Raw genomic sequence first — 56,142 nt, 5'->3', positions numbered from 1 at the left:
ATAAGAGCGTTGGCGGTACGCGCGTAGTTGCCCTTGTAGAAGAGCAGGGATTCCCGATCCGATGTGTCAAAGTGCCGGACCTCGCCCAGGAAGATGATGTGATCGCCGCCGTCATACTGATGCGTGTTGCGGCATTGGAATACCGCCGCGCAACCTGACAGGACAGGCGAGCCATCGATGCCATCCGTGCAGGGGACTCCCGAAAACTTGCCTTCCGCGCCGCGTGCGAAGCGGTTGGAGACATGTTCCTGGTCGGCTGCCAGGACGTGGATCACGAAACTCCCGGTCTTCTGGAATGCCTCGAGGCTGTAGGACCTCTTGGCGAGGCTCCACAGCACCAGGCGAGGCTCCAGCGATACCGAGCTGAAACTATTCACGGTCACGCCCCAGGGTTCTCCGTCGGGGGTGCGCGTTGTGACGATGGTTACGCCGGTGGCAAAGCGGCCGAGGGCATTCCGAAATTCGCGAGCGTCGGTCATGGCTGTCTCCTGTCGCCTGCTCAACCGTCTCACGGTGAGCAGGCTGCTTGCTTTCGTATGGGTGGCTTTTTTTGCCTCAGGCGGCCTTGGACTGCGACGCTTCAGCGATCCAGGCCTCGGTGGCTTCCTCGTTGAACCAGTAGCTGCCATAGTCGCGCGGATCGTTGAATCCGTTGGCGATGCGCTGGGCGATGCGCGGCGCGTGCTGCGCTGTGGCCAGCAGTTTGACGATGTGGTATGGCGGCGGGAAAAGCAGGGAATTGGTCCAACGGATGACCGGTTCGGCATAGCCTTCGTAAAGGCCGTCGAAGGTCTGCTGCATCCATGCCTTATCGAAGGGCTTGTCCCCATGGCGCAGGATGGCCTCGAAATAGTGCAGGGCGCCCTTGGTGGCGTTGTTCGAGCCCTGGCCGGTGATCGGGTCGTTGACCATGACCGCGTCGCCGAGCCCCATTACAAGCCGGCCGGAAGGCAGGGGAAGGGTAGGGTTGCGCACGGTCGGGGTGACGCGTCCGCTCAGGATCCCATTGGCATCGGTGAGTCGTACATTGGCACAGCGCTCGCTTTCCCACGGCAGGTAGTCGCGCAGGATGCCCAGGCAGGTATCCAGATGCTGGTCGGCGGACTTGACGTCTGCCCAGCGGTCCATCGGGCCGCCGGGAATGGCTTCGAAGACCATGATGTCGCAGGCTTGGGTTTCGCTACTGCCCTGGGTGGTGAGCGCCGGGAAGACAAAGTACTCGCCGATGCCGGGAATCAGATTAAAGTTGACGCACTCAAACGGACCACTGCGCTGCATGCCCGTCACGTAAGCCAGTGCCAACTGACGTTGGGGATGACGAACAGGCGAGCGTGCATCATTGCGTGTCAACAGATTGACGATCTCCCCCTTGCCACCGGCCAGGAGAACAAGATCATGAGATTCGGCCAAGGCTTCAAGCTGGGGAATCTCGACATTTTCGATACGCAGAATGCCGCCACGGCTTTCGAACTCCGCCATCCAGCCTGGCATCTTTACACGTTGATCGACAGACTGGGCGTAGGCATTCAGGCGGGCGCGCCAGTGGATGGCAACTTCGCCCTTGCCGTCGTCGGTAGGGATGGTCAGGCCGATGCCGTCCACCGTGGGGCACTGCCTTTCCCATTGATTCATGCGGAAATCGCGCTCGATCTGGAGTGCTTGGTCGAAGATGCACTGGGACGACATCACTTTGCCGCTCCATACCTCGTCAGCGGTGCGGTTTGTCACCAGCGTGACCTCATAGCCTTGATCCAGCAGGCCGCAGCCGAGCAATAGTCCTGCCTGACCCGCGCCAACAATCGCAATCTTGCGCGGCGTGATCTTGTCGATGGAATGGGGGATCATGTGTCTCTCCTGTGGCATTGTCTTGTGTGCAATTCACTTCGTTCCGGCCGAACCGGGGTCGCCCGGAATCACCGGCCGGCTTATGCCGTCAGCCGGTTGATGGCTGCTTGCCGACCCTCGGGGCCGAGGGCGCCGTATCCGCCGTCACATGCATAGTCGGCGCCGGTAACAAAGGCGGAAGCATCTGACAGGAGGAAGAGAACCACTTGCGCGACTTCTTCTGGCTTGCCGAGCCGGCCGAGCGGGTGGAAATCTGCGGCGATACCGTCGGCTTTCGCCTTGTCGCCGCCGCTCAGCGCGCTGATGACGGAGGACCACGTCCAGCCCGGCGAGACCGAGTTGACTCGAATGTTGTCCGGGGCTAGATCCAATGCGGCGCTACGTGTGAATTGCTGCATCGCTGCCTTGGTAATCGGGTACAGCCAGCGCCCCGTCTGCGCCACGCCCGCGGAGATCGAGGCAAAGTTGACGACCGCACCGCCGCCGCGCTTTTTCATCTCCGGCACGCACGCCTTCAGCATCATCGCCGCGCCGACGACATTGACGTTGTAGGATTCCAGCCACTGCTCGCGTGTGGAATCGGCACCGTTATCCACGTAGGTGCAGGCACAGTTGACGAGCAGGTCGATGCCGCGGAAGGTCTCCATGGTGTCGGCGATGCAGGCAGCGATGTCGGCATCGCTGGTCACGTCCACGGCCACATAGCGGCAGCGCTCCGGATGCCGCTCGGCAACATTGCGGCCCCCTTGCTGGTCGATGTCGACGACCACGACGTTGGCGCCAGCCGAGACCAGGGCCGATACCACTGCCTCGCCAATCATCGTTGCGCCACCGGTGACAATCGCCGTCTTGCCTTCGATTCCTTGCATGTCCGTCTCCACTTGTTGTATTGCCTCGCATGTAGCCATGTGCAACCTAGTTTGGTGTAGCGGTGATGACGCTGCTATCCACAATCCGCCGGCAAATATCCAGATAACGAGCCGTTGCTGGCGGACCGGGAAAAGGAGGCGGGGAATCAGGAAAGGGTGGCGCGATGGCCTTGCCGGATGGCCGGGCGTGCAGGTAACCGTTCACCCGCGAGCGCGGGCTGGCGTTGTTGTATCAACAACTGCAAGGCAGTGAAACGGGGCGAGGCCGCAGGGGTATTGAGAGGCTAGAGAGCCTGCTGAGTTTCAACGCCCGGCATCGCGGACGTGGCGCTCCGCTGCGCCCCTGCGCAGGGTCGCCGACGGAGAAACGCCGAAGCGCTTCTTGTAGTAGGCCGCAAACCGGCCGAGATGTGTAAAGCCAAAGCGATATGCAATATCCGTGATGGAGGCCTGCTCCGCTCCGGCGGCAGCAATCAACGCTTGTCGGACGCAGTCCAGTCTGGCATCCCGCAGATAGGCCAACGGCGTCGTATCGAGATGGCGGCGAAAGCCTTCTTCCAGCGCCCGGATGCTCACGCAGGCGACTTGCGCCAGGTCGGCGACGGTCAGCGGTGTGTCGGCATTCGCGTGGACATAATCTATCACCCGCTGCATATGACGTGGCCTGGCGGGTTCGGCGTTGCGCGCAAGGAGATAGGTGTGGGTGTGCGGTTGAAGCAGCAGCAGCATCCGCAGCAGGTAGTCCTCCATCGACGCCACCGCGGCCGGAAACTGGAGCCAGTTGGTGCCGTGCTGGTCGATATTCCTGGTAAGGTCGAGTACGGACTGGCTCCATGGACTCGAGAGCCCAGCGTGCTGGGGCAACGCCGGATCGAATGAAAGGGGCCCGCTGGGATCGCGCCCGGTCAGCAATGCGAAACGTTGCTCGATGGCTTCCTTCTGAATCCAGAGCAGGACTTGCGCACAATCCTCGTGCCAGTGCATTCGGGTTGGGGTGTCTGGACTCAGCAGGCTGGCGGTGCGGACGTCGGAAAGTATCTCCTGCGAGCCACACTTGATTTCGGCATGGCCCGCAACCGGGATCTGGGCGAGATAGAAGTGCTTTAGGCAGCCAGGGTCGATCTCTACATGGGCGCCATAGGCAAGGAAGTTGATTGCGGTCTCATGCAGTCGTACCAGATTGTGCTGGACGTGCAATTGCTGCAATGCGCCGACCACTCGCAGTTCATGCGGGCAAAATACCGAAGCGATCTTGCCCTGGGCCTCCTTCACATCCTCGGAGCGAAAGGAGGGGTAGTTCGCCAGCATGCCTCGTGGCGCGCAGTTGTCATCACCCGCTGGCGAAGAGGGCTGTTCGGCGGGTGACTGGGGGGTGGTCTGCATCGTCTCACTCCTGGCGGATTGCAGCGTGTCCTGGCTCGCCTGCGCAGCGAGGGAAGGCGCGCAATCAATTACTTTATACCTAAACTTCCTGCGCACGCCAAGAAGGCTGCCGGGCCAGCCCTGTTCCCGCCCACCGGACCGCATGGACCAATCCATGGATACCGCCGACTACGATTTCGTCGACAACTACAACCCCGCCCTGCTGGCCCAGGCCAGCCAGCTGACTTCGGGGGAATTCCATGTGATCGTGCAGGCCAACGGTTTCACCGTCGCAGACTGGGGCGTCCTGTCCACGCTGTCCGGCGGCAAGCCAATCAGCATCGGGGCACCGGCGCATGAGGTCAGCTCGTGAAGCCAGACCGGCCGTGGGGCGCCGCTTGACGGAAAACGGTGCGCCGGATGGGCTGCAAGCGCCGCTGGCGCAAGGGGGCGCGCCTCAGTTCAGCACGCCGTACGCACGCGCCTCAAAGATAGCCTGCGTGCGCGTCTTGACCGCCAGCTTCTTATAGATGTTCTTGACGTGCGACTCGATGGTCAGCCGCGACAGTGACAGTGCGTCGGCGATCTCGCGGTTGGTCGACCCCTTGTTGATGAAGACGAGGATCTCGGTCTCGCGTGCGCTGAGCAGCGGCTTTGCGCTTCCCGTCGGTGAAAGCCTGGTCTCGGCGGGTGCGGCCTTGGGTACCAATGCCGTGAGTAGCCGCTTGGCAATGGACGGATCGATCGGCGTGCCACCGCGCAGCGCGCCCCGCAGGCACACCGTCAGCTCGATGTCGTCGCGCTCCTTGAGCAGGTAGCCGGTGGCGCCGGCGATCAGCGCGCCGACGATTTCCGTGTCCGTGCCCGGTGATGCAATCACGACGATGGGCAGATCCGGGGCACGCTCGCGCAGGCATCGGATCAGCTCGATGCCACCGCCATCGGGCAGGCTGGTGTCGACCAGCACCATGTCGAACGGACCCTGCTCCACCATCGCGCAGGCCTGCGCGATGGTGCCCGCGAACGAGAGCGCGCCGGCCGCGTAGTCGAGCACGGTGAGGATCCCGCAAAGGCGCGTCAGCATCGGGCTCTCGTGCCCGACCAGCAGCAGTTGGCCACGCATGACGTTTCGGCGGCTATCGGAGAGCGTCGCGTTCGTTGGCATGGAGAAAGGCATGGGGGCTGGTGCGACCAGGGGTGCGAGCTGCATGCCCGGTCGGTCGGGTGCAGTTCAGATGATCAGCGGCGCTGATTTCACCATCGGACCCGCGGTGGTGCAATACGGCAACTGTCGTATGCGATTGACATGGCTGACCCCTTTCTCGTTCTGGTTTGACCCTTGGTAGCGGCGCATGCCACGGCATTGACGTGGCATGCAGCTGGGCCTTGGGTAGAAGTAAAGCCCAATCAGGCGGTTTTTCCTATACCTGAAATCAGGCAGAGGCGGCTGCCGCGCGTGGGGGCAAGCCATCTCCCCCGAATGAGGCTGGGGGCCAGCCAGGCAGGTTTGCAATACCGCGCGGCGCAACCTCGGGCGGCAGCCCTGCTCATCAAAATACCAATTCTCAGGGATTGTGCCCGACCTCACCGTCACCTTAAATTCCGCTTGAATTTGCGCGCCGCAACTAGAAACACAGCAAGGGTCAACGATGGAACGGCGCGCAAAGACAAGGTGCCTTCGTCGTGCCGCAGCACGCCATGCGCGAGCCGGCTGGCGCGGAGCCACCGGCGGGGTCGAGCGCGTGCAGCCTGCTGCCTGCGCTCTGCGCCAGGTAGGAACGGGTAACAAAAAGTGGGTTTGCCAGCGAGGGTATCCGCCTTCCGCAGCCGCCATGCCGGCCCTGCGGCGCGATGCGCTTCGACCTTTTTCGGACCGGTTGCGCCGGCCCGGGGGATTGGTTTTGCCTTCAGCACGGGCTGCCGTGCGAAACCGATGATTTGACCGGACACATTCGAGTCCTTCCGGAGAGTTCCATGTCCAATAGTCTGCAGAAGTGGGTAGGGCGAAATCGCCCGCCTCGGGTCCAGATTTCATATGACGTAGAGGTCGGTGACGCGGTCGAGAAGCGCGAGCTGCCCATGGTGGTCGGCCTGCTGGCGGACCTGTCCGGGCAACCGGCGGTGCCGCCGCCCAAGCTCAAGGAACGGCGCTTCATCGAGATCGACCGCGACAACTTCGACGAGATCATGGGCAAGATCGCACCGCGCCTGGAGCTGTCCGTGCCCGACACCATGAAGGGCGACGCCAATCTCAAGGTCGAACTGCGCTTCGGCAAGTTCAGCGACTTCCACCCGGAAAGCCTGGTGGCACAGGTGCCGCGCCTGGCCAAGCTGCTGGAAGCACGCCAGCAACTGCGCGACCTGCTCGGCAAGCTCGATGGCAACGACGAACTCGACGTGCTGCTTGAGCGCATCGTCAACAACGCCGATGAGCTCAAGCTGCTGCGCAGCGAAGCCGACGCCGGCGCCGCGGCGGCACAGCCGGAAACCGGAGACGCCACGCCGGCATGACGCGGCGGCGGGGCGCGGGCATCGAGGCCCGCAGGACGCAACGAATTCACAAAGGGTGAACCAGATGGCAAAGAACTCCGCAGCGGACAACGCGAGCGCCGAATCAAAGGGGAGCACCACCGCCGCAGCCGAGCGTGAACTGACGCTGCTCGACCGTATCGTGCAGGAAGGCAATATGGCGGTGGAGCCGTCGCAGAGCGGCTATGCCAGGAAGCTGATCGGCCAGCTGGCCTCGCAGATCCTTGACGAGGGCATGCGCACCAGCCCGGACAAGAGCCTGGTGGCAACCATCAACGAGCGCGTGGCCGAGATCGACCGCCTGCTGAGCGACCAGCTCAACGCCATCATGCACGACCCCGCGTTCCAGGCGCTGGAAGGCGCGTGGACCGGCCTGCACGACATGGTCTACGGCACCGAGACCGGCACCAGCCTGAAGCTGCGCCTGCTCAACGTGACCAAGGCCGAGCTGCTGAAGGATCTTGAAACCGCAGTCGACCACGACATGAGCGTGCTGTTCAAGAAGATCTACGAAGAAGAGTACGGCACCTTCGGCGGCCATCCCTATACGCTGCTGATCGGCGACTACAGCTTCGGCCGCCATCCGCAGGACGTGGCGCTGCTTGAGCGGATCTCGAAGGTGGCAGCTGCCGCCCATGCACCGTTCATCACCAGCGCGGCGCCGAGCCTGTTCGACCTGCGCGCTTTCACCGAGCTGGGCGTGACGCGCGACCTGGCCAAGATCTTCGAGAGCGCGGAGCTGGCGCAGTGGCGCGGCTTCCGCGAAACCGAGGATTCGCGCTATGTGTCGCTGGTGCTGCCGTCCTACGCGGCGCGCCTGCCTTACGGCGCCAGGACCAATCCGGTCGAGAGCTTCAATTTCGAAGAAGACGTCGACGGCACCGACCACAGCAAGTACCTGTGGGCCAACTCGGCCTACCAGCTGGGCCTGCGCATCACCGACGCGCATGCCAAGTACAGCTGGTCGACCGCCATCCGCGGCGTTGAAGGCGGCGGCAAGGTTGACGGCCTGGTTGCGCATACCTACAAGACGGATGAAGGCGACGTCGCGCTCAAGTGCCCGACCGAAGTCACCATCACCGATCGCCGCGAGAAGGAGCTCAACGACCTGGGCTTTATCGCCATCGTCAACGCCAAGGGCTCGAACAGCGCCACCTTCTTTGGCAGCCAGACGGCAAACAAGCCCAAGGTCTACAACAAGGACCAGGCCAACGCCAACGCGCAGTTGTCTGCCCGTCTGCCGTATGTGCTGGCGGCTTCGCGCTTTGCGCACTACCTGAAGGTGATCATGCGCGACAAGGTGGGCAGCTTCCAGACGCGCGGGGACGTGGAGCGCTACCTGAACAACTGGATCGCCGACTACGTGCTGCTCAATCCCTCCGCGACGCCGGAGGCCAAGTCGCGCTTTCCGCTGAGCGCCGCGCGCGTCGACGTGACCGAGGTGCCGGGCAAGCCCGGCGCCTACCGTGCCACGTGTTTCCTGAAGCCGCACTTCCAGATGGAAGAACTGACCGCATCGATCCGCCTGGTTGCAGACCTGCCGGCAGCGGCAGCGTAGACCGGCAGGCTCGCATCCGGCATCCCCGGACATAACGGAACTGAGAGAGCACAGACACCATGGACACCATCATTCTCGACATCCCCGAGATCAAGGGCAGCAACAAGCAGCAGACTGGCCGTGCCGCCGAGCGCATCCAGATCTATTCGTTCTCGCACGGCGTGGCGATGGCCGTGACCAATGACCCGGCCAACTCGAAGCGCACCTCGGGCAAGGCGCAGTTCCAGAGCATGACGATGTCAAAGAAGACCGACCAGGCCACGCCCGGTCTGTACGCCGCGTGCGCCGCCGGCAAGTCGCTCGGCGATGTGAAACTCGAGATCGGACGAACCGAAGACGGTGCGTTCCGCTCGGAGATGACCTACACGCTGAGCGACGCGATCGTCGAGTCCATCCAGACCGCTGGCGGCATGGGCGATTCCTCCGACACGTTCACGCTCGACTTCACCCGCATCACCGCGTTCTTCACGCAACAGAAGGGCGACGCGCAGAAGGAAGGCACGGCAGCGTTCGGCTGGGACCTGGTGGAGAACATGGCCTGCGCAGTGTCCGCGCCGCCGGAGCCGCAGAAGAAGGCGGCGTAAGCGGGGCTGCACATGTCCGTCATCGTCACCGGGTCGCCGATGCCGCTGTTCGAGCGGCTGTCGGCGGGTGCGAACGCCCCCTCGGCGCAGTTGCTCCAGGGCGAGCCGCTGCGCCAGTCGGTGGCGCGCGAGCTTGCCCGGCTGCTCAATACGCGCTCGCGGCTGACGGCGGCGCAGTTCCTGGAGTCGGACGGGACCGTGCTCGACTACGGTGTGCCGGACTTCTCCTTCCGCTCGTTCCAGTCGGTGCCGGACTGCGACGCGATTGCGGCGCTGGTTGCCCATGCGATCGCGATGTTCGAGCCGCGCCTGCGCCAGGCGCGCGTACGCTTTGCCGAGCGCGACACCCCGCGCCCGGTCCTGGTGATCGACGGCGAGTTGCCGCTGGGCGCCGCGCCGGTGCGCGTGGCGTTCGAGCTCGCCGCGGCAGGCCAGCCCGCTGACCCGCGCTGGGGCGATCATGGCTGAGGGCATCGCAGACGGTGCCGGCGACGGCGGCATCCTGCCGTACTACAAGCGCGAGCTTGCCTACCTGCGCACGGAAGGCGCCGCGTTTGCCGAGCGCTATCCCAACGTGGCCGCGCGCATTGCGCTGCATGGCACCGAATCGCTCGACCCGCATACCGAGCGCCTGATCGAAGCCACCGCCTTCCTGGCGGCGCGTGTGCATCGCGACCTGGACCAGGTGTTCCCGCAAGTTGCCGCAGCGCTGCTGGAGAACGTGTGCCCGTCGCTGGTGCAGCCGGTGCCGTCGATGACGGTGGTGCAGTTCGATCTCGACGCGGCCCAGGGCAAGGTGACCACCGGCTACGCCGTGCCGCGCCACACCGGCCTGCATGCACGCACCGAGGGCGGCGAGATGTGCCGCTTCCGCACGGCATGGGACACGACGCTGTGGCCGCTGGCGGTCACGCACGCGCGCATGACCGACGACAACGGCCTGCGGCTGACGCTTGAATGCGCCGACGGCGTCGATTTCTCCGAGCTCGGACTGGGAACGCTGCGCATCCATCTGCACGGCGACTGGATGGTGACCGTGCCGTTGTATGAACTGCTGGTCACCAGCGTGGCCGGCGTCAGCGTCGAACCGCCAGATGGCCCGCCGGCGTGGCTGCCCGCCAGCGCGTGGCGCGAGGCCGGCTACGGCCCCGGCGAGAACGTGCTGCCGCAGCCGCCGCATGCGCAGCCGGCCTACGGGCTGATGCAGGAGTACTTCGCCTTCGCGCGCAAGTTTCACTTCTTCGACCTGGACCTGCCCGCCGGCCGGCTTGGCAAGGGCCGCAGCTGCGACGTGGTGCTGCGCCTGCAGCGCAGCGCGCCCGGGCTGGACCGGCTGCATGCCGGCATGTTCCGGCTTGGCTGCGTGCCGGCGATCAACCTGTTCTCGCAGACCAGCGAGCCCATCATGCTCGACCACCGGCACTATGAGTACCGGCTGGTGGCGGACCAGCGCCGCGAGGCGATGACCGAGATCCATTCGATCCGGTCGGTGGTGCTGTCGGATCCGGCCAGCGACCGCTCGCTGGCGGTGCCGCCGTTTGCGGCGGCCACCGACGACCCGGCCGAAGGCGAGCTGTTCTGGCACGCGCGCCGCGAGCCGACCTTGCGGGCCAACCTGTCCGGCACCGACATGTATCTCAGCTTTGTCGATGCGGGCAACGTGCAGCGCCTGCCGGCGGCACCCGTGGTCTATGCCAACGTGCTGTGCACCAATCGCCGGCTCGCGGAGCAGGTGCCGGTGGGGGCGCGCATGGTGCTGGAGGATGTGTCGCAGTACGCGCAGGTGCGCTGCCTCTATGAGCCGACCGTGCAGCGCAATCCGCCCATGGGCAGCGAGACCTTGTGGCCGCTGATCTCGCTGCTGACGCTGCACCACGGCACCCTGGCCGGCGGTGGCACCGGGCGCCATGAGGTGCAGCAGATGCTGCGCCTGTTCGCGGGCAACGGCCACCGCCAGCAGGACCAGGTGCGGGGCATCCGCAGCGTGCGCGCGCGCGGCGCGGCCGCGCACGTGGGCACCGAGGCCTGGCGCGGCTACTGCCGTGGCACCGAGGTCTCGATCGAGTTCGATCCGGATGCCTTTGTCGGCGGCTCGCCGCTGCTGCTGGGAGCGGTGCTGGCGCGCTTCCTTGCGCTGTATGCCTCAGTCAATTCCTTCGTGCGGCTGGTCGTGCGCCGCGGAGACGAGATATGGAAGCAATGGCCCGCGATGACGGGCAGCCAGCAGCTGCTTTGATCGACTGCCTGGCGTCCAACCCGGCCGGTTTCGACCTGTTCCAGGCCATCAGCCTGATTGAACGCGCGGTGCCGGGGGCACAGCCGGTCGGCCGCGGCAACGGCGCCGGGGAGGCGGTGCGCCTGCGCGGACTGGTCTCGCTGGCCTTCCAGCCGCGCGATATCGGCGCGGTGCACGCGTCCACCGAAGGTGCTGGCCGGGGCGGGCGCCCGTTCACGCTGACGACCCCCGTGATGTCGCTGGCGGGGGCAGGCGGGCCGCTGCCGCTGGCCTACACCGAGATGCTGCTTGAGCGCCGCGCCGCGCGCGACCCCGCGATGGGCGACCTGCTCGACAGCTTCAATCACCGCTTCCTGTCCTTCCTGTGTCGCGGCCGGCGCAAGCACTCGCCCGCACTGGGCGGCCAGCGCCCGACCGGCGGCACGCTGGCGGCGTGCCTGGATGCGCTCAGCAACCTCGGCTTGCAGCGTGGGCCCTCAACCGCCAATGCACCCGCCGGCGCGGCGCCGTGGCTGCGCCATGCCGGGCTGCTGGGTGCGGCGCCGCGTTCGATGGCGGGGTTGCTGGCCATGCTGGGGGACCGTCTCGGCTTGCGCGTGAGCGGGACGCAGTGTCTCGGCGGCTGGCTGCCGGTTGAAGCCAGCGATGCCGTGCGGCTCGGCGGACGCGGTGCAGCCGGGGGGATCACGCTCGGCGGCGGCGCGGTGCTGGGGCGGCGCACGTGGGACCAGGCCGCCGGCATCAGGCTTGATGTGCAGGTGCCCGGGGCCGAGCGCCTGCGCGCCCTGCTGCCTGGCGGGCGCGACCACGCGCTGGTCGCGGCGCTGGTACGCGCCTATGTGCCGCAACCGCTCGACGTGCGGCTCGCGCTCCATCTCGGCACGCGCCAGCCCGCGGGGCTGGGGCTGGGTGCGCGCCTGGGCTGGACCGCCTGGCTAGCCGGCGGCGCCCAGGCACGGCCCGCGCCGGTGCAACTGGCGTTGCGAGCGCACGCATCCTGACCGGCACAAACATGGACATCGATATCCGCACGCTGCTCAGCCGCCTCAATCCCGAGTGCCGGCACGCGATGGAGCAGGCCGCCCAGCTTTGCGTCCGGCAAACGCACTACAGCGTCGACGTCGAGCACCTGCTGCTGCAATTGCTGGAAGGCGGCGCCACGGACCTGCAGGCGATCCTCGCGCATTTCGACCTCGCGCCCGCGCAGGTGGTGTCGCAGTTGCAGAAGGCGATCGACGGCTTCAAGCGCGGCAACGGCCGCACGCCGGCGCTGTCGCCCAACTTCTCGCCGCTGTTCCAGGAAGCCTGGCTGCTCAGTTCGATGCTGCTCGGCGAACAGCAAGTGCGCGCCGGCACGCTGCTGCTGGCACTGCTGGAGGTGGAAAGCCTGCGCGGCATGCTGCTGGAATCGGCGCCGGCGCTGCTGCGGATTCCGCGTGCGGCGCTGCGCGAGGCCCTGCCAGCGCTGCTGGGGGCATCCGCCATTGGCGGCGGGTCCGGAACCGATGCAATCCCGGCAGCGGCGGCCACGGCAGCGTTCGGCATGCCGCAGCGCGGACCCGGCAGCGGGCAGGCATCGGCGCTGGAGCAGTTCACTGTCGACCTGACTGCGCTGGCGCGAGCCGGCGCGATCGATCCGGTGCGCGGGCGCGACAGTGAAATCCGGCAACTGGTCGATGTGCTGCTGCGCCGCCGCCAGAACAACCCGATCCTGACCGGCGAGGCCGGCGTGGGCAAGACCGCAGTGGTCGAAGGCTTTGCCCAGCGCATCGTCTCCGGCGACGTGCCGCCGGCGCTGCGCCAGGTGTCGGTGCGCTCGCTGGACCTGGCGTTGCTGCAGGCCGGCGCCGGCGTCAAGGGCGAGTTCGAGAACCGGCTCAAGTCCGTGATCGCCGAGGTGGCGGCCTCGCCGGTGCCGGTGATCCTGTTTATCGACGAAGCGCACCAGCTGATCGGCGCCGGCGGCAGCGAAGGGCAGGGCGATGCCGCCAACCTGCTCAAGCCTGCGCTGGCGCGCGGCGAGTTGCGCACCATTGCCGCGACCACCTGGGCCGAGTACAAGAAGTACATCGAGCGTGACCCAGCGCTCGCGCGCCGTTTCCAGATCGTCAAGGTGGACGAGCCGGCCGAGGCCGCGGCCGTGGACATGCTGCGCGGCATGGTGCGCAAGCTTGAAGCGCACCACGGCGTGGAGATCCTCGACGACGCCGTGCGCGACGCGGTCAAGCTGTCGCACCGCTATGTCTCGGGCCGGCAGTTGCCCGACAAGGCCATCAGCGTGCTCGACACCGCCTGCGCCCGCGTGGCGGCCGCGCAGAGCGGCGTGCCCGAGGCGATCGAAGCGCTTGGGCGCTCGATCGAAAGCGCCGAGAACCAACTGCGCATCCTGCGCCATGAGGCCGCCACCGGCAGCGGGCGCGCCGACGAAATCGCTGCCGTCACGCGCCAGCGCGACGAAGCCCGGGCGCAGCACGCGCGGCTCAGCGACAAGCTCGCCACCGAGAAGCTGGCCGTCGAGGAAATCCTGGCCTGGCGCCGCAGGATCGCGGCGTTCCTTGAGCAGGAGAGCCAGGCCGAGGCCGGAGCCGACGGTGCGGCGAGGCATGAGGACGACGACAACGCCGACAGCGCGGAGTCGCTTGGCGCCAGTCTCGCGCGCCTGGAAAAAGGCCTGGAGGCGGTGCAGAACGATGAGCCGATGGTGCCGGTATGCGTGGACTCGGCCGCGGTGGCCGAGGTCATTTCAGGCTGGACCGGTGTCCCGGTCGGCCGCATGCTGGCCGACGAACTGCACACGGTGCTGTACCTGCAGGACAAGCTCGGCGAGCGCGTGGTGGGCCAGGACGAGGCCCTCGACGCGATCGCGCGCCGCATCCGCACGTTCCGCGCCGATCTCGATGACCCGGGCAAGCCGGTCGGCGTGTTCCTGCTGGTCGGACCGAGCGGCGTCGGCAAGACCGAGACCGCGCATGCGCTGGCCGACCTGCTCTACGGCGGCGAGCGCAACATGATCACGGTCAACATGTCGGAGTTCCAGGAGGCCCACAGCGTGTCGGGCCTGAAGGGCGCGCCGCCGGGCTACGTCGGTTACGGCCGGGGTGGCGTGCTCACCGAGGCGGTGCGCCGCCGCCCGTACAGTGTGGTGCTGCTCGACGAGATGGAGAAGGCGCATCCCGACGTGCTGGAGCTGTTCTTCCAGGTCTTCGACAAGGGCGTGATGGAAGACGGCGAAGGCGTGCCGATCGATTTCCGCAACACGGTGATCCTGCTGACCTCGAACGCGGCGCAGGACGTGATCACCGAGGCCTCGCGCGGCGGCCGGCGCCCGCCGCCGCAGGAACTGGTCGAGAAGCTGCGCCCCGCGCTGCTCAGGCAGTTCAGCCCGGCGTTCCTGGCGCGCCTGGTGCTGGTGCCGTACTACCACCTGGGCGATGCGCAGATCCGCAATATCGTCGACCTCAAGCTCACCCGGCTGGCGCAACGCTTCGCGCGCAACCACAACGCGCGCCTGAGCTGGGACGAGGCACTGGCGCAGGCGATCACGCAGCGCTGCACCGAGGTCGACAGCGGCGCGCGCAATGTCGACCATATCCTGACCCAGTCGGTGCTGCCGGAACTGGCGCGGCGCGTGCTGGAGCAGCTGTCGATCTCGGAGCCGTTCGGCGGCGTGCATCTCTCGCTCGACACCGGCGGCGGCGTGGCGTTCCGCTTCCTGCCGCAAGAGGGGCGCTGACGCATGATCCCGACACAGGCCACCCAGGCCGGCAGCTTCGCGACACTGGCCACGCCGTTTGGCGGCGACGTGCTGCTGCTCGATGGCTTTGCCGGGCGCGAGGCAATATCCGAGCTGTTCCGCTTCAGCCTGCGCATGCGCTCGGCGGACAAGGCGCTCGACCCGGGCCGCATCGTGGGCCAGCGCCTTACCGTCACGCTGCAGCACCCGGGCGGCGCGCCCCGCTACCTGAACGGCATCGTCACGCGCTTTGCCCACGCCGGCGTCGACCACAACCATGGCTTCTACACCGCGGAACTGGCGCCGCGGCTGTGGCTGCTGACCCTCGGGCGCGACCGCGCCATCTACCAGAACCTGTCCGCGCCGCAGATCATCCGCCGCGTGCTGCAGTCCTTCGACGTGGCGTTCGAGGCCCGCATCACCGAAACGCGCTACCCGGTGCGCGAGTACTGCGTGCAGTACGACGAAAGCCCGTTCGACTTCATCTCGCGGCTGATGGAGGAGGAAGGCATCTTCTACTTCTTCACCTTCGCGGACGGCGCGCACACCATGGTGCTGGCCGACAGCCCGTCGGCCCACCCGCCCGGCGCGCACTGCGCCGACCTGGCGATGCATGACATGGAGCGCCCGCAGGCCGGCGCGGCACGGATGCTCGCCTTCGGCATGGCGCGCCAGCTTGGCGCCGCGACGCAGGTGCTGGCCGACTACGATTACCTGCAGGCCCGGACTTCGGAGGGCACCGCCCAGGCCGGCGCGGCGCCGGTGGCGCAGCAGTACGTGTTTCCCGGCCGGCACAAGGATGCCGCCGACGCCAGCCGCAAGGCCGCGATCCGGGTCGGCGCGCAGCAGGCCCAGGCGCAGACGGGCATGGGCGAGAGCGCGTGCCACCACCTGGCCGCGGGCATCCGCTTCACGCTGCACGGCCACGTCGATCCCGCGCTCGATATCGCCTACGTGGTGCGCGCGGTGGAGCATGCCTGGAGCGGTGATGCCTATGGCAATACCGTGTCGGTGTTGCCGCTGTCGGTGCCATTCCGCGCGCCGCTCAGCACGCCGCGGCCGCTGGTCGCCGGCACGCACACCGCGACCGTGGCCGGGTCCCAGGGCGAAGAGATCTGGACCGATGCGCATGGCCGCATCAAGCTGAAGTTCCACTGGGACCGTGCGCCCGGCGCTAACCAGGACAGCTCATGCTGGGTCCGCGTGGCGCAGGCCTGGGCCGGCGCCGGCTGGGGCCACCTGTTCCTGCCGCGCGTAGGGCAGGAGGTGGTGGTCGGCTATGTCGATGGCGACCCGGACCGGCCGCTGGTGACCGGCAGCGTCTACAACGGCCAGTCCGGCGTACCGGTGCCGCTGCCGGCCATGCAGACGCAGAGCGTGATCCGTTCGCGCGCATCGAAGGGCGGGTCGGCCGGCAATGAGCTGCGCATGGAAGACAAGGCTGGTGCCGAGGAGCTGTTCCTGCGCGCCCAGCGCGCCATGACGGTTTCGGTGGCAGACACCTTGTCCACCACGGTGGAGGCGGGCGGCGAATCGCACCTGGTCAAGGCCGGCGACCTTGCGCTGGAAGTGCGGTCCGGCAATGAAACGCACAAGGTGAGCGGCACGCGCCAGGTCAAGGCGGATGGCGACGAGACCCACACCAGCGGCGCGGCGTTCGCGCACGACGTTGGCGGCAACTACAAGCTCACGGTGGCCGGCAACCTGGTGATCGAGGTCGGCGGATCGATCGCGTTCAAGGCGGGAACCTCGCTGCAGTGCGAGGCCGGCACCACGCTGAGCAGCAAGGCCGGCACCACCCTGAGCAACGAAGCCATGATGGTCCGGCAGAAGGCGTCGGCCGCGCAGACGGTGGAAAGCGGCGGCATGCTCGAGCTCAAGGGCGCCCTGGTGAAACTGAACTGACCCGCGGAACAGAGCCATGACTTTAACTGCCCCGACGCCGCCCGATCCAGGACCCGCCATGGCCGAAGCTTATGACGGCGATGGCCGCCTGGTGTCGCGCGTGCCGCTGGCCGGCGGGCGCCCCCACGGCAGGTTCGAGTGCTTCCATCCGGATGGCTCGCTGCGCCTGGATGCGGAATACGAGCATGGCGAACTGGCGGGGCTGCTGCGTGCCTATGCCGCCGATGGCAGCCTCGAATACGAAGCGCATTATGCCGGCGGCCGCCTGCACGGCATCAGCGCCACCTACCGCAACGGCCGGCTGGAGACGCGCCAGCTGTACGCCGACGGGCAGCTCGCGGGAGAGAGCGTGTGCTACGCGCCGTCCGGCGAGGTGACCGCGCGCTGCGTCTACCGGCAGGGCCGGCTCGAGGACGAGGCCGTCTATGCGCATGAGGGCGCGGTGGTGCGCCGCAGCCGCTACCGCGCCGGCAGGCTCGAGGGCGAGACCCGTGAGTACGGCGCTGGCGGCACGCTGGCGCAGTCGCTGCCGTACCGCAACGACCTGCTGCACGGCATGGCGCGCAGGTTCGACCCGGAAGGCGAGGTCATCGCAGTGCGCAGCTATGCCGACGGCAAGCCCCGGGGCGACTGGCAGGCGATCGCACCCGCCGATGGCGACGATGGCGCGGCAATGCCCGCCGGCTTTGCACAGCGTCTCGAACGCTGGCTGAGGGGTTAGGCATGGCCTTGCAGGTCACCATGGGCGCGACCATGCAGTGCAGCTTCGGGCTGGCGCCGTCCAGCCTGGTCGTGCTGCCGCTGGGCCGCGTGCTGGCCGGCAGCGGTGCGGCCAGCGTGATGGACCACCTGCCGATGGTGAATATCCCGCCCTTCGGCATGTGCAACTGCCTCGGCAACCCGCAGGTGGCCGCGGCCACCGCCGCAGCGCAGGGCGTGCTGACACCGATGCCGTGCGTGCCGGCGACGTCGGCGCCGTGGCTGCCGGGCGCGCCGACCGTGCAGATCGGCGGCGCGCCGGCGCTGCAGGACAGCTCGAAACTGATGTGCGCATGGGGCGGCGTGATCCAGATCGTCGCGCCGGCGCAGGCCACCGTGATGACCCCCTGATGACCGCCGAGGCAAGCATGACCTACGTATTCTCGATGAGCTCGCGCATGGTGACCATCGCCGTGACCTGCGCGGTGCTGCTGTGTGCGCTGCTGTTCCTGATGGGCGTGGAGATCGGCGCCCGCCTGGGGCGGCCTGGCGTACCCCAGCGTGCGGACACCGCACCCATGGCCGTGGCGCCCGCGGCCCCGGCCACTGCCACGCAGCCCGCCGCCACCCAGGCGCCCGCCATTGCCGCTGGCCTTGGCGCGGCTCCGGGCGCGCCCTCGACTCCCTGAAACATGAACCGATTGACGCCATGTCGCTGACTCCCGTCCCTGATTCCCGCCGCGCGGCAACACGCGCGTGGCGCTGGCTGGCGCGCGCCCTCGCGGGCGCCGCGCTTGCCCTGCCGGCCGCTGGCCATGCGCAGGCCACCTACACGCCGGCACCGGCCCACCCGGCGGCATCGTTTGCCGTGCAGGGCGGGATGCCGGAAGGCGCCCCTGCGCCAGTCACCACGCCGAACGGACTGGTGCTGATGCCGGACGGACGCCTGATGGCGCCGGAGTTCGCCCGCATCGCCAGCCGCGGGGAACTGGTGGTCGCGGTGCTGAAGGTGGACCAGCCCCCGTTCTTCCAGGAGCGCAACGGCGAGCTGAGCGGGCTCGATATCGACCTCGCGCGCGAGCTTGCGCGCAAGCTCAACGTGCGGGTGCGCTTCAACCGCGACGCCACCACCTTCGACGGGGTGGTCAAGCTGCTGGCGCAGGGGCAGGCCGACGTGGCCATCAGCAAGCTGTCGCGCACGCTGCCGCGCATGCAGATCATCAGCTTCAGCACACCTTACCTGCGGCTGAACCGCGCGCTGCTGCTCAATCGCGTCAAGTTCGCTCAGATGGCACGCGGCCGGCCGGTGCCGGAGGTGATCCGCGCCTATGACAGCTCGATTGGCGTGGTCGGCAATTCGTCGTACTCGGAGTATGTGGTGAACAATTTCCCCAAGGCCTACGTGACGGCTTATCCAACCTGGGATGAAGCCCTGAAGGCGCTGAACGACGGCCGCGTCGCCGCGGTGTACCGCGACGAGTTCGAGGTCAAGCGCGTGCTCAAGGCGGATCCGACCGCGGCGCTGCGCCTGCGCGTGGTGACGCTGCAGGATCTTGAGGACACGCTGGGCATCGCCGTCAATGTGTCGGCGCCGGCGCTGCTGGGCTTTGTCAACCAGTTCCTCGCCGAGCGGCCCAAGCGGCTCGAGGTGGCGGACGTGCTGCAGGCGGCCACGCGATGAGCGCGCCCGCCATGAAGCCGGGCGCAGCCCAGGCACAGCGCGCAGCGTCCATGAAGCTGGATGCCGGCAAGCTCTACGCCATTGCCCTCAATCCGTGGGTGGTGATCGGCAGCCTGGCGCTGGGCGGCGCCACCGGGCTGCTCTGGCCCGCGCTGGCCCGGCATCTGGGCGTGGTGGGCGATGTCTACGTGGACCTGCTCAAGATGACCACGCTGCCGTTCATGGTATCGGCGGTGATCTTCAGCCTGCAGCGGCTGTTCCGCGACGGCGGGGCCTCGCGGCTGATGATCCGCGTGGTGACGGTGTTCGTCGGCGCGTCGCTGCTGGTGGCGCTGGTGTCGGCACTGGTGCTGATCGTGATGCGCCCGGGCAGCAACCTGTCGAGCGCCACCATGGAGACCTTCGGCGCGATGGTGGGCAGCGATGCCAGGTCCAGCGATACGGTGATGAACCTCTACGGCGAGGATATCCAGGAGAAGTCGCTGAGCCTGTCCGAAGTCCTGACCAGCCTGATCCCGACCAACATCTTTGCCGCGCTCGCCAATGGCGACGCCCTCAAGGCCCTGGTGTTCGCGCTGATGTTCGGCCTGGCCGTGGGGCGCGTGCCCGAGCGCATTTCGATCGGGCTGAGCCTGTCGCTGGAGACGGTCTACCACGCCTGCCAGAAGCTGATGCACTGGCTCAGCTATCCGCTGCCCGTGATCCTGTTCTGCATGAGCGCGGCGCAGCTGGGCAAGTCCGGCCTGGAACCGCTGCAGGCAATGATGCAGTTCGTGCTGGCGTTCTCCATTGCGTCGGTGCTGCTGCTGGCGCTGGCGGTCGGGATCATCTGGAAGCGCTCCAACCAGAGCCTGGGCGCGACGCTGGACGCGCTGCGCTCGCCGTTTGCGCTGGCGCTGGCCACACGCAACAGCGCGGCCTGCATGCCCAGCATGATCGAGTGCCTGGTCGACCGGCTCGGCTTTGCCCGGGTGCGCGTGGAACTGCTGGTGCCGCTGGCGATCTCGCTGCTGCGCGTGGGGCCGATGGTCTATTACGTCTGCGCCACGCTGTTCATCGCGCAGCTCTACGGCCACCCGCTGGGCCTGGTCGATATCGCCACGGTGCTGCTGGCCTCGGTGCTGGCGGGCTTTGCCTCGGCCGGCATGACGGGCCTGGTGATCGTTTCGCTGGTCGGCATGACCTGTGCCTATCTTGGCCTGCCGTTCGAGGCCGCATTCATTCTTTTCCTTGCCGTCGACCCGGTCTGCGACATGCTGCGCACGCTGATCCTGGTGGTCGGCAATACCGCGGCGGTGTCGGTGATCTGCCCGCGGCCGCTGAAGCTTTAGGGTCGGTTCATATGAACAACGGAAGTACTGGCATGACCATGATCGGGGTGCTGGGCGGCATGGGGCCGCTGGCGACGGTGGATTTCCTTGATCGCGTGGTGCGGCTCACCGATGCCGCGCGTGACCAGGACCACCTGCCGATGGTGGTGGCGCACCTGCCGCAGACCCCGGACCGCTCGCGCTCGATCCTGGCTGGCGATGCCTTGCCGCTGCCCTACCTGCTGCGCGGCATCGAGCTGCTCAACCGCAACCAGGTGGGGCTGGTGGTGATCCCGTGCAATACCTCGCACCACTGGTATGCGCAACTGAGCGCGCACAGCGCGGCGCCGATCCTGCATATCGCGCGGACCTGCGTGGCGGCCCTGCCTGCCGATACCGGCAGCGTGGCCATCCTGGCCACGCGCGGTGCGCTGGCCTCGGGCATCTACCAGGAAGCGCTCGGCGCGCGCGGGATCGGGGCGGTGGTGCCGCCGGAGCCGGTGCAGCTGCAGGTCGATGCCTGCATCCGGGCGGTCAAGGCCGGCGCCCTGGACCAGGCCGGCGAGGCGCTCGGCAGCGCGCTGGCGCGGCTCGCGGCGCTCGGCGTCGGCGCCGCGATCATGGGCTGCACGGAAATCCCGGTGGCGGCGCGCGGCCTGGCCGCGCCGCCGCTCATGCTGGTCGACAGCACCAATGAGCTGGCACGGGCGACGGTGGCGTTCGCGCTGGCGCGCGGCTGGAACAAGGCCGCATGAAAGCCCTGAACTGGCTCTCGCACAGCGTGCCCGGGCTGCTCCTGTGCCTGGTGGCGGGCGCGCTCGCCGGCACGGTGGCTGGGCCGCTGGGCCGCTTTGCATGGCTGGTAGGACAGCTCTACCTGTCGGTGGTGAACATGGCCGCGGTGCCGCTGCTGGTGGTGGCCACCTTCTTCGGCCTGCGCCAGGTGCTGGCGCTGCCGCGCGCCGGGGCGCGTTTCGGCGCCATCTTCGGCACGGCTGCCGGGGTGGTGGGGGTGTGCGCGCTGGCCGGCGCGCTGGCGGGGGTGCTGGCCGCGCCGGGCGCGGAACTCTCTGCCCGGGCCAGCGAAAAGCTTGGCGCGCTGATCCTCAGCGGCGTGGCCGATGGCGGCGAGGTGCGCGTGGACCTGCATGGCAAGGCCGGGGCCAATACGGACAAGCCGCCGCACGCGCTCGGGGACATCATTCCCGACAACTTCTACCGCGCACTGGCGCATGGCCAGACGCTGGGCGTGCTCACCGGGACGCTGCTGTTCGGGCTTGCCTTCGCGGCGCTGTCGCGCGAGCAGACCGGCATGCTGAGCAATGTGTTCGAAGGGATCTACCGCACCTTCGAGCAGATCATCGCCCATGCCAACTTGCTGATCCCGGTGCTGGCATTCGGGCTTGCGGCCCATCTGTCGATGCATGCCGACCGCGCCACCATGGGCGCGATGGCCGGGGTGCTGGTCACGTTCCTGATGCTCTGCCTGCTGCTCAGCGGCGTGGCCGCGGCCGCGATTGCCGCCTGCGCGCGGCTGCCGTTCTCGCAGGTGGTGACCGAGCTGAATGGCTCCATGCTGGTCGGCCTGGCCTCAGGCAGTGCCACCGCGCCGATCCCGCACACGATCGAGGCCATGAGCGCGCGGCTGGGTTTTCCGCGCGGGCTGGTGGAGCTGGTGGTGCCCCTGGGCGCGGTGTTCGTGCGCGGGGGCTCGGCGCTGTACTTCGCGCTGGTCACGGTGTTCGTCGCCAACCTGTACGGGCGCCCCGTGGGCGCCGGCGACGTGGCATGGATCGCGATGGCCGCCACCATCGCGGCCTGGCTCTCGGCCGGGCAGGGCGGCCTGGGAACGATCGCCTATGCGGGCGTTGCGCTCTCGGTGCTGCAGTTGCCGGCGGAGGCAGCCGCGGTGTTGCTGCTGGCGATCGACCCGATCTGCGACGGCCCGCGCAATGCCTTGAGCCTGGTCTGCACCTGCGCGGTGATTGCGCTGGTGTCGGTGGGCCTGCCGATGGAGCGCGTCGCGGCGCAGCGGACGGAGGGCGTGGATGGGCGCGCCGGCGTGCCGGGCCCACGGCTGCCCGCCGCACAGGCCGCGGCGGTGCGGCTGGTGCTGACGCGCGCGCAACTGGCGCTGGCCAGCGCCAGCGCGCTGCTGGCCGCGCTGCTGATCGTGCTGATGGGCATCGGGGTGGGTGCGAAATGATGCCGCATCCGCAACCACGAAGGAGTCTGATGATGACGACGCCCGTGCATCTCTTGTCCCTGCGCCGCGCCGGCACGCTGCTGGCGGCGGCTGCGCTCGCTGGCCTGCTCGGGGGCTGCGCGGCCTCTTCATGGCTGGGCTTCAAGGGGGACAAGGTCAAATGGAAGCAAGTCACGCTGACGGCGGCGGCGGATGCCAACGGCAACAGCCCGGTGGCCGTCGACGTGGTGCTGGTCAGCGACGAGGCCCTGCAGGCCCGGCTGGCAGAACTGCCCGCGGCCAAGTGGTTTGCCGGGCGCAGCGACCTGGGCAGCACCTATCCGAGCGGGCTGCGTTATCGCAGTTGGGAACTGGTGCCCGGCCAGCGGCTGGACGTGCCGGCCGAAGACCTGGAGGGGCCGCGCGTCGCCGCGGCCTATGTGTTCGCCAACTACCAGGCGCCGGGCGCGCATCGCGCCCGCGTCGAGCAATTCAACGGCACGCTTGCCGTGCAGCTCGACAGCGCCGCCTTTACCGTGCTTGTGACCAAATGAACCTGTTTTTTCCTGCCACGGCCGCGTACGGCCCGGGAGCCCCCCATGTCTGAGCGCGCGCTGCCGGTCGATCGGGTTGAATGGCATGAGGGCATGCTGCTGGCGCCCCAGCATCTCCAGCTGCTGGCCGGGCGGCTCGATTCGCTGGTGGCGTGGCAGACGCTGGCGGCCGCACCGTTTGGCTGGGGCGTGCGCCGGCTGGAGTTCGACGCCGGGCTGCTGCCGGCGGGCGTGGTGCGCGTGCTGCAGCTCGAAGCCATCATGCCGGACGGCACGGCCGTATCCTACGCGCGCGACGATGCCCGCCAGCCGCCGCTGGAGCTGGCGCTCGAACCGTTTGCCGACGCGCTTGCCGGCGGCATGCTGGCGCTTTACCTGACCCTGCCGGTGGCGGCCGCAAACCGCAAGGACGGGCAGGTGCGGCGGTTCCGCTCGGTGGCGGGCGCCCCGGTGGAGGACGAAGTGTCCGAGGCGCCGCCCGCCGACATCCCGCGCCTGCTGCCAGGCCTGGCACTCGATGCCGGCGCCAGGCCGTCGCCGCTCCATGTGTCGCTGTGCCTGGGCGCGGTCTACAAGGACAACGAGATCGTGCGGCTCGGCGACCGCCTGCCGCCGTTGCTGGAGGTGGCATGCGGCAGCGCGCTGTGGACGGCGGTGGCGTCGCTGGTGGCCCAGCTGCGCGGCAAGGCCGCGTTCGTGGCCAAGCAGACCGCGATCCCGTCGTCCCGGGCGGACGACCGCCTGACCCAGCTGGAACTGAAGGACCGCTTGCGCAGCCTGGTCAGCGCGCTGCCGCTGCTGGAGGCGGTGTTGCGCACGCCGCATCTGCACCCGCTTGCACTCTACCTGGCGCTGGCCTCGGTGCTGGGCTCGCTCAGCCTGCTCAAGCCGGGCGGCCTGCCGCCGGTGCCGGACGACTATGACCACGCCGACCCCATGGCCGTGTTCACGCCGCTGCTGCGCGCGCTGCGCGAGACCCTGGCCGAGGTCAGCGAAGAGTACCGCGAGCACAAGTTCGAGTTCCGCCACGGCGCATTCGACATCGTGCTGCAGCCGGACTGGATCGGCGAGCGCCTGGTGGTGGGCCTGCGCGGGCAATCAGAGCGCGACCTGCTGGCGTGGATGTCGGGCGCTGTGGTGGGCTCGCAGTCGGTCTACCCGTCGCTGCGCACGCGGCGCGTACTGGGCGCGGTGCGCCGTGTGGTCGAGCATGCCGAGGACCTTGGGGTGCGTTCCGGCTCGGGTTACCTGTTGTTCGAGATCGAAGCCGATCCCGCGCTGGTCCATGCCAGCGAGGCGATGGTGATTGGCAATCCCAATGAAGGCGCCAGCGTGCAGCGGCCGCAGGAAATGCTGCTGTTCGTCAAGGGCTGACGGCAGACTATCAAGGCAAACAGACTATGGCGCGCTACCGACCGGAAACCGAGGAAGACGATCTTGCCACCGGGCAGTTCCGGGCGTTCCTGGATGAACTCGTCAAGCTGCAGGAGCGGTTCTCCGAACAACCCGACCTCAGCGGCGAAGCTGCCGCGCAAGGCATGAACCGCCAGCTGCTGAACCTGCTGGAAGTGCAGACCCTGCAATCGCGGCGCGACAGCTCGCGCTTCGAGATGGAGGACGTGGCCGATGCCCGCTACCTGAAGGCGGTGCTCGCCGATGAAATCTTGTTGAACGCCGATTGGGCCGGCCGCGCCGCGTGGCACGGGCATCTGCTCGAATCGACGCTGTTTCGCACCAACGTGGCCGGCGACCAGGTGTTTCGCCGTATCGAGCAGCTGCTGCTGGACCGCGAGCCGTCGCGCCGCAACCTGGCACGGCTGTACCTGTTCACGCTCGGGCTTGGTTTCCAGGGGCGCTTTCGCGGCGCCGATGCCGAAGCGCGGCTGCGCAGCCTGCGCGAGGAACTGTATGAGTTCATCTACCAACGCCGGCCAGACCTGGGCGGACGCGAGCGCGTGCTCAGCGAGCCCGCCTACGCCCACACGCTCTCGCATATCGCGCCGCGCAAGCTGCCCACGATGACGCGCTGGACCGTGGTGTTCCTGCTGGGCCTGGCTACCCTGCTGGCGCTGTCCGAGGTGACGTGGCTGTGGCAATCCTGGCCGGTGCGCGAAGCGCTGCGAGCCGATACCGTGGCCGGAGGCACGCCATGACGCGCCGGCAGCCCATCCGCGCCCGGGAGGCAGGCGCATGCTGACCAGCAACCTGTTTCTGATTTCGATCGGCGTGCTGACGCTGGTGGCGCTGGCCGTGCTCGGCGCGGTGCTGTATTTCGCTGCGCAGCGGGCCCGCGCCAAGCCGGCGGCCGAGCGCAAGATCGTGCGCCTGCGCACCGATTCGCTGCGCACCGCGTTCCGCCAGGCGATCGAGCTGGTCGAGGGCAATATCGCCTCGCGCGCCGAGCGCTACAACATTCCGTGGATCCTGGTCCTGAATGAGGGCGAGGATGCGCGGCCGCTGCCGATCGCGCAGTCCGGCGTGGCCAGCGTGCTGAGCTCCGACGCTGCCAATGCGGCCGCCACGCAGGGGATTTCATGGCACTTCTTTGACCGCGGCGTGGTCATCGACATCAATGCGGCCTATCTGGGCTCGCCTGACGACGATACCGATGAAAAGCCCTGGGACGAGTTCCTCGGCCTGTGCCGCGGCTATCGCCCGCAACGGCCCTTCGACAGCGTGGTGGTGACGGTGCCGGCGGCGATGCTGCTGGCCGACGACACCGACGCACAGCTTGAGCTGGTGCGCCGGGCCAAGCTGGCCCACCGGCGGCTATGGCTGGCGCAGAACCGCTTTGCGGTGCGTTTCGCGGTCTATGTGGTGGTGACGGGCTGTGAGTCGCTGCCGGGCTTCGCGCACTTTGCGCGCGCGCTGCCAGAGGCGATGCGCGCCGGCATGCTGGGCTGGTCCTCGCCGTACGACCTGTCGGCCACCTACCAGTCGGGCTGGATCGATGCCGCCATGTCGGGCGTGGTGCGCGCGGTGTCGGACGGTGTGGCCGAGCTGCTGGCGATAGGGGCGCAGGAGGTGGATGCCTGCCAGTCGCTGCTGCTGCCGGCGCGCATCGAAGCCATGCGCGGGCAGCTCACGCGCTATGTCGACGAACTGCTGCGGCCCAGCGCCTATCACGAGCCCTTCTATCTGCGCGGCGTCTACCTGACCGGCGACAGCGGCGAGCTGGCGGCGCATGCGCCGGCCTTCGCCGCGCCGCGCCTGCGTGCGGCGCAGCCTGACGCACTGGCGCCAGAGGATGCGCACGCGCCGGAGCTGGCGCCGGCAGCCAGTGCCAGCTCGTCCGCCGACCTGCTCAACGAGCTGATGCGGCAACCGGCGTTCCTGCGCGACCTGTTCGAGAAGAAGATCTTCCTGGAGTACGGGCTGACGCGGCCATCGCGCTCGCAGCAGCTGGCGCGGCCGCTGGTACACCGTGCGCTGCGCTGGGGCGGCATGGCCGTGCTGTGCGCGTGGGGCGGGGGACTGCTGGTCGCGGCATGGCAGATGGGACATCGCCATACCGAACTGCTGGCCGCGCTTGGCGAACTGCGTGCCGGCGCGCAGCAGCGCGCGCTGGCCGCGCAGCGCGGCCAGGACCTGCCGCCGGACTGGTACCGGCGTCAGGCGTTGGGGCTGATCGCGATGAACCAGCGCCTGAGCGCGCAGTCGGTCTCGTCCTGGTTCATGCCGGGCTCGTGGGCCTTTATCGACGACCTGGACGGCCGCGTGCACGATCGCTTCCAGCGCGCCTTCGGCGAGATCGCGCTCGACACCATCGATCGCGCACTGCTGGCACGCGTCGACACGCTGACAGGCGTGGGGCGCGACCCGAGCACCGGCCAGCTGATTATCGGCGACAGCTGCCTGGCGCCGCCGGGCGCACGGGGCGAGGCCCTGCCGCCACGCAGCCTGGCGCTGGAAGACATGCCGGAGATGCGCGCGCTGCAGCAGTACGTTGCCGCGGTCGACCAGTTCGACGCTGCGCTGCAAGCGCTGCACCGGCTGGAAACGCCGCAGCCTGGCAACGCCGATGCGCTGCGGCTGGTGGTGCGCTATGCGCTGGGGGCGGAGTTGCAGGGCGAGGTCTCGGGCAGCCTGCCGTATTTCCAGCGCGACCCTGGCAAGGGGCGTGGTGCCGCAAGCCTGGCAACCGGCGGCAGGGCACTGACCGCGCTGGTGCCGCCCTTGCGCTGCACCTTCGACAAGGGCGCGCGCCAGCTCGACGAGCGGCTCTTCAACAACAACCCGCTGCTGGTGGCCGAGCGCGCCGTCAGGTCCAGCCTCGATGAACTGGCCGGCGGGGCCAATGCCGGCAGTGGCGTCAACCGGGTCCTGGCCGACTACCGCGGCATTGTCGCGGCGATCGGCACGCAGCAGGAACTGCTGGCGTCCGGCAAGGGCGGCTGGATCAGGCAGCCCCAGTTCGCCGCGGGCACCGTCTACGCGCGCACGCTGGCGCAGGCCGCGCAGAACCGGCTGCTCGGCGAAGACCTGGTGGCCGCCGCGCGCGCACGCGCTGAAAGCGGCTTCCAGGCCTTCACCGGCGAGCTGGCGCAGCGCTTCAGCGGACCCGACAGCGGGATCGCGTGGCAGGACAAGGACGGCCGCTTCGTGGTCACGCCCGAGCGGCTGGCCTTGCGCGACCGGCTCGCCGCCCTGCTGAACCAGCCGTTCATGGCGCCGCCGCGCGACCTGGCGCTGCCGTCGGTGCCGGCCGGGTCGGCGGTGCTGTGGGATCGCCAGCAGCTTGACCAGGCCATCGCCCTGGGCGACATGCGCAAGCGCTTTCTTGACGAGGGGCTGACGGGCCTGCCAGGCCCCTGGCGCGATGCGATTGCGCAAAGCGTGGACCAGCAGTTTGCGCGGCTGGTGACCGACCAGGTCGCGACCGCGGCAATCCTGGCGCCGCTGCAGGCCGATGGCGGCAGCGCCGGCTTCGAGGCTGCACTGGGCCGGATCGCGCGCATCAAGACCATGCTGGGCGAGATGCATGCCATGTCGCGCGTGGATGATCTCGATGCGCTGGTTTCGCGCGATGCGCTGGCACGGCTGCGCGCGGTGGACGAGCTCCTGCAGCAGTCCGAGCTGTACGCGATCCGGCAGGGCAGCGCCGGCGACGGGGCCCGTGCGCCGCGCGCGCCGCTGCTGACGGCGTTCGGGCTGAACGACGCGGCGGCGCTGGGGCCGTACCTGGACCAGCAGTCGGCGCGTGCGCAGGCGCTGGGCCGCGAGGCCGCGGTGTATCTTGCCGCGCTCTCGCCCGCCGACGCCGGCTCCGGCCTGGCATTGCGCTGGCAGGCGCTGAACCGCGACCTGGAACGCTATCGGCTCAAGAACCCGAACAGCCGGCTGCTGATGCTGGAGCAGTTCGTGCAGGCCGCGGCGGCCGAGTCCGGCCAGGGCGTGTGCCTGGCGCGCTTTGCGGCGCGGCCGGCCGGCGGGGATGACTACTTTGCCGCGCTGCACGTGCGCCTGTACGACGGCCTGCTCGCGCGCTGTGCGCAAGGCTACTTTGCCGACCTGCAGCGGCAGTGGGACGGGTTCTCGGCCACGTTCAATGAACGGCTGGCCGGGCGTGCGCCGTTTGGCGGCGGCGCCAACGCCGGCGAGGTGCGCACGGCGGACTATGCCGAGCTTGGCCGCGTGCTCAAGCGCTATGAACCGCTCTCGGCGACGTACCGGGCCGCGCGTGGCGACGGGCCGCTCAGGAATATCGCGTCCGGCGTGCCGGTGCACCAGTTCATCGACAGCTTCGACCAGGTCAGGACCCTGCTCGCGCCACTGTATCCGGTCGAGGAGGGCGCGCCCGCGGGCTATGACGTGAGCGCGGAGTTCCGCGTCAACCGTGGCGCGGAACTGGCCGGCAACCAGATCATCGACTGGACCCTGACGATCGGCGCGCAGAGCCTGTCGATGCGCGATGCGCCGCGCTCGCTGCACTGGGACTACGGCAGTCCGGTGACGCTGACGCTGCGCTTTGCCAAGGACTCACCGATGGTCGCGTTGCCTGACGCCGAACAGCGCGCGCTGGCCACCGACGGCAAGACCATGACCTGGCGCTTTGCCGACCCGTGGTCGCTGTTGTCGTTCATTGCGCGCCATCGCATCGCGGATCCGGGCGGACGCGCCGACGGCACGGCGCAACTGCTGCGCTTCGACTTTCCGCTGGGCAGCGCCGCGCCGGATCTCACGGCGGCGCCCAGGCCGGTGCGCGGCCGCGTGTTCCTGCGCCTGGTGCTGACGGCCGCGGGCAGGAAGATGCCGCTGCCGTGGCCGCAAAGCTTTCCCACCCGGGCTCCTGAATGGACCAACCTATGACGACGCCAACGCAAGACCGCATCCCGGACGCGCAGGCACTGCTTGCGCCGGTGCCGGGCGACGATCCCGCGGGCGCTTCGCTGCGCTACGAGCCGGTCTATCGCGCCATCGCCGAAGCGCGCCAGCACGACGACGAGTCCTTGCCGATGCGGGAATGGGAGCGCCCGCTGGTCAAGGCTGACTGGAAACGCGTGGCCGCGCTCGCCAGCGAGGCGCTGGCCACGCGCAGCAAGGACTTCCAGCTGGCGGCATGGCTGTGCGAGGCGTGGACCCATCTGCACGGCGCGGCCGGCTTTTGCGCCGGGGTGCGCTTGCTGGGGGCGTTGGCGGACGCGTATTGGGATAGCGCCTGGCCGCGCATGGAAGCCGACGATGCGGAGGCACGCTGCGCCCCGATCGCATGGCTCAACGAGACCTTGCCGGCGGTGCTGGCGCTGCATGTCCCGCTGTTGTCGCTGGCCGACGAGAAACCCCTGCACATCACGCTGGACCTGTGGGAACGCAGCCTGGCGCCGGTCGATGACGACGACAGCCTGGGCCGCGAGGCGCTGCTGCAGCGCGCGCATCACGCGCCCGACCGGACCCGGCTGGATGCGTTGTGGCGCGACCTGCACGGTGCCAGCGCCGAATGGGCTGGTTTTGACCGGCGCATCGACGCGCTGCTGGGGGCGCAAGCGCCGAGCCTGGCGCGCGTGTCGGACACGCTGGCGCGGCTGGTGCGGGCGGTGGCCGCGCTGCGCGGCGACGCAACGGGCAGCGCCCACAGAGGCGAACCCGCCGCCACGGCGCCGGCACCGGCCGGTAGCAACGATCGCGTGGACGATCCCGAGCCGCTGCCGGTCTTGCCGGCCGCGGGACCGGGGCAGACCGTCATGCTGGCGCACGGCCGCATCGAGAACCGTGCTCACGCCTACCAGTTGATCCGCGACGTGGCCGACTACCTGGCGCGCCATGAGCCGCACAGCCCCACGCCTTACCTGCTGCGGCGCGCGGTGCGCTGGGGGCAGATGCCGCTGGCGGACCTGATGCAGGACATCCTGCGCGAGGATGGGGATATCGGGCGGTATTTCTCGCTGCTGGAGAACCAGGATTAGGGCAGGTGCAGGTTTGATCCCTCTCCCGCAAGCGTGAGAGGGAGCTCGCTGTCGGTCGTCCGGAGCCCATCGCCACACTTAGATATGTGATATACAATATATTAAGTGTGTATAACGTCTCCTGCCGCCATGCTCGATCCCTCGCTGTTCGGTCGCTTGTCGTTCACCCACGCTGATCCCGTCGACGGCCCGCTGCCACCCGGGCGTAACCCGCTCGGCGTGGCTGCGGAGCGCGATGCCGTGCTGTTCGTTCCGGACGGCCTGCCGGACCGCGGGCCGGTGCCGCTGCTGGTGATATTCCACGGCGCGGGCGGGTTTCCGGAAAAGGTGCTGCCGCATATCGAACCGCATGCGCAGCGCCACAAGTTCCTGGTGCTGGCGCCGCATTCGCTCTTCCCGACCTGGGACATCGTGATCGGCGGCAACGGCCCCGACCTGCAGCGGCTGCACCAGGCGCTGACCGCGGTGACTTCGCGCTACCGGGTCGACCCGGGCCGGCTTGCCTTTGCCGGCTTCTCGGACGGGGCTAGCTACGCGCTCTCGGTCGGCATCACCAACGGCGACATTGCCAGCCATGTGATTGCGTTCTCCGGCGGCTTCATGTCAGTGTTCATGCAGGAGGGCGCGCCCAGAGTGTTTGTCGCGCACGGGCTGGCCGACGAGCAACTGCCGGTCGCCACCAGCGGCCGCGCCCATGCGGCCAGGCTGAAGGCCGCGGGCTACGACGTGCAATACGTGGAGTTCGATGGCCTGCATGTCATCCATCCGCCCGTGGTCGAGCGCGCGATCGATTTCTTCCTGCAGTGAAACCCCGGCCGCTGGCCGGCGCGGCCATGCCATTCAACGGGAGTGCGGTACATGGATTTCGAGATTCCGGAGGCGCTGATCCATCCCCTGCTGGCGATGATCGAAACCGGGTCGCCGCTGGCGCGGCAGCTGCAGGAGCACGGCGTCTGCCACGGCAATATGCTGGTGTCGAGCAAGCTGTTCGACGCGCAGTCGCTGAACTCGCTCTACACGCTGAGCAAGACGCAAAACGAGCGCGCGCTGATGTTCCAGATGCTGGCGCTGGACAATGTTTACAACGCACCGCAGGCGCGCTTGATTCCGGGGCTGGACCAGCTGGTGGCGGGGCTGGCCGCCTACCTGTCGCGCGATGCCATCGACGGCTGGCTGTACCAGCGCAGCCGCGACGGCGTGCTGCTGCCGTGGCTGGTGCGCCGGATGCGCTATGTGTCGCCCGAGCAGGGCATGCATTATGTGGTGGTGGACATGCTGGCCAACACCATGCAGTCGGCCAACTCCACGCTGACCGACCACCACCTGCGCCGCTCCGGCATGACCACGTCGATGGTGATTACCCACGACGACATCGCCAACCGCACCATCCCGGAGTTGCTGGCCGAGTTCGGCTTCTACAAGGAGTGCGCGGAATTCCGGCACGAATACGAGCAGCATGCGCAGCGCTTCGTGCGCTACCAGCGCCGCTTCGGCGCGCAGTTCGTCGCCACCCGCGCGGCGTTCTCGCTCGATGCCAAGGGACCCGCCGAGCTGACGCCGATCGCCGACGCCACGGGCGCGCGCTGCGTGAATGATGAGGAGCGGCTGGAGCGCCGCTTCGAGATGACCTGCGACCCGGCGTTCTGGCGCGATGCCGGGGTCATGGAGGGCTTTGAGCGCGTGCCGCTGCATTGCTACGTGCACCTGTTCCACCTGGAATGGCATCGCAATATCTGGGTGCATGTGCAGCACCTGTCCGAGTATCGCTACCAGCCCGCCCTGCGTGACAAGCTCGTCCTGCCCGCGCATCACCGCGACCTGATCGATATCCTGACCTCGCACATGGACATGCTGGTGCCGGATTTCGTGCCCGGCAAGTCGGGCGGCACCACCATCCTGTGCCAGGGCGCGCCAGGCCTCGGCAAGACGCTGACCGCGGAGGTCTACGCCGAGGTGGTGGGCAAGCCGCTCTACCGCGTGCACTCCGGGCAGCTGGGCACCACCGCCGCGTCGGTCGGTGCCACGCTGATGACGATCCTGCGCCGCGCCATGCGCTGGAACGCGATCCTGCTGCTGGACGAGGCAGACGTCTATATCCGCTGCCGCGACAACGACCTGGAGCACAACGCCATCGTCGCGGAATTCCTGCGCACGCTGGAGTACTTCAACGGCCTGCTGTTCATGACCACCAACCGCATCGGCGACGTCGACGATGCCATCCTGTCGCGCTGTATCGCCACCATCCATTACGAAACGCCGTGCAAGCAAGACGCCATGCGCCTGTGGCGCCTGCAGGCCGGGCAGTTCGGCGCGGACCTGGGCGACGGGCTGATCGATGCGCTGACCGCCGCCTACCCCAAGGCGAGCGGGCGCGACATCAAGGAGCTGCTGAAGCTGGCGACGCGCTACGGCAAGGCCAAGGGGATCCCGCTGTCGGAAGACGTGTTCCGGCTGTGCGGGCAGTTCCGCGGGATAGGGTAAGGCGCCGGCGCGCGGGTATCATGGGGCATCCGTCCAGGCAACCGCGCCCCGATCCCCGATGAGCCTCGACCCCGCCGAACTCCAGGCCATACGCCCCTACCTGCTGCGCTTTGCCCGCCTGCAGCTGCGCGATGAGGCGCTGGCCGAGGATGCCGTCTCGGAAACGCTGCTGGCGGCGCTGGAGCACCCTGAGCGCTTCGCCGGCCAGTCAACGCTGCGCACCTACCTGGTTGGCATCCTCAAGCACAAGATCATCGACATCCTGCGCAGCGGCAAGCGCGAGGTCAGGCTGGCGCTGGCCACCGATGCCGAGGGCCAGCCGCAATCCGACGACGACGCCTTCGACGCGCTGTTCACGCGCAACGGCCACTACCAGGACCCGCCGTCCGACTGGGGCAACCCGGAACGCGCCTTTGAGCGCCGCGAGTTCTTCGAGATCCTGCAGCTTTGCGTTGACCGCCTGCCGGAGCGCACCGGCCGGATCTTCATGATGCGTGAGTGGCTGGAGCTGGACACCGAAGAAATCTGTCAGCATTTGCAGATCAGCGCGACCAATGCCTGGGCGATGCTGTACCGCGCCCGCATGCGCCTGCGCGAATGCCTGGAACTGCACTGGTTCGGCCAGCGCGGCCGGCCGGGCAAAGCCAGTTGAGCCTCATACCGCCCATGCAACGGACAAGTCCCTGACCTACATGCCAGATCCGCGCCCCTCCCGCCGCCTGCTGCCGAACTGCGAAGAGGTCCACCACCTCACCATGAAGGGCCTGGACCGGCCGCTGTCATGGGGCGAGCGGCTGCGCATGCGCGCCCACCTGGCGATCTGCGACGCCTGCACCAGCTTCAGCGCCCAGATGCGGACCCTGCGCGAGGCCATGCACAGGCTCGGGCGCGACGAATGACAAAAGGCCAGCGGAGCCGCTGGCCTTCTTGCTGGCTGGGTGCCGGCATCGCTCAGGCGCGAGCGCCTTCCCCGTAGGGGTCGAAGCGGCCAGCGCGGCTGCCTTCGGTATAGGTGTCGAAGCTGCGCGCGGGGGCGGTCGACACGCCGCTGCGGTCCAGCCCGGCCACCGTGCGGGCGCCGTCGACAAACGGATCGGCCTTGCCGGCGCGGGCGCCTTCCGTGAACACATCATGGCTGCGGAACTCATAACCATACTTGTCTCCGGGCACGGTGCTGCGGAAGCTGTAGCCGTACTTGTCGCCGGGCAGTTGCTCGGCGGCGGTGGCGGCTTGCGCGGCGCCCAGGGCGGCCAGCGACAGGAGCAGGGCGGTAGCGAGGCGGGTGGTCTTGGTCATGATGGTTCTCCTTAAGCTCGTTGAATTTGTCAGAAGGCTTTGCGTTGTGTGCGTGCCGTTCATGTACAGAACTATAGGAGCGCCATCGACACGGAAGCAGGCCAGTTGCCGGACAAGTTATTCAAAAAAATTGAATTAACGGGCGAGGGCGGAAACCACCCGTGGCATGACGCAAATGTAATGACCCCGTCGCCGGAATGCCCGTCGCGGCTCGGTTAAACTTGCGGCTCGCTGCAATCCCCCGTCGCCTGATGCCAGGCGCCCAGGGCAACTGCCACTTCCCCTATGCAACGGCTCATCCTCATCCTTCTTGCGCTCGTCCTGCCGCTCCAGTTCGCCTGGGCGGGAGCCGCCGCGTATTGCCGGCATGAGGTGGCGGCTTCGGCCAAGGCCCATTTCGGGCACCACGAGCACCAGCACAAGGCCGACAGCGGCAAGCAGGACCAGCCCGCGCAGAAGGCCCAGGACAAGGCCAAGCTCGGCCAGCCCGATCCCGACTGCGGCGTCTGCCATATCGCTTCGCTGCCGTTTGCACGGGCCGACGCGCCCGACGTGCACGCCATGCGCCGGGTGGAACTGGCGCCACCGGCGCCGCAGCCCAGCTTCTCTTCGCACAGTGCGCGGGCGCCAGACCGTCCCCAGTGGCCGCGTCTTGCCTAGCCGGCGAGACGACGCTTCCATTTCCTGGTCTTCCTGAGTCCCTGACGTCAGGCGTCTCGCCGAATTCTCCCGGTTTCTTTCCTGGTGCAATTCGATGCGAAGACTTTTGCTGCCGCTTGGGCTGGCGGCCGTCCTATCCAGCCCGATCCATGGCGTCGCGCAGACGCCGCCCCCTGCCATGGCGCAGCCATCGGCATCCTCGCCGGCCCCGGGCCAAGAGCCTGCCGGCACGCTCACGCTCGACGCCGCGCTGGCGCTGGCCGAAGCCGGCAACTTCGTGCTGTCCGCGGCGGGCAAGGAGCTTGACGCCACCGAGGGCGATGTCACGCAGGCGCGCGTGCTGCCCAATCCCGAACTGGCCGTGTCGATGGAAGACACGCGCAAGGCCACGCGCTCCACCACCGGCCAGATCAACCTGCCGATCGAACTCGGCGGCAAGCGCGCCGCGCGCATCGGCGTGGCCGAGCGCGGGCGCGAACTGGCGCAGGCCGAGCTGGGCGGCGCACGCGCCGAGCTGCGCGCCGCGGTGATCGCGCGCTTCTTTGGCGTGCTGGTGGCGCAGGAGCGCGTCAAGCTCGCCGAAGGCTCGGTCGGCATCGCCAGCAAGGCGGCCGCGGCGGCCGGGCGGCGCGTGGCCGCCGGCAAGGTCGCGCCGCTGGAAGAAGCGCGCGCCAGGGTCGAACAGGCCAATGCCGAGCTGGAACTGGCCGAGGCCACCGGCGCGCTGCAATCCGCACGGCAGTCGCTGGCCGCGCTGTGGGGCAATGCCGTGCCGCACTTTGCGCAGGCGCAGGGCGACCTTGATGCACTGCCCTCGCGCCCCGCGCCGGCAGCGCTGCAAGCGGCGCTGGAAGACTCGCCGCAGCTGGCGGCAAGCCGCCTCCTGGCCGAGCGCAGCCGCGCCGAAGTCGCCGTGGCGCGCAGCCGCCAGTACCCCGACGTGACCGTGAGCCTGGGCGCCAAGCGCGACAACGAGGCCAACCGCAATATGGCCGTGCTGGGCGTGGCGATCCCGCTGCCGCTGTTTGACCGCAACCAGGGCAACCTCTACGCCGCATTGCGCCGCGCCGACAAGGCGCAGGACACGCACGCGGCCACGCGCATCCGCCTGGTCGGTGAGCTGCAGCAGGCCTCGACGCAGCTGTCGGTATCGCGCGCCGCGGCGCAGACGCTGCAGGCCTCGGTGCTGCCCGCGGCGGAGCAGGCCTATGCCGCCGCCTCGCGCGGGTTCGAGGCCGGCAAATTCAATTTCCTCGATGTGCTGGATGCCCAGCGCACGCTGTTCCAGGCGCGCATCCGCTACCTGGACGTGCTGGCCCGCACCTATGACGCGGCGGCCAGCATCGACCGCATCCTCGGACACTGATACGGAAGCTGCAGACATGGCAATGAGCAAGCAACAACGGGCCGCCGTGGTGGCCATCCTGGTCGCGGGGCTGCTGGGCGGCGCGGCGATCCTGTTCACCGGCAAGGGCGGCAGCACTACCGGCGAGGCCGGGCACGGGCATGCCGAGCATGGCGAGGAGCATGAACATGACAAGGAGGGAGACAAGGCGGCCGCGCACGCTGACGCCAGCGTCCCCGCGGCGAAACCGGAAGGCGAAGGCAAGCCGCACCTGATCGCGCTGACGCCCGCGCAGATCCAGCAGGCCGGCATCGGCATTGCCGCCGCCGCCGCTGCGCCGCTGCGCAGCAGCGTCGATTTCCCCGGCGAGATCCGCTTCAATGAAGACCGCACCGCGCACGTGGTGCCGCGCGTGGCGGGCGTGGCGCAGGCGGTGCCGGCCAACCTTGGCCAGCAGGTGCGCAAGGGCGAAGTGCTGGCGCTGCTCGCCAGCATGGCCCTGGCCGAACAGCGCAGCGAACTGCTGGCGGCGCAGAAGCGCGAGGCGCTGGCGCGTGCCACCTACGCGCGCGAGAAGACGCTGTGGCAGGAGAAGATCTCCGCCGAGCAGGATTACCAGCAGGCCCGCACGGCGCTGGAGGAAGCGCAGATCGCGGTGCAGAACGCGCGCCAGAAGCTGACCGCGATCGGCGCCACGGAGAACAGCGCGGGCAAGGGCGGCGGCCTGAACCAGTTTGCGCTGCGTGCCCCGTTCGATGGCATCGTGGTCGAGAAGCACCTGGCGCTGGGCGAAGCGGTCCAGGAAGCCACCAGCGTGTTCACGGTCTCGGACCTGAGTTCGGTGTGGGCGGAGTTCGTGGTGTCCGCGCGTGACCTGGACCAGGTGCGCGTGGGCGAAGCGGTCACGGTGCGCTCGAGCGCCTCGGACACGCAGGCCGAGGGCAAGGTGTCCTACGTCGGCGCGCTGCTGGGCGAGCAGACGCGCACGGCCAAGGCGCGCGTGACGCTGGCCAATCCCGGCATGGCGTGGCGCCCGGGTTTGTTCGTCACGGTCAGCGTGCTGGGCGCGCCGGCGCAGGTGCCGGTGACGGTGGCGGCCGACGCGGTGCAGCAGGTCGACGGCCAGAGCGTGGTGTTCATCGCCGTGCCGGGCGGGTTTGCGGTGCAGCCGGTCAAGACCGGGCGCGCCGGCGGCAAGCTGGTGGAGGTGACCGAGGGCCTGCAGGCCGGCGCGCGCTACGCCGCGGCCAACAGCTTCATCCTCAAGTCCGAGCTGGGCAAAGCCAGCGCCGGGCATGAGCACTGAGCGGGAGGCACACATGTTTGAACGCCTGATCCGCTTTGCCATCGAGCAACGCTGGCTGGTCCTGCTGGCGGTGCTGGGCATGGCCGCGCTGGGCCTGTACAGCTACACCCGGCTGCCGATCGATGCGGTGCCCGATATCACCAACGTGCAGGTGCAGATCAACACCGCCGCGCCGGGCTATTCGCCGCTGGAGACCGAGCAGCGCATCACCTATCCGGTCGAGACCGTGATGGCGGGCCTGCCCGGGCTGGAGCAGACGCGCTCGCTGTCGCGCTACGGGCTGTCGCAGGTGACGGTGATCTTCCGCGACGGCACCGATATCCACTTTGCGCGCCAGCTGGTCAACCAGCGCATCCAGGAAGCGCGCGACAAGCTGCCTGCCGGCATCACGCCCGCGATGGGCCCGATCTCGACCGGGCTGGGCGAGATCTACCTGTGGACGGTCGAGGCCGACCCCGGTGCGCGCAAGCCTGACGGCACGCCCTACACGCTCGCGGACTTGCGCGAGATCCAGGACTGGGTGATCCGCCCGCAGCTGCGCAACGTGCCCGGCGTGACCGAGGTCAATGCCATCGGCGGCCATGCGCGCGCCTATGTGGTCGCGCCCAGCCTGGAGCGCATGGCGTCGTACGGCTTGTCGCTGGCCGATGTGGTGAGCGCGCTGGAGAAGAACAACGACAACGTCGGCGCCGGCTATATCGAGCGCCGCGGCGAGCAGTACCTGGTTCGCGTGCCGGGGCAGGTGCGCTCGCTTGAGGATATCCGCGACGTGATCGTCGGCACCGCGCAGGGCCAGCCGATCCGCGTGCGCGACGTGGCCACCGTGCAGACCGGCGGCGAGCTGCGCACCGGCGCGGCCACCGAGAACGGCCGCGAGGTGGTGCTGGGCACCGTGTTCATGCTGATCGGCGAGAACAGCCGCACGGTGTCGCAGGCGGTGGACCGCAAGATGGCCGAGATCAACCGCACCCTGCCCAAGGGCGTGCAGGCCGTCACGGTGTACGACCGCACCACGCTGGTCGACAAGGCCATTGCCACGGTCAAGAAGAACCTGCTGGAAGGCGCGGTGCTGGTGATCGCCATCCTGTTCCTGTTCCTTGGCAACCTGCGTGCGGCGCTGATCACCGCGCTGGTGATCCCGCTGTCGATGCTGTTCACCTTCACGGGCATGGTGCATTACCGCATCAGCGCCAACCTGATGAGCCTCGGGGCGCTGGACTTCGGCATCATCGTCGACGGCGCGGTGGTGATCGTCGAGAACTGCGTGCGCCGGCTGGCGCATGCGCAGGAGCGCCACGGCCGGCCCCTCACGCGCGGCGAACGCCTGCATGAAGTCTTTGCCGCGGCGCGCGAGGCACGCCGGCCGCTGCTGTACGGCCAGCTCATCATCGTGGTGGTGTACTTGCCGATCTTTGCGCTGACCGGGGTCGAGGGCAAGATGTTCCACCCGATGGCCTTCACCGTGGTGCTGGCGCTGCTGGGCGCGATGGTGCTGTCGGTGACCTTCGTGCCGGCCGCGGTGGCGCTGTTCATCGGCAACCGCGTGGCCGAGCGCGAGAACCGGCTGATGGCCTGGGCGAGCCGCCGCTACGCGGTGCTGCTGGAGCGCTCGCTGGCCGCGACGCCAGTGGTGCTGACGTTTGCCGGCGTGGCGGTGGCATTGTGCCTGGCCATTGCCACGCGGCTGGGCAGTGAGTTCGTGCCCAGCCTCAACGAAGGCGACCTGGCGATCCAGGCCTTGCGCATCCCCGGCACCAGCCTGACGCAATCCGTGGCGATGCAGCAGCAGGTGGAAACCGCGCTGAAGGCCAAGTTCCCGGAGATCGAGCGCATCTTTGCGCGCACCGGCACCGCGGAGATCGCCTCCGACCCGATGCCGCCGAATATCTCCGACGGCTACATCATGCTCAAGCCCATGTCGCAATGGCCCGAGCCGCGCCGCACGCGCGACGAGCTGATCGCCGCGATACGCGACGAGGTGGGCAAGCTGCCGGGCAACAACTATGAATTCTCGCAACCGATCCAGCTGCGCTTCAATGAGCTGATCTCGGGCGTGCGCTCCGACGTGGCGGTCAAGGTGTTCGGCGACGACAACGCGGTGCTGGAGCAGACCGCCAATCGCATCGCGGCAGTGCTGCAGGGCATCCCCGGCGCGGCCGAGGTGAAGGTCGAGCAGACCACCGGCCTGCCGATGCTGACGGTGCAGATCGACCGCAACAAGGCGGCACGCTACGGCCTGAACCTCAGCGATATCCAGGATGCGGTGGCGATCGGCATCGGTGGCAAGGTGTCGGGCACCTTCTTCAGCGGCGACCGGCGCTTCGACATCGTGGTGCGCCTGCCCGATGCCGTGCGCGAGGACGTGGAAGCGCTGCGGAGGCTGCCGGTGCCGCTGCCGAAGGAAGCCGCGGCGCGCACCAGCTATATCCCGCTGAGCGAAGTCGCCAGCGTGGAGATCGCGCCGGGCCCCAACCAGGTCTCGCGCGAGAACGGCAAGCGCCGCATCGTGGTCAGCGCCAACGTGCGCGGGCGCGATATCGGCAGCTTCGTGCCCGAGGCTGAGGCCGCCATGCGCGCGCGCGTGCAGATCCCGGCGGGCTACTGGACCAGCTGGGGCGGCACCTTCGAGCAGCTGCAGTCGGCCACCGCGCGGCTGCGCGTAGTGGTGCCGCTGGCGCTGGGGCTGGTGTTCGTGCTGCTGTTCGCCATGTTCGGCAACGTCAAGGACGGCTTGCTGGTCTTCACCGGTATCCCGTTCGCGCTGACCGGCGGCATCCTGGCGCTATGGCTGCGCGGTATCCCGCTGTCGATCTCGGCGGCAGTGGGCTTTATCGCCCTGTGCGGCGTTGCGGTGCTCAACGGGCTGGTGATGCTGTCGTTTATCCGCTCGCTGCGCGAGGAAGGCCATGGCCTTGACGATGCCATTCGCAACGGCGCGCTGACGCGCCTGCGCCCCGTGCTGATGACGGCGCTGGTGGCTTCGCTGGGCTTCGTGCCGATGGCCCTGGCCACGGGCACGGGTGCCGAGGTGCAGCGCCCGCTGGCGACGGTCGTCATCGGCGGCATCCTGTCGTCGACGGCGCTGACCTTGCTGGTGTTGCCGGTGCTGTACCGGCTGGCGCACCGGAACGACGAGGCGGCGACGCAAGCGGCGCAAGGGGAAGGGGAGCTGGCGCGAATGGATGCGTGAGCCAGGGTGCGGCGGTGTTGCGCCATTGCATTCGATAGTTCATGTCACCATGAACCTTCGGCCTGCGCCGCAGGGGCATGATGCGACTGTCCGCCCGCCCCCGGGCGCTGGGTTCGCTGCAAGGACTCAGCACTTCCATCCACTGTGCCGCCATGCCCGATACCAATATCGATCCGCTCAGCGCCGTCACCCATCCCGACCCGTACCCGTACTACCGGGAGCTGGCCGCCAGCCAGCCATTCTTCCGCGATGACCGCCTGCGCCTGTGGGTTGCCGCCGGCGCGCGGGAAGTGGCCGACGTGCTTGCCCACCCCGACTGCCGCGTGCGGCCGCCCGCACAGCCGGTGCCGCCCGCGCTGGCCGGCACCGCCGCCGGCGAGCTGTTCGGCCGGCTGATCCGGATGAACGACGGCGCCGCGCACGCGCCGCTCAAGGCCCTGCTGATGCCGATGCTGGCGGGTATCGACCCGGCCGCCGCGGCGCAGCGCGCGACGGTGCTGGCGGCGGTGCTCGATGCCGGCGAAGCGTCCTGGGCCGCCATGTCCGGCGAGTGCATCAATCGCTGGCTGTTCACGCTGCCGGTCATCACGGTCGCCGACCTGCTCGGCCTGCCGGCTGCCAACGAAGGCAGCAGCGCGGCCGAAGCCGCACAACGGGTTGCGGCCTTCGCCGGCGCGCAGTCGCCATTGGCCGATGCACCGGCCGTGCGCGCAGGCGCCGAGGCCGCTCAATGGCTGGGGCACTGGCTTGCCGATGCGGCGGACGGCGCAGGGCCGCTGCCGGCGCTGCGGCAGGCAGCCCGTGCCGCCGGCATCGACGCGCAGGCGGTCGCCGCCAACATCATCGGCCTGCTGGTGCAAGCCTGCGAAGCTACCGCGGCGCTGGCCGGGAATACGCTGCTGCGGCTGGGTCGCGACACGACGCAGTCAGAGCTGCCGCTCGATGCCGTGGTGGCACGGGTCGCCCGGGAGGATCCGCCGGTGCAGAATACGCGGCGCTTCCTGGCCGCCGATGCGCAACTGTGCGGCCACGCCGTCAAGGCCGGCGACGCGGTGCTGGTGCTGCTGGCCGCGGCGTCGTGCAGTGGTGCCGCGGCCGGCGAACGGCCATGGACCTTCGGCCACGGCCGCCATGCCTGTCCCGGCGACCGCCTGGCGCAGGCGCTGGCTGCCGCCATGGTGGCGGCGCTGCGTGCGCGTGGGGCCGACCCGGCCGCGCTGGCGCAGGCATTCCGCTATCGTCCGTCGCTGAACGCACGCATTCCGCATTTCCTTTGATTCCCGCCATTGCCCCCAGGAGACAACATGATCGCAGTCATCTTCGAAGTCGAGCCCGCGCCGGGCCGGCAGGACAACTACCTCGACATCGCCGCGCACCTGCGCCCGCAGCTGGAGGCCATCGACGGCTTTATCTCGGTGGAGCGCTTCCAGAGCCTGACCAACCCCAACAAGCTGCTGTCGCTGTCGTTCTTCCGCGACGAGGCCGCGGTGATCGCCTGGCGCAATACGCTGGCGCATCGCCAGGCGCAGGCGTCCGGTCGCGGCGGCGTGTTTGCCAGCTACCGGCTGCGCGTGGCGCAGGTGCTGCGCGACTACGGGCTGAACGAGCGCGACCAGGCGCCGGCGGACAGCCGCGCGGTGCATGACCACAAGGCGGGCTGAGGGGGAGCAGCGATGACGATGGAAGCAATCGCCACCCAAGCCGCCTTTATCGGCCTGACATTCTTGCTGGCAGGCTTTGTCAAAGGGGTGGTGGGCCTGGGCTTGCCCACGGTCGCGGTGGGCATGCTGGGGCTGGTGATGCCGCCCGCGCAGGCAGCGGCGCTGCTGGTGGCGCCGTCGATGGTGACCAACGTGGTGCAGCTGTTCAGCGGCCCGCGCTTCGGGCAACTGATGCAACGGCTGTGGCCGATGCTGGTGGCGATCTGCGCCGGCACCTGGCTGTGCGCGGCATGGGTGCCGGCCGGCATGATGACGCACGCGACCTCGGCCTTGGGTGTGGCGCTGGTGCTGTACGCGGTGGTCGGGCTGGCAGCGGTGAAGCTGGTGGTGCCGGCGGGGGCGGAGCGGTGGCTGGGGCCGTTGACCGGGCTGGTCACGGGTGGCATTACGGCGGTGACCGGTGTGTTCGTGATTCCCGCCGTGCCTTACCTGCAGGGACTCGGCCTGGACAAGGAAAGCCTGGTGCAGGCGCTCGGGCTGTCGTTCACGGTATCGACCATTGCGCTGGCGGTGAGTCTGGCCATGGGCGGGTCGCTGCTGCATATGCCGGTGCTGGGCGCCTCGGCGCTGGCGCTGGTGCCGGCGCTCGGCGGCATGTTCCTGGGCCAGTGGCTGCGCCACCGGATCAGCGCCGAGCGCTTCCGCAAGCTGTTCTTCTGCGGGCTGCTGGTGTTGGGCGGCGAGCTGGCGCTGCGCGGGCTGTCCTAAGCACGCTGCCGGTTTGCTCCCTCTCCCGCAAGCGGAAGAGGGAGCAAACAGTGCGCAGTTAGCGGCTGGCCTGCACCGTGCGGCCGTTCAGCGGCTGCACCGGACGGGCGTTCATCGGATAAAGCCGGCGGAATGCGGCCAACTGCGCCGGCGACACTTCCACCGGGGTCTTCAGCACCTGCCAGCGCACGTCCTCGCTGCACGGCGGCGTGGTCAGCGAGCCGGAGAAGGCCCAGTACGACTGCCGGGCCGGCAGCAACGCCGCCACATCCAGCGGCGCCGTCAGTTCGCGCGACTCGCCGGCCTTGGCCGGCAGGCTCGCGAAGACCGGTTTCAGCGCCGCATTCTCCCGCCCGGACTTGAACAGCACCGCCACCACCGCCAGCTTGCCTTCTGCATTCTGGTGCACCAGGTGCGCGACCAGCGGATAGCTCTTGCCGTTGATCTTCTCTTCGCTGGGCGTATGGAAGTGGAACTGCAGCAGCCTGTAGGGCACGCCGTCGAGTTCGATCTGCCCCGCTGCGGGCAGGTTGACCTGTACGGTGTGGCCGTTGTTGACCACGGTGGCGGGCGCCGCGGCATAGCCAAAGCCGATCGGCTTCAGGTCGGCAGGTTGGGCCTTGCCGGTGCGGATATCGATGGGCGACTGGTGCTTGCCCAGCGCACAGGTCTTGTAGTCCTGGTCGAGCTTGGCCCAGTGGCTGGCGCCGGTCGGTCCGGTGTAGCTCCAGTGCGGGTCATTGCCGGCCCACGCGGCAGGTGCAAGCAAGGCGGTGCAAACCGTGAAAATCGGCAGCCTGGTGTTCATTGTCGATGCGTCCTAGTGTTGGTAACCCCTTGTTTTCCGACATGGTGTAATCAAGCTGTCCCAGTCTTGAGTGCCGGGTCTTTTGCCCGGGCCGGAAATCATGCAGCAAAACCGCCGTCCAGCGAATAAGGTATTGCTGAATTCCGGTCTGCACAGCGCTTAACAAGAGTATGGACTGCATGCACGCATGCGATTGATGCGTGCCGCGCATGCCGTCATGGACGGCGCCGACATCTCACGTGGCCGCTGAAGGCGCAGGCCGCCACAGGCATCCCCGCTCAGCCGGGGATGCCTGCCTGCCACCGTTTGTCTCGGGATTTCAGCCAGGCCGCGCGCCGGCCTGGTTCGATTCCAGTTGCGCGCGTACCGCGGAGATATGGTCGCCCGCGGCATCGACGGCGTTCTCCAGGTCACTGGTGCTGCAGCCGAGCTCCCGGCACCAGTACTGCACTTCAAGCGGATCCATCAGGTTGATGCGGCCAGGATCCAAAGGCCTGAACTCGTTTGTCACATCGCTCATGCTTGCCTCCTGTCCATGTCTCGGGGCGACACGGCCCTTGCATTGTAGGCAGTCATCCGGCACGCGTTGCATGCAAGGTGGGCCTGGGCTTGCGCATATGATGTACGGGTTACCCAGGCCGACAGGACGCCGCATGCCCCGCTCATCCGGTGCAAAACTCTGGTCCACGCTGAACAAGGCTGCTGCCCGCAATGCGCGCCGCATGCAGCGCGCCGTCAACCAGAACCTGACCAGGCCGATGACCGAGGCCATCGTGCGCAACGCGGTGAAGCAATCGGCTGCAGTCACGGCCGCTACGCAGCGCGCACTGTCGGGCGTGGTATCGCCGGTGCAGGCGCCGCAGAGCCGCGGCAGCGGGCGCTGGGAAGAATGCGCATGGGGCGCGCCAGTGGCACCGCGCCGCTACCGCATCTTCGTGCCGGCCGGCGTCACGGCGTCGCGGCGCGCGCCAATGCTGGTGCTGCTGCATGGCTGCGGCCAGGACGCCGCCAGCTTTGCCGCGGTCACGCGCGCCGCCGCGGTGGCGCGCGAAGCCGGCTGGGTGGTGTTGCTGCCTGAGCAGACCTCGCAGGCCAATGCACAGCGCTGCTGGAACTGGTTCCGGCCCGCCGCGCAGGGCGGCGTCGAAGCCGGGCTGCTGATGGCGCTGGTCGACCAGGCTTGCCGCCGCCATCCGGTTGCCGCGGACCGCATCAGCGTGCTGGGGCTGTCCGCGGGCGGCGCGATGGCGCTGATGCTGGGGCTGCGCTATCCGGAACGCTTTGCCGCAGTGGGGTCGCACTCCGGCGCGGTGCCATGGAGCGCCACCAATGCCGCCCAGGCAGCGCGCGCCATGCGCGGGGGGCGTGGGGCCGATGCCAAGGCCATGCAGGCGCTGCGGTTCGGGCTGGCAGGGCGCCGCCCGCCGCCGTTGCTATTGCTGCATGGCGATGCCGACCACGTGGTCGACTTCAGCAACGCCACCGCCGCGGCGGGCATGTGGATGCACCTGCAGCCGGAGGGTGCGCACGCGCTGTCCGCGGTGCCGGCACGGCGCATCCAGCGCGGCATGCGCCATGCGATGGATGTGTTCGACTGGATGGACGGAAAGTCGCCTTACGTGCGCCTGGTGCGGATCGAGGGGCTGGGTCACGCCTGGAGTGGCGGGGCAGGCGGGCAGGCGTTTTCCGATCCGGCGGGGCCGGATGGGTTGAAGCTGGCGTTGCGGTTTTTTCTGGCGGTTGAGGGGTGAGAGCGTAGTCTTGACGCTGCCAAACGGTGATTAAGGCTCTCTTCAGGCCTGAGCCCTATCCCAAACTGACAGGCTCAATCACCACATCACTGGCCGGACAAGCCACGCACGGCAAGATCAGCCCCTCATCCCTCTCATCCAGACTCAACCCCGGCCATTCGATCCGATAGCGGATCGTCCCCGCATGCAGCCGGCTGGCGCAGGCGCGGCAGGTGCCGTTGCGGCAGGAGTTGGGCAGCGCCACGCCTTCGAGCAAGGCAGCTTCCAGCAGGCTCAGCGCCGCCGGCGCGGCGAAGCGGGTATTGCCTGGCAGGACGCTTGCGGTGAATTCCGCGCGGTCGTCGGGCGCCACCGGCTCGCGTTCAGCCATGGTCCTCATCCTCCGCTTCCGGGAATTGGGCGCGTCCGTGGGTCGCGTCGCGCAGGGCGTCGCGCGCGGCGTCGAGCTGGGTTGCGGGCATGCGCAGGACCAGCGTGGCCAGCGCGCCATAGGCGGTGTCGGCCAGCGTGCATCCCGGCTGCGCATCGTAGTCGAGCCACCGGCGCACGCGCGGCTCGTCGGCGTAGTCGACTGACACCGTCAGGGTGCCGTAGGCGATGCGTTCCACGCGCTCGGCCGTTTTCAGCGCGGCCGCGATGGCATCGGTGTAAGCGCGTACCAACCCGCCGGCCCCCAGCTTGACGCCACCGTAATAGCGCACCACCGCCGCCAGCACGCCGTCCAGGTCATGGTGGCGCAGCACTTCCAGGATGGGCCGGCCGGCGGTGCCGGAAGGTTCGCCATCGTCGGACATGCCCGAGGCGCCGCCAGCCAGCAAGGCCCAGCACACGTGGGTGGCAGTGGGGTGCTCGGCGCGAAGCGCCTGCAGCGTCGCCATGGCGGCGTCACGGTCGGCAACGGGCAGCGCCAGCGCCAGGAAGCGGCTCTTGCGGATTTCGATCTCGGCCCGGACGGGGTTGGCTAGCGTGTAGGTGGGCAAGCGGAAGGGCGGAAGGAGGCAGAAACGGCGGCTGCCGGCATTCAACGGATCCGCGCCTGTGGAGCCGCGGATGCAAAGGGCAAGTGTACCGCAGCGGCATCCGGGACCAGGGCGATAGCACCGCTTTTGTGTTGTATCGTCAACTTGGTGTCACAAACGGCGCCTACGATCCGCTACGGCCATGCGCAATGCCGCCCGCCGCCCGCCTGTGCCAACTGGTGCCCGGCCCCGCCCGCAGGACCGGCGCAAATACGCAGTGAACAACATATCCCTTCCTTTTCCCCGGATCGAGAACATGCTTGAACAACCCAATGCAGGCCGCCGCAAGGCCCTGAAGCTCCTGGCCGGCGCGCCGATGCTGCCGCTTGGCCTTGCCTCCACCAGCCTGCTGGCAGGTTGCGGCGGTGGCGACGACGCTGTCGCCGCGCCGCTTCCGCCGGCCCAGGCGGCCACGTTCACCACGGCCGAATTCGTTGGCATGAGCGCGCCGACGCTGGCAACGCCCGACGCCATGGCGACCACCACGGTGGGCTCCAGCCTCAAGGTGTCGTTCAGCGACGGCAGCAGCCAGACCTACAAGCTGGCCTACCAGCCGTTCTTCATCACCGGCGACACCCTGCCCGACGGCAAGGGCGGCACCATCCTGGCCGGCGGCTACTACGACATCAACAACAAGCCGATCATGGACACCTCCGTGGCCGGCAAGGAACGCCAGTTCTTCTCCGACGCGCCGGACGGCAGCTCGCTGCTGACCCTGGCCAACCCGACCGTGCCCGGCATCAAGGGCAAGACGGTGTTTGCGGTGGTGCAGTTCGAGTACACCACGCGCAACCAGGGCAATGTCAGCATGTACGGCCTGCTGCCGTCGCCGATCGCGGTGGTGACGCTGGACCAGGACCCGGCCACCGGCAAGCTGACCCCGGTCAAGTACCACAATGTCGATACCTCGGGCGTCAACGGCCTGTGGATCACCTGCGGCGCCAGCCTGTCGCCGTGGAACACCCACCTGTCGAGCGAAGAGTACGAGACCGACCTGCTGAACGCCAGCGCGGTCACGCAGTTGCAGGGCTACAGCCAGAACCTGTACGGCGACCCGGCCCGCGCCAACGCCTACAACTACGGCCACCTGCCGGAAGTCACGGTCAACCCGGACGGCACCGGCACCATCAAGAAGCACTACTGCCTGGGCCGCATCTCGCATGAGCTGGTGCAGGTCATGCCCGACGAACGCACCGTGCTGATGGGCGACGATGCCACCAACGGCGGCCTGTTCCTGTTTATCGCCGACCGCGCCCGCGACCTGTCGTCCGGCACGCTGTACGTGGCCAAGTGGCACCAGACCTCGGGCGTGGGGCCGGGCAGCGCCACGCTGTCGTGGATCAGGCTGGGCAGCGCCACCAGTGCCGAAATCCGCGCGCTGGTCGACGGCGGCATCAGGCTGGCCGACATCATGGATGTCAGGACCACCGATCCCGCTGACGTCAGCTACACCCGCATCATCTACAACGGCAAGCCGAACTGGGTGAAGCTGATGCCGGGCATGGAAAAGGCCGCGGCGTTCCTGGAAACGCACCGCTACGCCGCCCTGGTCGGCGGCAGCCTGGGCTTTACCAAGATGGAAGGCACCACGGTCAACATCAAGGACAAGAAGGCCTACTCGGCCATGTCCCGCATCGAGTCGAGCATGCTCACGGGCAATGCCGCCAACGCCGGTGATATCCAGGTGGAAGGCCCGTACTCCGGCGCGGTCTATGAGCTGAACCTGAAGGGCGGCCAGGCCGACAAGACCGGCACGGCCATCAACAGCGAATGGGTGCCGGTCGACATGGCGGCGGTGCCCGCGCTGGTCAGCGAAGACCTGGGCGGCGGCAAGATGAAGCAGCAGGATGCGCTGGGCAACTTTGCCAACCCGGACAAGGTGGCCACGCCCGACAACCTGAAGTTCTCGGAAAAGCTGCGCACGCTGTTTGTCGGCGAGGACAGCAACACCCACGTCAACAACTTCCTGTGGGCGTACAACGTCGATACCAAGGTGCTCAGCCGCGTGCTGTCGTGCCCGGTCGGCGCCGAATCCACCGGCCTGCACGCGGTGGACGAGATCAACGGCTGGACTTATGTGATGAGCAACTTCCAGCACGTTGGCGACTGGGAGTCGCCGCTGCACGACAAGGTGCGGCCGGCGCTTGAAGCCAAGGTGATGGCCAACTACAAGGACCGCTTCGGTGCCGCCGTGGGTTACCTGACGGGCGACCCGACCGGCGTCAGGCTGGCCAAGGCCTGACGCGTCGCGCAGTGCCAGGATGAGGGCGGCGGGCTTCGGCCCGCCGTTTTTTATTGGGGCGCGATCGTCTAACATGGCAACTCCGGTTCACGCCCAGCCTCCCGCCCGTCATGCCTGACCAGCTTCCGCACATCCGCTCCGCGCGCCTCAGCCTGCTGCCCTTTCGTGGCGACGATGCAGCCGAGGCGTTTGCCTGCATCACCCCGACGCTTGCGCGATTCATGGACTGGGAGCCGTCGCCCTCGCCGGCGGCTTTCGAGGCCGTGTGGCAAGGCTGGCTGGCAGGCATGGCGCGAGGCTCGGAATTCGTGCTCACCATCCGGCGTGCCGACGACGGGCTGTTCCTGGGGCTGGCGGGATTGCACCATGCCGACACGCCCGCGCCGGAACTCGGCATCTGGATCCGCGAGGACTGCCACGGCCATGCCTTCGGCCTGGAAGCGGTCACTGCGCTGGCGCAATGGGCGCAGGACAACCTGTCGCCGGCGCACCTGGTCTATCCCGTGGCCGAACCGAACTGGCCCAGCCGCCGGATCGCAGAGTCGCTTGGCGGCACGGTCGTGGGCCAGGCCACGACGCGCAAGTTCGAGCGCTTGATCTACCGGATTCCGGGGCGCCGTTGACGCACTGCGGCAGCGCGCCCCCCGGCGCGCCGATTCTGCTACGCTAGGCGCTTTCCCCCGCTGAGCATGCCATCATGACCGGCTCGACCCAAGACCCCGATGCACGCCGCATGGCGCCCGCCACCGAGCGCAACCGCGAGCCGATCCTTGCGGTATTGCGCAAAGTGCTGCCCGCCAGCGGCACGGTGCTGGAAATTGCCAGCGGCACCGGCCAGCATGCCGTGCACTTCGCGGCAGCGTTGCCGGGACTGACCTGGCAGCCAAGCGATCCGGAAGCCGCCGCGCGCGCGTCGATCGCCGCGTGGACCGCGCATGCGGGCCTGGCCAATGTGCGCGCGCCGCTGGCGCTGGATGTCTGCCGCCAGCCGTGGGGCATCGACGCCGCGGATGCGGTGGTCTGCATCAACATGATCCATATCGCCCCGTGGGCCGCGGCCGAGGCGCTCTTCGCAGGCGCCGGCAAGCTGCTGGGCCCGGGCGGCGTGCTGTTCCTGTATGGCCCCTATCGCCGCGGCGGCGCGCATACGGCGCCCAGCAACGCCGCCTTCGACGCGCAGCTGCGCGCCACCGATGCCGACTGGGGCGTGCGCGACATGGAAGCCGTGATCGCGCTGGGCGAGGCGCAGGGCATGCGCTGCGACGAGCCGGTGCCAATGCCCGCCAACAACTTCAGCCTAACGTTCCATGTCAATGGAATCAAATAGTTAGCGTATTGTTGGGCCACTTTGGGGCACCTGCGACGATCTTCCCCGGATTCAGCGGCGCCCCTCGTTCTCTTCAGCAGCAACGCCGTGCGCCGCACCCGCAGCCGTATGTGTGCGGCACCAGCGCCATCAGAACGCCTTGCTGATTTCCAGCCCGCCATAGAATGCGCGCGGCTGCCCACCGGTCTTCTTGATACCGCCGTAGAAGCCAAGCTTCACGGTCTGGCCGAGCGAGATGCCGGTCAGCACCAGACCGCCCTGCGTGGAGTGGTAAAACGGGTCGCCGTGCTTGATGATCTCCGCGCCGGCCCACGCATCGCCGAAAATCTTGTAGAGAATCCGGCCGCGCGCCCAATACGCCTTGGGCCCGATGTTGTAGCTCGCGATCCCGTTGACGGCCCAGTGTTTCGCGAACTCCTGCTGGCCGAGGACTGTCAATGCCAGGCCCCATTCGCCGCCGTCGACACGGTTATCGGCGCCTTCTGGCGACACGCGATTGTAGCGATAGCGCGCACCGGCCGTGGCTTCAACCCAGCCGGTCTCCCAGCCTTTCTGTACGCCAAGCGCCGCCTCGGCCGACTGTCCGTTCACTGACACCGTCGTGCCGTTCGAGCCGTACTTGTAGTGGTAGTCGCTGACGACGAGCTTCTGGGTGAGGAAGGACACCGGCAGCCAATTGCCGGTGACACCAGCGTATTCGCTACGCTCACCTCCACCGGCGAAGCTTGCCCCGCCGAACAACGTGCCCGCCATGGCCGGCAACGGGACCATGGCCGCGCCACAGAGGGTCACGATGGCGAGAGCACGGTCGGCCCGAATATTCTTGCGCGTGTCCTGCGTCATTCGGCTTTTTTCTCTCATACCGTCGTCGCGTGCGGCGTAATGTTGTAAAGGTGGAAATCGCCGGTTGGCGTCGCTAGCCTGCCCGTGGGCGTCAGCCTGACCGTATGTTCCGTGGCCATGCCTTTCGTGGTACGACGCAACGTGGCACCAGTGTCCAGATCGAGTTCGATGCTGCTGAACAGCAGCGGCGCCGCGCCCTCGATCGTGGCGATGACCACCGGCAACACGCCGGCGCGCAGCGGCTGCATCAGCAGTCCCGGCGCCCAGTTCTGCGTCAGCAGTGGCGCGCCCTCGTCGCGGCTCAGCAATTCAGCCAGGCGAGTCAGAGGCGGAGTCTCGGTTTCAGAAAGGTTGCCCATTTCGAGCTGCAGCCGACTACCGTACAGGAACGTCTCGAGTGCGCCGGTGTTGCCCTGCGCATCCCAGTTAAAGCGCAGTCCCACTGTGGCCTCCCCGGCGACGCCCGCCGCGGCCTTTCCCGCCCACGCCGCAGCTCGGTTGACGAAGGTCGCCACGGCCGCATCGCACACGATCAGATTGGGCAGGTGGATGGCCATGTTTACCGTGTCGCCGCGGGATAACGTTGGAATTGGTTCCCCGACGTAAAGCGCGCCGTTGGGGGAAAGGTCCGATGTCAAGCCGAGGTATGAATTGCCATCAAGGGTCAGCGTGATCGGCAGCCGCAGCGGGAAGCGGTACTCGGTGCGGCGGTTGCTTGCATGGCGGTGAGCGTAGACGGTCACCATCGCTGCCGTGAGAAGGGTCACGCAGGTCCATATGAGCGTGACGACGCCTGCACCGACCGGAATGCTCCCTGTATGCATCCGGTACAGGCCTATCGGCACGCTGATTGCCGTAATCCCCGCCAGCGCCAGCACCGGCGACATCCAGAGCCACATCCTGCCTGTATCGGAAAGCTGCTTGTCGGTCACGGCAAACGGGATGTTGCGACGAAACAGTCCAACGCTCGTTGACATGAAGGCAAAGAATCGAGTCATGGCGTACTGCTCGCTGAGAAGCAGCGAGTTGTAGCCGCGTCCCAGCTCAAGGTGAACCAACATCGACAGCAGGTAGTACAGGCAGAACAGCAGCAGGAAGGTGTTGAGCGATGAGACTATGGGTAGGTCGCCCGAGAGAAATACTGCCGGCGGTGTCAGAAAGAAAACAAGCTTCTGCCAACCTTCGAAGAAGAAAAGTGCCGAGGCGAAATAATTGAGTCGCTGGCCCAGCGTCAGGCCCCGGCTGAAAAGAATTCTTTCGCGCCGGAATACCTGCATCGATCCCATTCCCCAACGCATGCGCTGCTTCAGGTAGGTGTCAATGCTGTGCGGCGCCAGGCCAAAGGCAAGTGATTCGGCGTAGTACACAGACTTGAATCCCAGCTTGTGCAGCTTGACTGCCGTATGGACATCCTCCGTAACGGTCTCGGTGGCGAAGCCGCCGATTCTCTCCACCGCGGAACGTCGGATAACCGCACAACTGCCGCAGAAAAAGGCCGCATTCAGTGCGTCCTTGCCGCGCTGTATGACTTTGAAGAAGAGCGCCTGCTCATCCCAGACCCGCTTCTTTCCGATGCGGTGGTTGAACGAGTCGATATTGAAGAAGTCTTGCGGTGTCTGCACGAACGCAACGTCTGCATCGAGGAAGAATCCCAGTGTCTTCACCAGGAAATCCTTGCGAGGAGCATGGTCGGCGTCGAAGATCGCAATGAAGTCGCCTTCGCAGAACTGCAGCGCGTGGTTCAGGTTGCCGGCCTTGGCGTGGGAGTTGTTATCGCGGGCGAGGTAGCGGCAGCCAAGATCCTCGGCCAGCTTGCGCATGTCTGGCCGCCGGCCGTCATCCAGTAGCCAGGTAACATGCGGGTACTCCATCCGCGTGGCCGCCAGCAGCGTACGACGCAGCAGCTCCACGGACTCGTTATAAGTGGGCACGAACACATCGACCTTCAGTCCCGCTGGCGGCGGTACTACCTCCCGCACGCTGAGCCGGAAGGTCATCAGCACGAACAGAAGGCCGCTCAGATATCCGTAGACTTCAGCGGCATACAGCGGCAGAGACAGCCACGGCGCGTCCATGTTGACGGTTCCTACGCGCCAGGCGAGATACGCGAATCCGCAAGACACATAGACGGCCACTAGCCAGGCGATATAGCGTTTGGGCTGCTCTGTCTTCATGTTGGCTTCCATTGGGCGCGGTGCCCGTCGAGCTACAAGCGGAGAGCATGTCGGCATAGTCATCCGACTAGTCCGCATGGTGCCATAAGAGGGAGTTCTTTGACGACCCGATGTCGCATCGGGCGGTTGTTGTTTATTTCTGATATGAAGACCATTTAAGGCAGGGGCGAGGGATTTCGGTCACTGGCCAGCATTCGGCCTGCACGGCGCTTTGCTCTAGAATCGTCCCGTCATTCGATCCTGCGATACCAGCGCCTTACAGGCCTGCGGCATCGCGCCCGCCACGGAGAACACCATGAAGGTCCAGAACATCCTGCAGACGATCGGCAATACCCCGCATATCCGCATCAACCGCGTGTTCGGCAACGGCCACGAGGTCTGGATCAAGTCAGAGCGCAGCAACCCCGGCGCCTCGATCAAGGACCGCATCGCGCTGTCGATGGTGGAAGACGCCGAACGCCGTGGCGTGCTCAAGCCGGGCGGCACCATCATCGAGCCGACCTCGGGCAATACCGGCATCGGCCTGGCCATGGTGGCCGCGGTCAAGGGCTACAAGCTGGTGCTGGTGATGCCCGACAGCATGTCGGTGGAACGCCGCCGCCTGATGCTGGCATATGGCGCCACCTTTGACCTGACCCCGCGCGAGAAGGGCATGAAGGGCTCGATCGCTCGCGCCGAGGAACTGGTTGCGGCCACGCCGGGCGCATGGATGCCGCAGCAGTTCGAGAACCCGGCCAATGTCGACGTGCACGCGCGCACCACCGCGCAGGAAATCCTGAATGACTTCCCCGAGGGGCTGGATGTGCTGATCACCGGCGTCGGCACCGGCGGCCACCTGACGGGCTGCGCCCGCGTGCTCAAGGACAAGTGGCCGCAGCTCAAGGTCTTTGGCGTCGAGCCGGTGGCCTCGCCGGTGATCTCCGGCGGCGCGCCGGCGCCGCACCCGATCCAGGGCATCGGCGCGGGCTTTATCCCGAAGAACCTCGATACCTCGTTGCTCGACGGCGTGATCCAGGTCGATGCCGAGCCCGCGCGCGAGATGGCACGCCGCTGCGCGCGCGAGGAAGGCATCCTGGTCGGCATCTCGTCCGGCGCCACGCTGGCCGCGATCGCGCAGAAACTGCCCGAGCTGCCGGCCAACGCGCGCGTGCTGGGCTTCAACTACGACACCGGCGAGCGCTACCTGACCGTCGAGGGGTTCCTGCCCGCCTAAGCAGACGCAAGCGCCCGGCCTTTGCGGCCCGGGCGCTCAGAACGCTTCATTGATCTGGAAGTAGACCCCGCGCGTGCGCCGCCCGAAGCCGGCATCGAGCCGCACATTGACGCGAACGGGAGCCTTTCAGCGCGACGACAGGCCGTGCCGCTTGTGCCAGTCCGCCAGCGATTCCTCCGGCCAGGTGTCGCAGTGCACATGGCCTTTGCCCTTGGGCACGTCGACCCAGGGCGCGACCGATTCCAGCGAGGCTTCCACCACCTCCGGCGGGCGCGGCAGCGGCGTGTCGATGGCCGATGCATGCGGATATACCAGCTCCGGCCAGCGCGGGTCCCAAAGCCACAGCGCGCTGCCGCATTTCACGCAGAAATGCCGCTGCGCCGGCGAGCGCCGCGCGCGCTTGCCGGGTTCGCGCAGCACGGCGTGGTAAATGCCCAGGTGCTTGCGCCCGCGCACCCGCAGCGTGGCCGCGTCGCCGCCGATGTTGATCGCGTAGCCGCCACCGCCGGCCGTCTTGCGGCAGATCGAGCAATGGCAATGCATATACGGACTGGGTGAATCGGATTCAAGCGAGAAGTGGACCGCGCCGCAATGGCAGGAGCCGTCGAGATGCATGGTATGGGCCTTTGCACGGTGGCGTTCAGGACAGTCCATTGACTGTAGAAAACCCCCGGCAAAGTGCCAAGGCGGCGGTGATGGCTAACGCGCCTTGCGGAATGTCAGGTTGATGCGCAGCCGCCCCAGCAGCGGATGGTCGCCGTCGGCCAGCGGCGCCACGCCGTGGAAGGCCAGCCGCGACGGCCCGCCCCACACCACCACGTCGCCATGCGCCAGCCGCACCCGCTGCGGGCGGTCGGCGCGGCGCATGCCGCCGAACAGGAACACCGCGGGCAGTCCCAGCGAGACCGAAACGATGGGCGCGCTGAAATCGCGCTCGTCGCGGTCCTGGTGCAGCGAGAGCCGGGTGCCCGGCTCGTAGCGATTGATGAGGCAGGCATCCGGTTCGAAACCGGCAAAGCCCGCTTGCGCCGCGGCGGTGGTGGCCAGCTGCCGGAAACTCGCAGGCATCTCCGGCCACGGCTTTCCGTTCAGCGGATCGATGGGGTCATAGCGATAGCCGCGCGCATCGGAGACCCAGCCGACCGTGCCGCAGTTGACCATTGCCACCGACATTGTCAGCCCGCCGGGGGTGATCATGTGCCGCCAGGGCGCAAGCGCGATGATGGCCTGGACATCGGCCAGCAGCACTTCGGCATCCGCACGGGCCAGGCCGCGCAGGACTACGGCGCCGTCGGCGAGGGGCTCGATGGTTGGTGTAGCGGGGTTCGGGCCGTCGAGGCTGTCGAAAAGATCAAAGGTCATGGGGCAGGTGGCTGGATACACATGCTGCGGCAATCCCATGCATTGTGCTCCTTACCTGCCCTTGTTGCAGGCAAGTCAGTGGAGGGCAATTGCAGCCATTTGTTCCGCGCGCCTTTGCTGCTGCAGAATCAGCTTGCCGGTGGTTTGCTCCCTCTCCCGCTTGCGGTGTATAGACCGGGGACATAGGTAACACCTGTTCGGGGACATGGGTAACACAACTAGACTGGCTGGCAGTGTCTTTTG

Annotated in this window: 51 protein-coding genes (1 of these 51 only partly in view); 37 read left to right on the top strand and 14 right to left on the bottom strand. The window is 68.0% G+C overall.

Annotated features, from left to right (window positions below; genetic code table 11):
* The 4 genes from AC3WLE_RS06585 to AC3WLE_RS06570 all read right to left on the bottom strand — a co-directional run.
* Positions 1-479 carry the 5' portion of a flavin reductase family protein gene (locus tag AC3WLE_RS06585; RefSeq protein ID WP_492355936.1) on the bottom strand. 46 nt of this gene lie to the left of the window's left edge, so 479 of the gene's 525 nt are visible here — the first part of the coding sequence; it begins with the start codon at positions 477-479; its stop codon lies beyond the left edge, outside the window.
* A 76-nt stretch (positions 480-555) separates the two neighbouring features.
* Positions 556-1,845 carry a styrene monooxygenase/indole monooxygenase family protein gene (locus AC3WLE_RS06580; protein ID WP_492355937.1) on the bottom strand — a complete coding sequence of 430 codons (1,290 nt, stop codon included), beginning with the start codon at positions 1,843-1,845 and terminating at the stop codon, positions 556-558.
* Between the two features lie 80 nt (positions 1,846-1,925).
* Entirely contained in the window at positions 1,926-2,714 is a 789-nt protein-coding gene (locus tag AC3WLE_RS06575; protein ID WP_492318269.1) for an SDR family oxidoreductase, read from the bottom strand.
* 303 nt (positions 2,715-3,017) lie between these two features.
* Positions 3,018-4,097, bottom strand: coding sequence for an AraC family transcriptional regulator (locus tag AC3WLE_RS06570; protein ID WP_492355938.1), 1,080 nt, complete (start codon positions 4,095-4,097; stop codon positions 3,018-3,020).
* Between the two features lie 142 nt (positions 4,098-4,239).
* Between AC3WLE_RS06570 and AC3WLE_RS06565 the strand changes: the two genes are divergently transcribed.
* Positions 4,240-4,449, top strand: coding sequence for a hypothetical protein (locus AC3WLE_RS06565; RefSeq protein ID WP_492318271.1), 210 nt, complete (start codon positions 4,240-4,242; stop codon positions 4,447-4,449).
* 84 nt (positions 4,450-4,533) lie between these two features.
* On the opposite strand, the gene AC3WLE_RS06560 is transcribed toward AC3WLE_RS06565, so the two are convergent.
* Positions 4,534-5,199, bottom strand: a complete 666-nt coding sequence (locus AC3WLE_RS06560; protein WP_492355939.1) for a LuxR C-terminal-related transcriptional regulator — start codon at positions 5,197-5,199, stop codon at positions 4,534-4,536.
* 851 nt (positions 5,200-6,050) lie between these two features.
* Between AC3WLE_RS06560 and tssB the strand changes: the two genes are divergently transcribed.
* The 24 genes from tssB (at position 6,051) to AC3WLE_RS06440 (ending at position 33,833) form a co-directional block, all read left to right on the top strand.
* Entirely contained in the window at positions 6,051-6,587 is a 537-nt protein-coding gene (gene tssB, locus AC3WLE_RS06555) for a type VI secretion system contractile sheath small subunit (RefSeq protein ID WP_492318273.1), read from the top strand.
* 64 nt (positions 6,588-6,651) lie between these two features.
* Complete coding sequence (tssC, locus tag AC3WLE_RS06550) at positions 6,652-8,163, top strand: type VI secretion system contractile sheath large subunit (protein ID WP_492318274.1); 1,512 nt, start codon at positions 6,652-6,654, stop codon at positions 8,161-8,163.
* Positions 8,164-8,222: 59 nt separating this feature from the next.
* Positions 8,223-8,747, top strand: a complete 525-nt coding sequence (locus AC3WLE_RS06545) for an Hcp family type VI secretion system effector (RefSeq protein WP_010810734.1) — start codon at positions 8,223-8,225, stop codon at positions 8,745-8,747.
* A gap of 12 nt (positions 8,748-8,759) precedes the next feature.
* Positions 8,760-9,215 (top strand): type VI secretion system baseplate subunit TssE, encoded by a 456-nt coding sequence (gene tssE, locus AC3WLE_RS06540; RefSeq protein WP_492318275.1) that lies wholly within the window; start codon positions 8,760-8,762, stop codon positions 9,213-9,215.
* Positions 9,208-10,983 carry a type VI secretion system baseplate subunit TssF gene (gene tssF / locus AC3WLE_RS06535; protein WP_492355940.1) on the top strand — a complete coding sequence of 592 codons (1,776 nt, stop codon included), beginning with the start codon at positions 9,208-9,210 and terminating at the stop codon, positions 10,981-10,983. Before tssE ends, tssF begins: the two co-directional genes overlap by 8 nt.
* Complete coding sequence (tssG, locus tag AC3WLE_RS06530; protein ID WP_492355941.1) at positions 10,938-11,984, top strand: type VI secretion system baseplate subunit TssG; 1,047 nt, start codon at positions 10,938-10,940, stop codon at positions 11,982-11,984. The genes tssF and tssG overlap by 46 nt, the downstream gene beginning before the upstream one ends.
* Positions 11,985-11,995: 11 nt before the next feature.
* On the top strand, positions 11,996-14,716 hold the full coding sequence (tssH, locus tag AC3WLE_RS06525) for a type VI secretion system ATPase TssH (protein WP_492355942.1): 2,721 nt from the start codon (positions 11,996-11,998) through the stop codon (positions 14,714-14,716).
* Positions 14,717-14,719: 3 nt separating this feature from the next.
* Positions 14,720-16,621, top strand: a complete 1,902-nt coding sequence (gene tssI, locus AC3WLE_RS06520; protein WP_492355943.1) for a type VI secretion system tip protein TssI/VgrG — start codon at positions 14,720-14,722, stop codon at positions 16,619-16,621.
* Between the two features lie 58 nt (positions 16,622-16,679).
* Complete coding sequence (locus AC3WLE_RS06515) at positions 16,680-17,342, top strand: toxin-antitoxin system YwqK family antitoxin (RefSeq protein ID WP_492350820.1); 663 nt, start codon at positions 16,680-16,682, stop codon at positions 17,340-17,342.
* 2 nt (positions 17,343-17,344) lie between these two features.
* On the top strand, positions 17,345-17,731 hold the full coding sequence (locus AC3WLE_RS06510) for a DUF4280 domain-containing protein (RefSeq protein WP_492318281.1): 387 nt from the start codon (positions 17,345-17,347) through the stop codon (positions 17,729-17,731).
* 17 nt (positions 17,732-17,748) lie between these two features.
* Complete coding sequence (locus tag AC3WLE_RS06505) at positions 17,749-18,009, top strand: hypothetical protein (protein WP_492318282.1); 261 nt, start codon at positions 17,749-17,751, stop codon at positions 18,007-18,009.
* 20 nt (positions 18,010-18,029) lie between these two features.
* A complete protein-coding gene (locus AC3WLE_RS06500; protein ID WP_492355944.1) occupies positions 18,030-19,001 on the top strand; it encodes a substrate-binding periplasmic protein in 972 nt (323 codons plus the stop codon).
* Between the two features lie 50 nt (positions 19,002-19,051).
* On the top strand, positions 19,052-20,332 hold the full coding sequence (locus AC3WLE_RS06495; protein WP_369798934.1) for a dicarboxylate/amino acid:cation symporter: 1,281 nt from the start codon (positions 19,052-19,054) through the stop codon (positions 20,330-20,332).
* Positions 20,333-20,364: 32 nt separating this feature from the next.
* The gene (cuyB, locus tag AC3WLE_RS06490; RefSeq protein WP_492318284.1) at positions 20,365-21,066 is read left to right on the top strand and encodes a cysteate racemase; all 702 of its coding nucleotides are present in this window, start codon (positions 20,365-20,367) and stop codon (positions 21,064-21,066) included.
* Entirely contained in the window at positions 21,063-22,517 is a 1,455-nt protein-coding gene (locus AC3WLE_RS06485; protein ID WP_492318285.1) for a dicarboxylate/amino acid:cation symporter, read from the top strand. The genes cuyB and AC3WLE_RS06485 overlap by 4 nt, the downstream gene beginning before the upstream one ends.
* A gap of 29 nt (positions 22,518-22,546) precedes the next feature.
* On the top strand, positions 22,547-23,050 hold the full coding sequence (locus AC3WLE_RS06480; protein WP_492318286.1) for a hypothetical protein: 504 nt from the start codon (positions 22,547-22,549) through the stop codon (positions 23,048-23,050).
* 45 nt (positions 23,051-23,095) lie between these two features.
* Positions 23,096-24,424 carry a type VI secretion system baseplate subunit TssK gene (tssK, locus tag AC3WLE_RS06475; RefSeq protein WP_492355945.1) on the top strand — a complete coding sequence of 443 codons (1,329 nt, stop codon included), beginning with the start codon at positions 23,096-23,098 and terminating at the stop codon, positions 24,422-24,424.
* Between the two features lie 26 nt (positions 24,425-24,450).
* The gene (locus AC3WLE_RS06470) at positions 24,451-25,203 is read left to right on the top strand and encodes a DotU family type IV/VI secretion system protein (protein WP_492350816.1); all 753 of its coding nucleotides are present in this window, start codon (positions 24,451-24,453) and stop codon (positions 25,201-25,203) included.
* Positions 25,204-25,240: 37 nt separating this feature from the next.
* On the top strand, positions 25,241-29,359 hold the full coding sequence (locus AC3WLE_RS06465; RefSeq protein ID WP_492355946.1) for a type VI secretion protein IcmF/TssM N-terminal domain-containing protein: 4,119 nt from the start codon (positions 25,241-25,243) through the stop codon (positions 29,357-29,359).
* Positions 29,356-30,453 carry a type VI secretion system protein TssA gene (tssA, locus tag AC3WLE_RS06460; protein ID WP_492355947.1) on the top strand — a complete coding sequence of 366 codons (1,098 nt, stop codon included), beginning with the start codon at positions 29,356-29,358 and terminating at the stop codon, positions 30,451-30,453. The genes AC3WLE_RS06465 and tssA overlap by 4 nt, the downstream gene beginning before the upstream one ends.
* A 129-nt stretch (positions 30,454-30,582) precedes the next feature.
* Positions 30,583-31,260 carry an alpha/beta hydrolase gene (locus tag AC3WLE_RS06455; RefSeq protein WP_492355948.1) on the top strand — a complete coding sequence of 226 codons (678 nt, stop codon included), beginning with the start codon at positions 30,583-30,585 and terminating at the stop codon, positions 31,258-31,260.
* A 51-nt stretch (positions 31,261-31,311) separates the two neighbouring features.
* A complete protein-coding gene (locus tag AC3WLE_RS06450) occupies positions 31,312-32,934 on the top strand; it encodes an AAA family ATPase (protein ID WP_492318292.1) in 1,623 nt (540 codons plus the stop codon).
* Between the two features lie 58 nt (positions 32,935-32,992).
* Positions 32,993-33,586 (top strand): sigma-70 family RNA polymerase sigma factor, encoded by a 594-nt coding sequence (locus AC3WLE_RS06445; RefSeq protein WP_492355949.1) that lies wholly within the window; start codon positions 32,993-32,995, stop codon positions 33,584-33,586.
* A gap of 40 nt (positions 33,587-33,626) precedes the next feature.
* Entirely contained in the window at positions 33,627-33,833 is a 207-nt protein-coding gene (locus tag AC3WLE_RS06440; RefSeq protein WP_492318294.1) for a zf-HC2 domain-containing protein, read from the top strand.
* A gap of 52 nt (positions 33,834-33,885) precedes the next feature.
* On the opposite strand, the gene AC3WLE_RS06435 is transcribed toward AC3WLE_RS06440, so the two are convergent.
* Positions 33,886-34,230 carry a hypothetical protein gene (locus AC3WLE_RS06435; RefSeq protein ID WP_492350811.1) on the bottom strand — a complete coding sequence of 115 codons (345 nt, stop codon included), beginning with the start codon at positions 34,228-34,230 and terminating at the stop codon, positions 33,886-33,888.
* A 285-nt stretch (positions 34,231-34,515) separates the two neighbouring features.
* Between AC3WLE_RS06435 and czcI the strand changes: the two genes are divergently transcribed.
* The 7 genes from czcI (at position 34,516) to AC3WLE_RS06400 (ending at position 43,160) form a co-directional block, all read left to right on the top strand.
* Positions 34,516-34,890, top strand: coding sequence for a cation efflux protein, CzcI family (czcI, locus tag AC3WLE_RS06430; RefSeq protein ID WP_492355950.1), 375 nt, complete (start codon positions 34,516-34,518; stop codon positions 34,888-34,890).
* Between the two features lie 94 nt (positions 34,891-34,984).
* Positions 34,985-36,256, top strand: coding sequence for a TolC family protein (locus tag AC3WLE_RS06425; RefSeq protein ID WP_492355951.1), 1,272 nt, complete (start codon positions 34,985-34,987; stop codon positions 36,254-36,256).
* A gap of 16 nt (positions 36,257-36,272) precedes the next feature.
* Positions 36,273-37,541, top strand: coding sequence for an efflux RND transporter periplasmic adaptor subunit (locus tag AC3WLE_RS06420; RefSeq protein WP_492350809.1), 1,269 nt, complete (start codon positions 36,273-36,275; stop codon positions 37,539-37,541).
* A 13-nt stretch (positions 37,542-37,554) separates the two neighbouring features.
* A complete protein-coding gene (locus AC3WLE_RS06415; RefSeq protein WP_492355952.1) occupies positions 37,555-40,731 on the top strand; it encodes a CusA/CzcA family heavy metal efflux RND transporter in 3,177 nt (1,058 codons plus the stop codon).
* Positions 40,732-40,883: 152 nt separating this feature from the next.
* Positions 40,884-42,008: a cytochrome P450 gene (locus AC3WLE_RS06410; protein ID WP_492355963.1), complete on the top strand. Its 1,125-nt coding sequence runs from the start codon at positions 40,884-40,886 to the stop codon at positions 42,006-42,008.
* A gap of 27 nt (positions 42,009-42,035) precedes the next feature.
* The gene (locus AC3WLE_RS06405) at positions 42,036-42,392 is read left to right on the top strand and encodes an antibiotic biosynthesis monooxygenase family protein (protein WP_492355953.1); all 357 of its coding nucleotides are present in this window, start codon (positions 42,036-42,038) and stop codon (positions 42,390-42,392) included.
* Positions 42,393-42,404: 12 nt separating this feature from the next.
* On the top strand, positions 42,405-43,160 hold the full coding sequence (locus AC3WLE_RS06400) for a sulfite exporter TauE/SafE family protein (protein WP_492318300.1): 756 nt from the start codon (positions 42,405-42,407) through the stop codon (positions 43,158-43,160).
* A gap of 58 nt (positions 43,161-43,218) precedes the next feature.
* Here the strand turns inward: AC3WLE_RS06400 and AC3WLE_RS06395 are convergent, their stop codons facing one another.
* Together AC3WLE_RS06395 and AC3WLE_RS06390 are read right to left on the bottom strand one after the other, a co-directional pair.
* Positions 43,219-43,968 carry a carbonic anhydrase gene (locus tag AC3WLE_RS06395; protein WP_492350805.1) on the bottom strand — a complete coding sequence of 250 codons (750 nt, stop codon included), beginning with the start codon at positions 43,966-43,968 and terminating at the stop codon, positions 43,219-43,221.
* 319 nt (positions 43,969-44,287) lie between these two features.
* Positions 44,288-44,488: a DUF3606 domain-containing protein gene (locus AC3WLE_RS06390; RefSeq protein ID WP_010810704.1), complete on the bottom strand. Its 201-nt coding sequence runs from the start codon at positions 44,486-44,488 to the stop codon at positions 44,288-44,290.
* Between the two features lie 133 nt (positions 44,489-44,621).
* Between AC3WLE_RS06390 and AC3WLE_RS06385 the strand changes: the two genes are divergently transcribed.
* Positions 44,622-45,719: an extracellular catalytic domain type 1 short-chain-length polyhydroxyalkanoate depolymerase gene (locus AC3WLE_RS06385; protein WP_492355954.1), complete on the top strand. Its 1,098-nt coding sequence runs from the start codon at positions 44,622-44,624 to the stop codon at positions 45,717-45,719.
* A 55-nt stretch (positions 45,720-45,774) separates the two neighbouring features.
* Here the strand turns inward: AC3WLE_RS06385 and AC3WLE_RS06380 are convergent, their stop codons facing one another.
* Both AC3WLE_RS06380 and AC3WLE_RS06375 read right to left on the bottom strand, forming a co-directional pair.
* Positions 45,775-46,089, bottom strand: a complete 315-nt coding sequence (locus AC3WLE_RS06380) for a 2Fe-2S iron-sulfur cluster-binding protein (RefSeq protein ID WP_492355955.1) — start codon at positions 46,087-46,089, stop codon at positions 45,775-45,777.
* On the bottom strand, positions 46,082-46,699 hold the full coding sequence (locus AC3WLE_RS06375) for an IMPACT family protein (protein ID WP_492318304.1): 618 nt from the start codon (positions 46,697-46,699) through the stop codon (positions 46,082-46,084). The genes AC3WLE_RS06380 and AC3WLE_RS06375 overlap by 8 nt, the downstream gene beginning before the upstream one ends.
* Before the next feature lie 295 nt (positions 46,700-46,994).
* On the opposite strand from AC3WLE_RS06375, the gene AC3WLE_RS06370 reads away from it, so the two are divergent.
* The 3 genes from AC3WLE_RS06370 to AC3WLE_RS06360 all read left to right on the top strand — a co-directional run bounded on the left by AC3WLE_RS06370 (position 46,995) and on the right by AC3WLE_RS06360 (position 50,307).
* Positions 46,995-48,980: a PhoX family protein gene (locus tag AC3WLE_RS06370; protein WP_492318305.1), complete on the top strand. Its 1,986-nt coding sequence runs from the start codon at positions 46,995-46,997 to the stop codon at positions 48,978-48,980.
* Between the two features lie 110 nt (positions 48,981-49,090).
* Positions 49,091-49,603, top strand: coding sequence for a GNAT family N-acetyltransferase (locus AC3WLE_RS06365; protein WP_492318306.1), 513 nt, complete (start codon positions 49,091-49,093; stop codon positions 49,601-49,603).
* A gap of 74 nt (positions 49,604-49,677) precedes the next feature.
* Complete coding sequence (locus tag AC3WLE_RS06360; RefSeq protein WP_035827207.1) at positions 49,678-50,307, top strand: DUF938 domain-containing protein; 630 nt, start codon at positions 49,678-49,680, stop codon at positions 50,305-50,307.
* Positions 50,308-50,436: 129 nt separating this feature from the next.
* On the opposite strand, the gene bcsS is transcribed toward AC3WLE_RS06360, so the two are convergent.
* Positions 50,437-51,150 carry a cellulose biosynthesis protein BcsS gene (gene bcsS / locus AC3WLE_RS06355; protein ID WP_492355956.1) on the bottom strand — a complete coding sequence of 238 codons (714 nt, stop codon included), beginning with the start codon at positions 51,148-51,150 and terminating at the stop codon, positions 50,437-50,439.
* A 14-nt stretch (positions 51,151-51,164) separates the two neighbouring features.
* A complete protein-coding gene (locus AC3WLE_RS06350; protein ID WP_492355957.1) occupies positions 51,165-53,324 on the bottom strand; it encodes a glycosyltransferase in 2,160 nt (719 codons plus the stop codon).
* Positions 53,325-53,619: 295 nt separating this feature from the next.
* Between AC3WLE_RS06350 and cysK the strand changes: the two genes are divergently transcribed.
* On the top strand, positions 53,620-54,537 hold the full coding sequence (gene cysK, locus AC3WLE_RS06345; RefSeq protein ID WP_492355958.1) for a cysteine synthase A: 918 nt from the start codon (positions 53,620-53,622) through the stop codon (positions 54,535-54,537).
* A gap of 126 nt (positions 54,538-54,663) precedes the next feature.
* On the opposite strand, the gene AC3WLE_RS06340 is transcribed toward cysK, so the two are convergent.
* Positions 54,664-55,152 carry a GFA family protein gene (locus AC3WLE_RS06340; RefSeq protein WP_492350800.1) on the bottom strand — a complete coding sequence of 163 codons (489 nt, stop codon included), beginning with the start codon at positions 55,150-55,152 and terminating at the stop codon, positions 54,664-54,666.
* Positions 55,153-55,236: 84 nt separating this feature from the next.
* Positions 55,237-55,899, bottom strand: coding sequence for a DNA oxidative demethylase AlkB (gene alkB, locus AC3WLE_RS06335; RefSeq protein WP_492355959.1), 663 nt, complete (start codon positions 55,897-55,899; stop codon positions 55,237-55,239).
* Between the last annotated feature and the right edge of the window lie 243 nt (positions 55,900-56,142).

This window comes from Cupriavidus sp. FW306-1B-F12B (assembly GCF_058781795.1).
The sequence above is the reverse complement of the archived record's forward strand: the minus strand, read 5'-3'. Positions and strand labels throughout refer to the sequence as shown.

Bases quoted from the DNA above. Each gene is read 5' to 3' on its own strand.
- AC3WLE_RS06410 (WP_492355963.1), top strand. From the start codon at position 40,884: ATGCCCGATACCAATATCGATCCGCTCAGCGCCGTCACCCATCCCGAC.
- AC3WLE_RS06455 (WP_492355948.1), top strand. From the start codon at position 30,583: ATGCTCGATCCCTCGCTGTTCGGTCGCTTGTCGTTCACCCACGCTGAT.
- alkB (WP_492355959.1), bottom strand. From the start codon at position 55,899: ATGACCTTTGATCTTTTCGACAGCCTCGACGGCCCGAACCCCGCTACA.
- tssF (WP_492355940.1), top strand. From the start codon at position 9,208: ATGGCTGAGGGCATCGCAGACGGTGCCGGCGACGGCGGCATCCTGCCG.
- tssK (WP_492355945.1), top strand. From the start codon at position 23,096: ATGTCTGAGCGCGCGCTGCCGGTCGATCGGGTTGAATGGCATGAGGGC.
- AC3WLE_RS06480 (WP_492318286.1), top strand. From the start codon at position 22,547: ATGATGACGACGCCCGTGCATCTCTTGTCCCTGCGCCGCGCCGGCACG.
- AC3WLE_RS06350 (WP_492355957.1), bottom strand. From the start codon at position 53,324: ATGAAGACAGAGCAGCCCAAACGCTATATCGCCTGGCTAGTGGCCGTC.
- tssA (WP_492355947.1), top strand. From the start codon at position 29,356: ATGACGACGCCAACGCAAGACCGCATCCCGGACGCGCAGGCACTGCTT.
- AC3WLE_RS06575 (WP_492318269.1), bottom strand. From the start codon at position 2,714: ATGCAAGGAATCGAAGGCAAGACGGCGATTGTCACCGGTGGCGCAACG.
- AC3WLE_RS06545 (WP_010810734.1), top strand. From the start codon at position 8,223: ATGGACACCATCATTCTCGACATCCCCGAGATCAAGGGCAGCAACAAG.
- AC3WLE_RS06450 (WP_492318292.1), top strand. From the start codon at position 31,312: ATGGATTTCGAGATTCCGGAGGCGCTGATCCATCCCCTGCTGGCGATG.
- AC3WLE_RS06465 (WP_492355946.1), top strand. From the start codon at position 25,241: ATGCTGACCAGCAACCTGTTTCTGATTTCGATCGGCGTGCTGACGCTG.
- AC3WLE_RS06365 (WP_492318306.1), top strand. From the start codon at position 49,091: ATGCCTGACCAGCTTCCGCACATCCGCTCCGCGCGCCTCAGCCTGCTG.
- tssB (WP_492318273.1), top strand. From the start codon at position 6,051: ATGTCCAATAGTCTGCAGAAGTGGGTAGGGCGAAATCGCCCGCCTCGG.
- AC3WLE_RS06440 (WP_492318294.1), top strand. From the start codon at position 33,627: ATGCCAGATCCGCGCCCCTCCCGCCGCCTGCTGCCGAACTGCGAAGAG.
- AC3WLE_RS06435 (WP_492350811.1), bottom strand. From the start codon at position 34,230: ATGACCAAGACCACCCGCCTCGCTACCGCCCTGCTCCTGTCGCTGGCC.
- AC3WLE_RS06505 (WP_492318282.1), top strand. From the start codon at position 17,749: ATGACCTACGTATTCTCGATGAGCTCGCGCATGGTGACCATCGCCGTG.
- tssH (WP_492355942.1), top strand. From the start codon at position 11,996: ATGGACATCGATATCCGCACGCTGCTCAGCCGCCTCAATCCCGAGTGC.
- AC3WLE_RS06415 (WP_492355952.1), top strand. From the start codon at position 37,555: ATGTTTGAACGCCTGATCCGCTTTGCCATCGAGCAACGCTGGCTGGTC.
- cysK (WP_492355958.1), top strand. From the start codon at position 53,620: ATGAAGGTCCAGAACATCCTGCAGACGATCGGCAATACCCCGCATATC.
- AC3WLE_RS06400 (WP_492318300.1), top strand. From the start codon at position 42,405: ATGACGATGGAAGCAATCGCCACCCAAGCCGCCTTTATCGGCCTGACA.
- AC3WLE_RS06340 (WP_492350800.1), bottom strand. From the start codon at position 55,152: ATGCATCTCGACGGCTCCTGCCATTGCGGCGCGGTCCACTTCTCGCTT.
- tssC (WP_492318274.1), top strand. From the start codon at position 6,652: ATGGCAAAGAACTCCGCAGCGGACAACGCGAGCGCCGAATCAAAGGGG.
- tssG (WP_492355941.1), top strand. From the start codon at position 10,938: ATGGAAGCAATGGCCCGCGATGACGGGCAGCCAGCAGCTGCTTTGATC.
- AC3WLE_RS06425 (WP_492355951.1), top strand. From the start codon at position 34,985: ATGCGAAGACTTTTGCTGCCGCTTGGGCTGGCGGCCGTCCTATCCAGC.
- AC3WLE_RS06405 (WP_492355953.1), top strand. From the start codon at position 42,036: ATGATCGCAGTCATCTTCGAAGTCGAGCCCGCGCCGGGCCGGCAGGAC.
- AC3WLE_RS06420 (WP_492350809.1), top strand. From the start codon at position 36,273: ATGGCAATGAGCAAGCAACAACGGGCCGCCGTGGTGGCCATCCTGGTC.
- AC3WLE_RS06580 (WP_492355937.1), bottom strand. From the start codon at position 1,845: ATGATCCCCCATTCCATCGACAAGATCACGCCGCGCAAGATTGCGATT.
- AC3WLE_RS06470 (WP_492350816.1), top strand. From the start codon at position 24,451: ATGGCGCGCTACCGACCGGAAACCGAGGAAGACGATCTTGCCACCGGG.
- AC3WLE_RS06395 (WP_492350805.1), bottom strand. From the start codon at position 43,968: ATGAACACCAGGCTGCCGATTTTCACGGTTTGCACCGCCTTGCTTGCA.
- AC3WLE_RS06385 (WP_492355954.1), top strand. From the start codon at position 44,622: ATGCCCCGCTCATCCGGTGCAAAACTCTGGTCCACGCTGAACAAGGCT.
- AC3WLE_RS06495 (WP_369798934.1), top strand. From the start codon at position 19,052: ATGAAGCTGGATGCCGGCAAGCTCTACGCCATTGCCCTCAATCCGTGG.
- cuyB (WP_492318284.1), top strand. From the start codon at position 20,365: ATGACCATGATCGGGGTGCTGGGCGGCATGGGGCCGCTGGCGACGGTG.
- bcsS (WP_492355956.1), bottom strand. From the start codon at position 51,150: ATGACGCAGGACACGCGCAAGAATATTCGGGCCGACCGTGCTCTCGCC.
- tssE (WP_492318275.1), top strand. From the start codon at position 8,760: ATGTCCGTCATCGTCACCGGGTCGCCGATGCCGCTGTTCGAGCGGCTG.
- AC3WLE_RS06560 (WP_492355939.1), bottom strand. From the start codon at position 5,199: ATGCGTGGCCAACTGCTGCTGGTCGGGCACGAGAGCCCGATGCTGACG.
- AC3WLE_RS06570 (WP_492355938.1), bottom strand. From the start codon at position 4,097: ATGCAGACCACCCCCCAGTCACCCGCCGAACAGCCCTCTTCGCCAGCG.
- AC3WLE_RS06360 (WP_035827207.1), top strand. From the start codon at position 49,678: ATGACCGGCTCGACCCAAGACCCCGATGCACGCCGCATGGCGCCCGCC.
- AC3WLE_RS06485 (WP_492318285.1), top strand. From the start codon at position 21,063: ATGAAAGCCCTGAACTGGCTCTCGCACAGCGTGCCCGGGCTGCTCCTG.
- tssI (WP_492355943.1), top strand. From the start codon at position 14,720: ATGATCCCGACACAGGCCACCCAGGCCGGCAGCTTCGCGACACTGGCC.
- AC3WLE_RS06565 (WP_492318271.1), top strand. From the start codon at position 4,240: ATGGACCAATCCATGGATACCGCCGACTACGATTTCGTCGACAACTAC.
- AC3WLE_RS06510 (WP_492318281.1), top strand. From the start codon at position 17,345: ATGGCCTTGCAGGTCACCATGGGCGCGACCATGCAGTGCAGCTTCGGG.
- AC3WLE_RS06370 (WP_492318305.1), top strand. From the start codon at position 46,995: ATGCTTGAACAACCCAATGCAGGCCGCCGCAAGGCCCTGAAGCTCCTG.
- czcI (WP_492355950.1), top strand. From the start codon at position 34,516: ATGCAACGGCTCATCCTCATCCTTCTTGCGCTCGTCCTGCCGCTCCAG.
- AC3WLE_RS06515 (WP_492350820.1), top strand. From the start codon at position 16,680: ATGGCCGAAGCTTATGACGGCGATGGCCGCCTGGTGTCGCGCGTGCCG.
- AC3WLE_RS06445 (WP_492355949.1), top strand. From the start codon at position 32,993: ATGAGCCTCGACCCCGCCGAACTCCAGGCCATACGCCCCTACCTGCTG.
- AC3WLE_RS06500 (WP_492355944.1), top strand. From the start codon at position 18,030: ATGTCGCTGACTCCCGTCCCTGATTCCCGCCGCGCGGCAACACGCGCG.
- AC3WLE_RS06380 (WP_492355955.1), bottom strand. From the start codon at position 46,089: ATGGCTGAACGCGAGCCGGTGGCGCCCGACGACCGCGCGGAATTCACC.
- AC3WLE_RS06390 (WP_010810704.1), bottom strand. From the start codon at position 44,488: ATGAGCGATGTGACAAACGAGTTCAGGCCTTTGGATCCTGGCCGCATC.